This is a genomic window from Croceicoccus hydrothermalis (assembly GCF_022378335.1).
Lineage (GTDB): Bacteria > Pseudomonadota > Alphaproteobacteria > Sphingomonadales > Sphingomonadaceae > Croceicoccus > Croceicoccus hydrothermalis.
This window is the reverse complement of record NZ_JAIQCI010000006.1, coordinates 172,206-229,232: the sequence shown is the minus strand read 5'-3', so window position 1 is coordinate 229,232 and position 57,027 is coordinate 172,206. Positions and strand designations below refer to the sequence as shown.

Below are 57,027 nucleotides of genomic sequence, written 5' to 3'. Positions count from 1 at the left end.
AAAGGAAAGACCGACGATGGAATTGACGACCACCCCCGCAAGCCGCCGCCGTTTCATCGGCCTTTCCATGATGGGCGCGGCGGCGATGACGCTGCCGGGCTGCGCCAGCTATGGCGGGTTCAGCCTTGACGAGGCAATCCGCCGCCTGCTGACGATATCGAGCGTGAATGCGTTCGACCGGATGCTGGCGCCCGGCGGGTTCTACGATACGCAGATCGCCGCGCTCGACCTCGGCACGGTGCTGGGCGGGGTGCGCGGCGGCGCGGTGGAGCGTATTCTCGGCTCCTCGCTGGTGCGCGACCGGATGGCCCGCGCGCTTTATGACGTGGCCGCCGACGGGGCCGCCGCCGCCGCGCCCGCCGTGGCCGATGCGATCCGGGTCGTGGGCATCCGCAACGCGATCGACCTCGTCCGGGGCGGCGATACGGCGGCGACCGGATTCCTGCGCGCGAGCATGGGGCGCCGCCTTATCGATGTGATGCTGCCGGAGGTGCGCGATGCCATGCGGATCATCGACGACCCACTGCTCGGCCCGGCGCTCTCCGACCTTGCCGGCGTGGATATTCAACGGGTTACGGGCCGCTTTACCGACGAGGTCGAGAATACGATCTGGACCCAGATCGGCCGGGAGGAGGCATATATTCGCCAAAACCCGGACAGCACGAACGATCCGCTCATCCGGCGTGTCTTCGGTCTCAACGACCTGGGCGATGCGGTGCTGTGAGCATGGCGGGGTAGCGTCGGCGGCGGGCGATGCATATAGGCAGAGCGAGATTCGTAATTATCGCATGACCGCATTATCGCGAGGGGCCTTACCCATGAAATTCTTTGCCGACACCGCCGACACCGCCGAAATTCGCGAACTGGCCGAAACCGGATTGCTCGACGGGGTTACGACGAACCCCTCGCTGATCGCGAAATCGGGCCGTGATTTCAAGGAGGTGACGAAGGAAATCTGCGGCCTGACCGACGGCCCGGTGTCGGCCGAGGTCGTCGCGCTCGACCATGAAACCATGATGCGCGAGGCCGAGGTGCTCCGCAAGATCGCCGATAACGTCTGCATCAAGGTGCCGCTGACGATCGACGGGCTGAAAACCTGTCGCAAGTTGACCGACGATGGCACGATGGTCAACGTCACCCTGTGCTTTTCCGCCAATCAGGCGCTGCTGGCCGCAAAGGCGGGGGCGACATTCGTTTCCCCCTTCATCGGGCGTCACGACGACAACGGCATCGATGGCATGCATCTGATCGAGGACATGCGCCTCATCTACGACAATTACGGCTTCGAGACGCAGATCCTCGCCGCGTCGATCCGTCATGCGACCCATGTGCTGCAGGCGGCAAAGATCGGGGCCGACGTCGCCACCATGCCGCCCAAGGTGATCAAGGGGCTGGCCGATCACGTGCTGACGCAAAAGGGGCTCGAAGGGTTTACCGCCGACTGGGCGAAGACCGGCCAGAGCATCCTTTAAGGGGGCGTCGGCTTGGCAGACGAATCCCCCCTCGACCGGTTCCGCAACGCGCTGACCGCCACGACCCGCGCCGTCGCGCGCGAGCCTGAACTCGATGTCAGCTGGACCAGCGACGCGCCCGCGCAGGTCGGCAACACCGTGCGCGTGCCGATGCCGGGCCGCAAGCTGGAGGCCGGGCCGGTCGCCAGCGCGCGGGGCGTCGCCGACAGCTACGCGCTTAAACGCCGCTATCACGATGCGCAGCGGCACTTGCGCGCCCGTCCGGCGGAACCGATGGCCCGCGCCGCCTTCGATGCGATCGAACAGGTACGGTGGGAGGCGTTGGGCGCGAATGCGATGGGCGGGGTGCGCGACAATCTCGCCGCCGCGCTGGACAAGCGGATCGCCACCGACCCGATCAGCCGCGCCGACCGGGTCGAGGATGCGCCGATTTCGACCGCGCTGGCGTTGATGCTGCGCGAACATCTGACGGGGGAGGCGGTTCCGCAGGCCGCGCGCGCCGGCGTCGACCTGCGCCGCGAACAGATAGAAAGCGCGATCGGCGGCGATTTCGACGATCTGCTCGCCGCGATGGACGACCAGTCCGAGTTTCAGAAGAGGGCGATCGGCCTGCTCGAACATCTCGAACTGATCGCGACCGAGCCGGAGCCTGACGAGGCGGGCGAGGATGGCGACGAGCCGGAGGGCGAGGAAACCCAGGACGAGGAGGACGACCTGTCCGAATCGAACCAGGAGGACATGCGCGTCGATCAGCAGCCCGGCGATCCCGATCCCGAGGCCGAAGGCGATGGTGAGGACGAGGGCGAAGCCGAAAGCGAGGGCGAGCCAGACCCCGCGGACGGCGCCGAGGACGGGATGATGCCGGTGCGCCCCAACCGGCCATGGACCGAGCTGCCCGACGATTTCGACTACAAGGCATTCTCCAACGATTTCGACGAGATCGTCGCCGCGCATGATCTTTGCGATGAAGAGGAGCTGGCCCGGCTGCGCACCTATCTCGACGCGCAGTTGAAGGGTTTGCAGGGCATCGTCACCCGGCTCGCCAACCGTTTGCAACGCCGTTTGATGGCGCAGCAGAACCGGAGTTGGGACTTCGATCAGGAGGAAGGTCTGCTCGACGCAGCGCGGCTGGCGCGGGTGGTGACGATGCCGGGGCAGGCGCTGTCCTACAAGGTGGAGCGGGACCAGGAGTTCAAGGACACGGTCGTCACGCTGCTGATCGACAATTCCGGTTCGATGCGGGGGCGCCCGATTTCCATCGCGGCGATCAGCGCCGACGTGCTCGCCCGCACGCTGGAACGCTGCGGCGTGAAGACGGAGATCCTCGGCTTTACCACCCGCGCGTGGAAGGGCGGACAGGCGCGTGAACAATGGCTGGCCAAGGGGAAGCCGGAAAATCCCGGCCGTCTCAATGATTTGCGGCACATTGTTTACAAGCAGGCGGATGAGCCATGGCGCCGGGCGCGCCGCAATCTCGGCCTGATGATGCGCGAGGGATTGCTGAAGGAAAACATCGATGGCGAGGCCTTGTTGTGGGCGCATTCCCGCCTGCTCGCCCGGCCGGAGGACCGCCGCATCATGATGGTCATTTCCGACGGCGCGCCGGTCGACGATTCCACGCTGAGCGTGAACAGCGCCGGCTATCTCGAAATGCATCTGCGCAAGGTGATCGAGTGGATCGAGAAGAAATCGCCGGTGCAACTCGTCGCGATCGGGATCGGACACGACGTCACGCGATACTATCGCCGCGCCGTGACGATCATGGATGCGGAGCAACTGGGCGGTACGATGATCGAGCAGCTGGCCGGGTTGTTCGAGGAAGACTGACGTGTCCGATTTCGTGATCCGTTCCGCCTCGGGCGCCGAAGATCGCGAATTCATCCGGACGCTCGACCGCCGCCTGGCCGATGTCATCGTCTCTCCCGCTCATTCGCAGACCGAGGTCGCAGCGTTTCAGGCGCGCTTCACCGCGACCGCGTTCGACGAAAGCGAAAGCGCCGGTGGTACATTCGTTGCATGCCGTTCCCAAAGGCGGCTGGGCTATGTCAATGTGCGGCCCGTACGGACGATATTGCGGACGCGCATTGCGCCTATATCGCGCTATTGGCGGTTATGGAGGATCAGGAACGCACCGGCGTGGCGCGGGCGCTGGTGAAGCGTGCGGAAAGCTGGGGCCTGGAACAGGGGTATACGCGGGTCGCTCTCGACGTTTTTGCAAGCAATACAGGCGCGCGCGCGTTCTATGACGCGGCGGGATATGGCGCGGAAACGTTGCGTCTGGTTCGGCGGATCTGATCGAACACTACGCAATGCGCGAGAGAATGCGATGCTTGCCGCCTGCGGACGCAGCGCCTAGACGATGAAACATGGCAGGTGAAATTCTCGACAATCGGGGGCGCGGCGAAGCCGGGTGGGCCTTGCCCCCCGTACATCCCGAAGGCCGCAAATTCGCGTTGATCGCGGCAGGGATCGCGCTGTTGTTCTTCGTCATCGGGTGGAGTTTCCTCGCCTGGACAACGGTGGCGGCGACAGGCGGCGTGCTGGCGTTCTTTCGCGATCCCGCCCGCGTCGTCCCGCAGGATGAAAGCGTGATCGTCGCGCCGGCGGACGGGCTCGTGACCCTTATCGCGCGTGTTCCACCGCCGCCTGAATTGCAGATCGACGACGGATCGGGCCACGGCGGCATGGCGGGCGATCCCGTCACCCGCATCTCGATTTTCATGAGCATGTTCGACGTGCATATCAACCGCAGCCCGATCGCCGGCACGGTCCGCCGGGTCGCCTATATTCCGGGAAAGTTCGTCAATGCCGACCTCGACAAGGCGAGTGAGGACAACGAGCGTCAACATTTCCTCGTCGCGCGCGCGGATGGCGTACAGGTCGGCTTTACACAGATCGCCGGCCTGATCGCGCGCCGTATCGTCCCGTTCGTAAAACCAGGGGACATGGTCGCGGCAGGTCAGCGCATCGGCCTGATCCGGTTCGGCAGCCGGGTCGATGTCTACCTTCCCGCCGGCACCGAACCGCGGGTCGTCATGGGGCAAAGGACCATTGCCGGGGAAACCGTCCTCGCAGAGATCGGACATGCCCCACTTCTCGAAGGAGTTTCGCTTTGAACCACGTCGATGACCGTCATGCCGAACCGGGCGATGTCGGGCCGCGCATCTCGCATGGCGAGCGCGCCGTGCCCTCGCGGCGGAGCCGTGGGCTTTCGATGCGGGCGGTGGCGCCCAATGCCATTACCGCCGCCGCCCTGTGCTTTGGCCTGACGGGCATTCGCTTTGCCACCGACGGTCTGTGGGGGATGGCCGTTCTTGCCGTGATCCTGGCGGGCCTGCTCGACGGGATCGACGGGCGGATCGCCCGCTTGCTGAAGGCGCAATCGCGCTTTGGGGCGGAACTCGACAGTCTGGCCGATTCGCTGTCCTTCGGCGTCGCACCGGCGCTCATCATTTTCATGTGGTCGTTACAGGGACTGCCGCGCCTGGGCTGGTTCGCGGCGCTGGCGCTGGCGCTGTGCTGCATGTTGCGGCTCGCCCGGTTCAATGCGCAAATCGACGAGGATGATCAGCCGCACAAATCAGCCGGCTTCCTGACCGGCGTTCCCGCGCCGGTGGGGGCGGGGCTGGCGTTTCTGCCGCTTTATCTGTGGATGGCGTCGGGGGAGGCGATTTTTCGCAATCCGGTGCTGGTCGCGATCTGGATAGTGCTGATGGCGTTTCTGATGATTTCGAATCTCGCGACGCTGAGCTGGACCTCGATCAAGCCGGATCGGTCCATCCGGATCGAGCTTATCGCATTGCTGGGCATTCTGGGCGCGGCGTTGATGCTGGAGCCCTGGCTTTCGCTGGTCGCGATCTGCGTGGTTTATCTCGCGCTATTGCCGCTGGGCTGGTGGCGCTACCGCAAGGTCAGGCGAGCGCGGGCCGCGGCATAGCGGCGGCACTCCGGGGGGCAGCATGGCGCGGCGCGGGCCGGGCGCGCGCCGTCTTTCGCGATGCGCGGACCTTCGATACCGACGGCTCTCCATGTCGCAGAAGCGGCGCCAGATCCTTCAACCATTTGCAGCTCATGACGAAACCCGCAACGCCGCAAAGGGCGAAGAACATGAAAGGCAGGACGGTCGTCGCAAAATGTGTCATGGTTTGATCCTTCGTTCGATCGCGGCAGGCCATTGTGCACAAACTTTGTCACGAACCTGTCGAAATCCTGTGGATAACGGGACATCGCGTAAGCTGTTCCGTCTCTTTCCTTAATGTTCCTGTTTTGTTCGTGGCGGTCAAGCGCAAATTGCGGCGGGGCGGGTTCCTTGTCCGACAAACCGAAAGTGCCGATCTGCCTCTTTGTCCTTTGCAACGCGGCCGCTTTCGGTTAAGGGCGCGTCGTTCGCGTTTCTTGCCGACGGGCAGGGGGCGCGGACATTCTAACTCCACATGGTCGGCACACATACCGGTGCCGTGGGCGCGATGCCCCGGTTCCCGCTGGCCAGAGGCTCAACCGGAAAGGAATTCCCTATGGCGTCCACTGGCGTCACCATGCAGCAATTGATCGAGGCCGGCGCGCATTTCGGCCACCAGACCCACCGCTGGAACCCGCGGATGAAGCCGTATATCTTCGGCGCCCGCAACGGTGTTCACATCATCGACCTGTCGCAGACGGTTCCGCTGTTTCAGCGTGCGCTCGATTTCGTATCCTCGACCGTGCAGGCCGGCGGCAAGGTGCTTTTTGTCGGCACCAAGCGCCAGGCGCAGGACCCGATCCGCGAAGCGGCGCTGGCGAGCGGTCAGTATTTCGTCAACCACCGCTGGCTGGGCGGGATGCTCACCAACTGGCAGACGATTTCGAAGTCGATCAAGAAGCTGAAGACCATCGAGGAGCAGCTTTCGGGCGACACGTCCGGGCTGACCAAGAAGGAAATCCTCGACATGACGCGCAAGCGGGACAAGCTTGAACTGTCGCTCGGCGGCATTCGCGACATGGGCGGCATTCCCGACGTGATGTTCGTGATCGACGCCAATGTCGAGGAGCTCGCCATCAAGGAAGCCAACGTGCTCGGCATTCCGGTCGTCGCCGTGCTCGACACCAATGTCGATCCCTCGGGCATCGCCTTTCCGATCCCGGCGAACGACGACGCCAGCCGCGCCGTGCGCCTGTATTGCGACGCCATTGCCGACGCCGCGACGAAGGGCAATGCCAAGGGCATCGCCGATTCGGGTGCCGACATCGGCGCGATGGACGAGCCGGTCGCCGAAGACGCGACCGCTTGATTTTACCGTGACGTCGGGGCGGTCGTCGCCCTGACGCATTCATGATCCAGCCCGCCGGGGACCGTCGCCAGACGCCCCGGCGGCACATCATTTTAAGAAAAGGGTAAACGCCATGGCTGCTTATACCGCCGCTGACGTGAAGAACCTGCGCGAGAAGACCGGCGCGGGCATGATGGATTGCAAGAAGGCTCTGGAAGAGACCGGCGGCGATATCGAAGGCGCCGTCGACTTCCTGCGCGCAAAGGGTCTTGCCGCCGCGCAGAAGAAGTCCAGCCGCACCGCGGCAGAGGGCCTGGTCGGTGTCGCGGTCGAGGGCACGCGCGGCGTTGCCGTCGAAGTGAACTCCGAAACCGATTTCGTCGCCAAGAACGACCAGTTCCAGGACTTCGTGCGCAAGGTGACCGAGCTTGGCCTCAAGACCGACGGCGACGATGTCGAGACACTGAAATCCGCCGAATATCCCGATGGCGGTTCGGTGCAGGACAAGCTTACCAACAATATCGCCACGATCGGCGAGAATCAGTCGATCCGCCGCATGAAGACGGTGCAGGTGTCGAACGGCGTCGTCGTGCCCTACATGCACAATGCGGTTGCCGACGGCCTCGGCAAGATCGGCGTGCTGGTCGCGCTCGAAAGCGATGCGGGTGCGGACGTTCTCGAACCGCTGGGCAAGCAACTCGCGATGCACATCGCCGCCGCGTTCCCGCAGGCGCTGACCGCCGATGACCTCGACGCCGAGGTGATCGAGCGTGAACGCGCCATCGCGCGTGAGAAGGCTGCCGAAAGCGGCAAGCCCGAAAACGTGCAGGAAAAGATGGTCGACGGTGCCGTCGCCAAGTTCGCCAAGGAAAACGCGCTGCTCAGCCAGGTTTTCGTGATGGACAACAAGACGCCTGTCGCACAGGTCGTCGAAAAGGCCGGCAAGGATGCGGGCACGAAGATCGTGCTGAAGGATTTCGTCCGCTTCCAGCTGGGCGAAGGCATCGAGAAGGAAGAGAGCGACTTCGCCGCCGAGGTGGCTGCTGCCGCCGGCGTCTGATCGCATCTTTCCATCCAAACGCAGGAGGGCCCGGGGCATTGCGCTCCCGGCCCTTTTTCGTGGCCGCGTCCGGTGCGGCCCGGCTTTCCCTTTGCGCGAAGGCGGCGGTGGGGTTAAGGAGCGGCTTCACCCCAGAATCGAGCGGAACCCGTCCTTCCCATGGCCCTACCCCAATATAAGCGCATCCTTCTCAAGCTTTCGGGCGAGGTATTGATGGGCAATCAGCAATTCGGCATCGACACCGAATATGTCGATCGCCTTGCCGAAGAGGTGGTCGCGGCAAAGAACACGGGGCTTGAAATCTGTCTTGTCATCGGCGGCGGCAATATCTTTCGCGGGATGGCGGGCGCGGCCAAGGGGATGGACCGCGCACAGGCCGATTACATGGGCATGCTGGCGACGGTGATGAATGCGCTCGCGATGCAGAGCAGCCTTGAAAAGCTGGGCGTGTCGACACGCGTGCAATCCGCGATCCAGATGGATGCGGTGTGCGAACCGGTCATTCGCCGCCGCGCCGAACGCCACCTTGAAAAGGGGCGCGTGGTCATCTTTGCCGCCGGTGTCGGCAGCCCGTATTTCACCACCGATTCCGGTGCGGCCCTGCGCGCGGCCGAAATGAACTGTCACGCCTTGTTCAAGGGCACCAGCGTGGACGGCGTGTACGACGCCGACCCGAAGAAGGACGCGAACGCCACCCGTTACGATCAGGTCGGCTATGACCGCGTTCTGGCCGACAATCTCAAGGTAATGGACGCATCCGCGGTCGCACTGTGCCGCGACAACCAGATCCCCATCATCGTGTTTTCCATTCGCGAGCGCGGCAATCTTGCCCGCGTGCTCGCCGGCGAAGGCACGCAGACCATCGTGGGCGAGGCGGCGTAACACCCGCACGCCCGACAAAGGATCCAAGAGAGGAATCAAGACGATGCCCAAATATGACAAGGCCGATCTGGAACGCCGGATGGACGGCGCCGTGGATTCGCTGAAAAGCGATCTTGCCGGTCTGCGCACGGGCCGCGCGAACACCACCCTGCTCGATCCCGTCGTGGTCGAGGTGTATGGCGCGAACATGCCGTTGAACCAGGTGGCGACCGTTTCGGCCCCCGATCCCCGCATGTTGAGCGTGCAGGTGTGGGACAAGTCGAACATGACGCCGGTTGAAAAGGCGATCCGCTCGGCAGGCCTCGGCCTTAACCCGATGGTCGACGGGCAGAACATCCGCCTGCCGATCCCCGACCTGACCGAGGAGCGGCGCAAGGAGCTGGCCAAGCTCGCCGGCAAATATGCCGAAGGCGCCAAGATCGCGATCCGCAACGTGCGCCGCGACGGGATGGAAGCGCTCAAGACCGACGAGAAGAAGAAGGAAATCTCCGAGGACGACCGCAAGCGCCTCGAAGACGAGGTCCAGAAGATGACCGATACCCATATCGCCGAGGTTGATAAGGCAGCCGAGGCGAAGGAGAAGGAAATCATGAGCCAGTGAGCGCGAATGCGCCACGATCCCGGCCGGTTGCGGGCGAGGCGGGCGGCATGGCCGATGGCCCGCGCCATGTTGCCATCATCATGGATGGTAACGGGCGCTGGGCCCGGCAACGTCATCTGCCGCGTGCCATGGGCCACAAGCGCGGGGTCGAGGCGGTCCGCAACCTGCTGCGCGGGGTGCGGGGCATGGGGCTCGAGGCGCTCACGCTTTATGCGTTCAGTTCGGAAAACTGGCGCCGGCCGGCGGACGAGATCGACGATCTCACCCGCTTGATGAAGCATTTCATCCGGTCCGACCTCGATGAAATCGCCGCGAATGGTGTGCGGCTGAAGATCATCGGCGATCATTCCGCATTCGACGAGGAAGCGGTCGCGCTGATCGACGGGGCGTTGACGCGCACGGCGGGCAACACCGGCACTACGCTCGCCATCGCTCTCAATTACGGGGGGCAGCAGGAAATCGTGCGCGCCGCCCGCGCCGCCGCGGCGCAGGGCGAGATTACCGAGGACACGCTCGCCGCCCATCTCGACACGGCCGACATGCCGCCGCTCGACCTGCTCATTCGCACGTCGGGCGAAATCCGGCTGTCCAATTTCCTCTTGTGGCAATCGGCCTATGCCGAATTGTCCTTTACCGACGTGTTGTGGCCCGATTTCACCGTCGATCACCTTCGGCAGGCGGTCGCGCAATTTGCCGGGCGGGAGCGTCGTTTTGGCGGACGGTGAGATGAAATCCCCCGCCGTCCGGCCCGAAGGACGGCGCAAGACCGACCTTCCCGTGCGCGCGGCGAGCGCGATCATCATGCTGGCGATCGCCGCCATTGCCTTGTGGCGGGGGGGCTGGGTGCTCGACCTGCTGATCATTGCGGTCGCGGGCGTGACGCTCTGGGAATGGCAGAGGCTTGTCCGGCGCTGGCAGTTGCGGTTTTCGGCCGCACTGGTGTGGCTGGCGGCGGGCGCGTTCTATATCGGAACGGCGGCGTGGCTGGCGGTGGCGATGGACGCGTGGCTCTTCGTTTTCGCGCTCGGCGTGACGGTGATGACCGATACGGGCGCCTATTTTACCGGGCGCGCGATCGGCGGGCCGAAGATCGCCCCGCGCATCAGCCCGTCGAAAACATGGGCCGGGCTCGTTGGGGGCATGATCGGGGCGGCGGCATGGTGCTGTTTCGGGCTGGCCTTCATCGGTTCGCTCGCGGCCTCGCTCACGAGCGGGAACGCGACGCATGGACTTGGCACCAAGGACTTCGCGCTTGCCGCGTTGATCGGGGCGGTGCTTGCCGTGTCGGCGCAGGCCGGCGATTTTTTCGAAAGCTGGATGAAACGGCGGGCCAAGGTGAAGGACAGCTCCACGCTCATCCCCGGCCATGGCGGCCTTTTCGACCGGACCGACGGCATGTTGCCGGTGCTGCTCCTGATCGGTCTCCTGCACGAAATGGTGTTATAGGCGCATATGGAAAAGCCTTTGGGGGAGCATATGCGCAGCATCGCGATATTGGGCGCGACGGGGTCGGTCGGCGCCTCGACTCTGGATCTCGTGCGGCGCAATCGTGATGCGTGGCGCGTCACCGTGCTGACCGCGAATGAAAGCGTGGAGGGGCTGGCGGCGCTCGCCCGCGAATTCGCGCCCGATATCGCGGTGGTCGCGGACGAGGCGCGTCTTGCCGAATTGCGCGCGGCCCTTGCGGGTAGCGGCATCGAATGCGCGGCTGGCGCGGATGCGTTGAACGAGGCCGCGGCGCGGGGCGCCGACCTTACCGTCGCGGCGATCGTGGGGTGCGCAGGACTTGCGCCTGTCATGGCCGCGATCGAACGGGGCGGCACGATCGCGCTCGCCAACAAGGAAGCACTGGTGTCCGCAGGCGAGGTGATGACCGCCGCCGTCGCGCGCCGCGGTGCGACGCTGCTGCCGGTGGATTCCGAACATAATGCCATTTTCCAATGTCTTCAGGGCAATCGCCTGTCGGAGGTGCGATCCATCACCCTGACCGCGAGCGGCGGTCCGTTTCGCGACAGTAGCCGCGAAGAGATCGAGGCCGCAACCCCGGCACAGGCGGTCGCGCATCCGAACTGGGACATGGGCGCCAAGATCAGCGTCGATTCCGCCACCATGATGAACAAGGGGCTGGAGCTGATCGAGGCGTTTCATCTGTTCCCGGTCGGTCTCGATAAATTGCGGATCATCGTGCACCCGCAATCGGTCGTGCATTCGATGGTGGAATATCGCGACGGTTCCACGCTGGCGCAGCTTGGCCCGTCCGACATGCGCGTGCCGATCGCCAGCGCGCTGGCATGGCCGCGGCGCATGGATACGCCGATGGGTTCGCTCGACCTTGCCGCGGTCGGGCGGCTCGACTTTCGCGCGCCGGACGAGGATCTGTTTCCCGCCACCCGCCTCGCGCGCGAGGCATGCGCCCATGGCGGCGCGGCACCGGCGATCCTCAACGCGGCGAACGAAATTGCCGTGGCGGCCTTCCTGTCCGGTCAGATCGGGTTCACCCGCATTGCGGCAATGGTGGCCGATATGTTGAATGATGGTCCCATGCCCACAGCGCCCGGAACGCTGGACGATGTCCTGGCGATCGATGCGGATGCGCGTCGCCGGGCGGGCGAAATGTTACAGACCGTCTGATGTTCGACAGCGCCAATATCTTTACTGCAATATTGGGCTTCGTCCTCGTGCTCGGCCCTCTGGTCGTGCTGCACGAGCTCGGCCACTATCTTGTCGGGCGGTGGTTCGGTGTGAAGGCGGAGGCGTTTTCCGTCGGCTTCGGCAAGGAACTGGCCGGATTTACCGATTCGCGGGGGACGCGCTGGAAATTGTCGGCGCTTCCGCTGGGCGGATATGTGCAGTTCGCCGGCGACATGAACCCGGCGAGCCAGCCGGGGCAGGAATGGCTCGACCTCCCGCCACAGGAGCGCGAACGCACGTTTCAGGCCCGAACTCTGGGGCAGCGGGCGTGGATCGTGGCGGCCGGGCCGCTCACCAACCTTTTGATCGCGATACTGATCCTCGGCGGTTTCAGCCTCGCTTATGGCAAGATGGTGGCCGAGCCCGTCGTCGGCGGTTTCGTCGAAGGATCGCCCGCCGCCGCCGCCGGGCTGGAGCTTGGCGACCGGATCGTCGCGATCGAAGGCCGGCGGATCGATGGGTTCGAGGAGGTGCGCGACAGCGTGCTCCCCTATCCTGGCGAAGACATCACGCTCACGGTCGAACGCGACGGCCGCGAATTCACCACCGACATGACCATCGGCCTCCACGTGGAGGAGGATCGGTTCGGCAATACGTTCCGCATGGGGCAGATCGGCGTCTTTTCAGATACGGGAGAATTGCGCGATGTGGGACCGGCCGAAGCGGTCGGCATCGGCATTACCGAAACGGGTAAACTGCTCAAGCTTTCGGTGGTCGGCATCTGGCAGATCATATCGGGCCGCCGTCCGATCGAAGAGCTCGGCGGGCCGATCAAGATCGCCAAGTTTTCGGGCGAACAGCTGGTCTCCGGGTGGCAGAGCTTCGTCTATTTCATCGCCATGATCTCAATTAACTTGGCATTCATTAACCTTTTGCCAATTCCCGTTCTCGACGGCGGGCATCTCGCTTTTTACGCGGCAGAGGCGGTGCGCCGCCGACCCGTTTCGCAAGCGACGCAGGAACTGGCCTTCCGGACCGGGCTGGCGTTTGTCCTGGCCCTGATGGTTGTCGTGACCTTCATCGATCTGGCCTCGCTGGATCTGTTCGGGAGTTGAGGCGGGAAGACGGTTGGCACACAGGTTTCGGTGCGGTTCGCCGCTCGCTCGGCTTGATTGACGCAGGCGCATCGGGCAAGGGCGGCGGTCAATTCTGAGACGGAAACGGCAATTCGCAGGCTGAAACGGAACGGATCGGCCGCACTGGTCGCCCGCACCGGGCCGATCGAAGGGGCATCATCGCGGTTGCAGCGGCATGGATCGCCGCCAGGCGCGGGTTACGAATAAAGTGACGGGATAGATAGTGACAGCAAGCCTTAATTCGGGACGAAAGCCCCTTTCCACCTTCGCGCCGCGCATGGCCTCGATGGCGTTTGCGCTCATGGCGGGAACGGCCTTGTCCGCCGTGCCCGCCGCGGCGCAGGACGCGCCCGCCGATCCGTCCGCCACGCCGCAGCAGGTCGCGCCGGCGACCGCGCCGCAGGGGCAGATCATCCGGACAATCAGCGTTTCGGGTGCGCAGCGGCTCGAGCCGCAGACGATCCTGTCCTATATCTCCATGCGTCCGGGCGAACCCTATACCACGGCCAAGGCCGATGCCGCGCTGCGCGACCTCTATGCCACCGAATTGTTCAGCGACGTGCGCATCGGGCAGGACAATGGTAATGTCGTGATCGAGGTGCAGGAAAACCCGGTCATCAACCGCATCGTGCTCGAAGGCAACAAGCGGCTGAAGAACGACAAGATCCTTCCCGAGATCCGGCTGGCGCCGCGGCAGATCTATACCCGTTCGAAGGTGCGCGCCGATGTTGCCCGCATTATCGAGCTGTACAAGCGGCAGGGGCGCTTTGCCGCCACGGTCGAGCCGCAGGCCGTGATGCTCGATCAGAACCGCGTCGATATCGTCTTTGAAATTACCGAAGGCCCGAAATCGAAGGTCCGCCAGATCAATATCATCGGGAACGAGCAGTTTTCCGACGGCGAGCTGCGCGGCGAGATGCTGACGAAGCAGACCGGTTTCCTCACCTTCCTGACCGGCAATACCAGCTACGATCCCGACAAGCTCGCCTTCGATCAGCAGAACCTGCGCCGGTTCTATCTCACGCAAGGCTATGCCGATTTCCGCGTGGTATCGGCCGTGGCCGAGCTGACCCCCGATCGCAAGGATTTCATCATCACCTACGTGGTGGAGGAAGGCGAGCGGTACAGGTTCGGCGATGTCGAGGTGGAAAGCGAGATTCGCGATTTCGACGATGCCGCGCTGACCGCGACGCTGCCGATGAAGACCGGCGACTGGTACAATGCCGAGCAGGTCGAGAACACGATCGAAAGCCTGGCCGAGACGATCGGCGCGTTCGGCTATGCGTTCGGCGAGGTGCAGCCGCGCTACAATCCGAACCGCGAAGACCTGACGATGGACGTCACGTTCCAGATCGCGGAGGCGCCGCGCGTCTATGTCGAGCGGATCGACATCAACGGCAATACGCTGACGCAGGACAAGGTCATCCGCCGCGAGTTCCGGCTTGCCGAAGGGGACGCGTTCAATTCGCTTCAGGTGCGCCGGTCCACCGCGCGCATCAATTCGCTGGGCTATTTTCAGGAAAATTTCGAGGTCGAGCAAGGGCCGGGCAGCGCGCCCGACCGCGTCGTGCTGACCGCCAATGTCGAGGAACGGCCGACCGGCGAACTTCAGCTTTCGGCCGGTTTTTCCAGTCTCGAACGATTCATTCTCCAAGGTTCGATCCGGCAGAACAATTTCCGCGGTCGCGGGCAGTCGGTTGGCCTTTCGCTCAACTATTCGCGCTTTTCCAAATCGGCGCAGGTGAGCTTTACCGAACCGTACGTGTTCGATTCCAACATCTCGTTCGGCGCGGACATCTACCGCCGCGATTTCAACAGCTTCAACCGCTTCAACAACAGCCGCAACACCACCTACGAAAACAGCTCGACCGGGTTTTCGGTGCGCGCCGGTACCGCGCTTAGCGAGTATATGCAGTTCATCGGCCGCTACACGCTTCAGGTCGAGGACGTGACGCTGGGACAGCAATATTTCGCCGATCTCGATGGCGACGGCGTGCGGACCTGCGAACCGCTCATCGCCGGGCGCTATCTTTGCGATGCTTTGGGCAAGCGGACGAGTTCGATCCTGGGTGCATCGCTGGTCTATGACACGCTCAACAACCGGCTGCGGCCCTCTGCCGGGCATCGGGTCGTGCTGAACGGTGATTTTGCCGGGTTGGGCGGTTCGGTGAAATATCTGCGCGGGAAGCTTAACGCCTCGAAATTCTGGGGCGTGGGCTCGGGCTTCATCTTTTCGCTGCAGGGCGAGGGCGGCTATATTCACGCGCTCAGCGACCGGGCGGGCGCGAATATCGACGATGTCCGCCTTACCGACCGCTTCTTCCTCGGCAATCCGCAGATGCGCGGTTTCGACATTCGCGGGGTCGGCCCGCGCGTCATTCGCAAGCCCTTACTGGACACCGATGGCGACGGCATTTTCGAAACGGTCAGCGACAATCGCGACACCTGGACCGATGACGCGCTGGGCGGCCGGGCCTATTACCTCGGCCGGGCAGAGCTTGAGATTCCGCTCGGCTCCGGTGCGCGCGAACTGGGGCTGCGGCCGTCGATCTTCGTCGATGCCGGTGCGGTGTTCGGCCTGACCGATCCTGTCACCCAAAGCTTCGATCAGCCGCTCTATGCGCAGCGTGTCGATGCCAATGGCGACCCGCTCGACGATATCATCTACACCAATGATCCGGTGGCGCCCGATGGCGAAACGCAGAATCAGCGGATCGTCAGCCCCTTCACCGAACAATTCCTGGGCGACACTCCGAAACCGCGCGTCGCGGTGGGTATCGGCGTCAACTGGAATTCTCCCTTCGGACCGCTTCGCATCGACCTGTCGAAGGCTCTCTTGAAAGAAGAGGGCGACGATCCGAGGACATTTTCCTTCAACGTAGGAACGCAATTCTGATGAAAAACACGACCAAGCTTTTCGCCGCCGCGCTGATGGCCGGCGCTCTGCCCACCGCGGCGCTGACCGCCGTGCCTGCGTCCGCGCAGGTCGTGCAGGGTATCGGCATCGCCAATCCCGACGCGATCGTCGTCAATACCGCGGCCTTCCGCACGGCGGAACAGCAGCGGCAGACGACCTACGCTCCGCAGATGCAGCAGGCCGAACAGCGCCGCGCCCAGATCGCGCAGCAGCTTCAGCCACTGTATCAGCAGATTCAGACCGCGAGCCAGCAGGCCAACCCCAATCAGCAGCAATTGCAGCAGCAGGCCGCACAGATTCAGCAGATCGAGCAGCAGGCGCAGGCCGAATTGCAGCAGATCATGCAGCCCGTTGCGCTGTCGCGCGCCTATGTGCTCGAACAGCTCAGCGAGCAGTTCAACACCGCGCTCACCAATGTGAAGCAGCGCAAGCGTCTGACGCTTATCCTAACGCCGGATTCGGTGCTCGACGCGGATCAGGCCTACAACATCAATCAGGATGTCGTGAACGAGATGGATCGCCTGGTGCCCAGCGTGCAGATCGTGCCGCCGGCCGGCTGGCTCCCGCGTGCACAGCGCGAAGCACAGGCACAGGCCGCGCAGCAGCAGCCGCAGCAGGGCAACGCCGCCGCGACCGGCGGCCGCTAAGGCACGGGGACGAGTGAGGCAAGGGGACTGGGCATGAGCGAGACGACCGGGTTCGACCACGCGCGCATTCTTGAACTTCTGCCGCATCGCTATCCGATGCTGTTGGTGGACCGGGTCGTTTCGCTCGACCCCGAAAACGAAATCCACGCGGTGAAGGCGGTGTCCTTCAACGAGGATTTCTTTCAAGGGCATTTTCCCGGCCGGCCGATCATGCCCGGCGTGCTTCAGGTAGAGGCGCTGGCGCAGGCGGCGGGTATCCTCGCGGTGGAGGCGCTCGGCCTCGCCGGCACGGGCAAGCTCGTCTATTTCATGGCGATCGAGAATGCGAAATTCCGCGCCCCGGTGGAACCCGGCCATCTCCTCAACCTGCGCACCGGCTTCGTTCAGAAGCGCAAGCGTGTGTGCAAGTTCTGGGGCAAGGCCGACATCGACGGGAAGGTTACATGCGAAACCGAATTCACCGCGATGATCGCCGATTGATGAAAAGCCCCGGTTCTTACGCCGGGGCTCTTTCAATTGCATGCATCGCGGCGGTGACGCCGGATCAGAACAGCCCGTCGCGCCGCCGCCGGAAGGTGTAATTCACCGCGATGCCGCCGGTCCACTGGTCCTTGCTTCCGAACAGTTCGACCACGGGCGAATCGGCCGCATCGCCCACGAGCCGCTGATACCCTCCAAAGCCCATGACGCCCCACGGGCCGCCGAGCGCGAAATCCACGCTGACCACGCCGCCGGCCGATTGCAGGCCGCCGTCCGCATCATAGGCGGCAAATCCGCTTGCCGCCGATTCCTCCGGCGTGATGCCGAAATAGGCTTGGCTATGCGTGGAATCGCCATAGGTCACGCGCGGCCCCGCCGACACGACATAGCGATCCGCATCGCGCACGATGTAATCCAGCCCCGCCTGTCCGGTCCAGCCATCGTGCCCGCCGATCCCGCGGCGAAGCTCGACGAAGCTGTAGATGTTTTCGCTGATGTAAAGCTGCGCGGCGATGCCGGCCTCCACCGTGGTGCCGATGGTGCGAAGGCCGGGCGCGGTGTCCTCCTGCTTGCGGCTGTTGGTGATGGATGCCGTCGGGCCAAGATAGAGGCCGTCGAACTCGATCAGGGGAAAGCCGAAGCTTTCGGTCGGCGCTTCGAAGGCGAAATCTTCACCCTCCGCACGGCGGTCGATGTCGAAGAACGGTCCGACCCGTGCGCCGTCCGCGCCGGGGTAGGCGGGCTGAAACTGTGGGCCGATGCCGATCCGCACCTGCTCGAACTCGTCTGCGTCCTGCGCCTGTGCGGCGACCGGGATGATCGTGCCGGCCATGATCAGCACGGGCCAGATTCGGCATTTCACCATAAGTGTCCTTCTCGTTCGCGAATATCGGGCCATAAGAGCTTCTGGTCATGCTGTCACGCGCTGGCCTCTTTGCGGGATCCAAGTTTTGTTGCGGCCGCTTGCCAAGCGGGGCCGGACTGGCTAAGGGCGCGGGCTTGAACGAACAACCAGCCCCGCGCGTCCGGTCGGAACCGGGCGCGAATACGGAGACGACGCGATGAAGAACGACATTCACCCCGATTACCACATGATCACCGTCAAGATGACCGACGGCACCGAGTATCAGACCCGCTCCACCTGGGGCAACGAGGGTGATACTCTGACGCTCGAAATCGACCCGACCTCGCACCCGGCATGGACCGGCGGTCAGCGTCTGGTGAGCGAAGGCGGCCGGGTTGCGCGCTTCAACAAGCGTTTTGGCGGTCTTTCGCTCAAGAAATAACAGGCGCGGACATTGCTGTCCCACGCGCAAAAGGCGGTCCGCAAGGGCCGCCTTTTTCGTTACGCGCCCCCGGTAAATCTGATACGCTTCGGGAACCGCGCCGGGGCGCCTCTCGTCTCGTATGCGGAACGGATCCATCGAATGGAGTATGAGCGATGACCAGCCGCAAAGCCGAACCACGGGAATATCACGGGGCGGCGGGCGGCTTCGGCTCGTTGCAGGGCATTGCGCGCATCGAATTGAAAGAGCGCGCCGGGCCGGGCGCTGCGGAAACGCTTTATCGACAGAACAAGCCCGAAGGCTATATGTGCTCGTCCTGCGCCTGGGCGAAGCCGCCGAACCCGCATCTCGCCGAATTCTGCGAAAACGGGGCCAAGGCGACGCTCTGGGATCTGACCAGCGAGCGATGCACGCCCGCATGGATTTCGCGCCACACCGTGACCGAATTGCGCGAACGCAGCGGGTACGAGCTCGAAATGCGCGGCCGGCTGACCGAGCCGATGCGCTATGATGCCAAGACGGATCGCTATGTCCGCGCGAGCTGGGACGAGGCGTTTGACGCCATCGGCGCGCAGTTGCACCGGCTCGACCCCAAAACGGTGACCTTCTACGCCTCGGGCAAGGCGGCGCTCGAGCCGTCGTATCTCTATGCCGTGTTCGCGCGGGCCTATGGGCACAACAACCTGCCCGACAGCTCGAACATGTGCCATGAAACGACTTCGGTCGGTTTGAAGAAGGTCGTTGGATCGCCGGTCGGCACCTGCACCTTGCAGGATTTGGACCATTGCGACGCGATCTTCTACCTCGGCCAGAACCCCGGCACCAACAGCCCGCGTCTTCTGCGCCCGTTGATGCAGGCGGCGAAGCGCGGCTGCAAGATCATCACGTTCAATCCGCTGCGGGAGAAAGGCCTGCTCGAATTCATCGACCCGCAGGATCCGGTCGCAATGCTCACGCAAAATCCGACGAAGATGTCGCACATGTACATGCAGGTGAAGCCCGGCGGCGACATCGCGGCATTGATGGGCGTGATCAAGCGCGTGCTGGAAATCGACGACGAGGCGAAGGAAAAGGGTCTGGCGCGCACTCTGGACGAGGCATTCCTGGCCGAACATACGCATGGTTTCGATGCGCTGCGCCATACGGTGGAGAACACGGGCTGGGACGCGATCGAGCAGAATTCGGGCATCGCCCGCGCCGAGCTGGAGCGGGCGGGCGATGTCTATGCCGGGGCGAAGAATGTCATCGGCATCTATGGGATGGGGCTGACGCAGCATGTGCACGGATCGCAGGCGATCGGCATGCTGGTCAATCTCCTGCTGCTCAACGGCAATATCGGGCGGCAGGGTGCCGGCTGCACCCCGATCCGCGGCCACTCCAACGTGCAGGGGCAGCGCACCGTGGGCATTACGGAGAAGACGAAACTCGCCCCGGTGGAGAAATATCGCGAATTGCTCGACCTCGAAACGCCGGAGGAGGACGGCCACACCACGGTCGAATTCCTGGAGGCGCTGCTCGACGGGAGCAACAAGGGCTTTATCGGCCTCGGCGGCAATCTGGCGGAGGCGGTGCCCGATCACGAACGCGTCCACCGCGCCTGGGGCGAGATGGAGCTGACCGTGCATATCGCGACGAAGCTCAACAAGACGCATCTGATGCCGGGCAAATCTTCATGGATCCTGCCCTGCCTCGTCCGGGCGGAGGAGGACATGCAGGCAAGCGGCCCGCAGACCGTCACGATGGAGGACAGCTTCAGCCACATCTATGGCAGCATCGGGAAGCGCAAGCCGGCGAGCGAACATTTGAAAAGCGAAACGGCGATCGTCGCGGGGCTGGCGAAGGCGACGCTGGCCCACCGGGAAACGCGCAATCCAAAGCTCGCATGGGATGAATGGACCGGCGATTATGCCCGTATCCGCGACCTGATCGCGCATACGTTCCCGGACGAGTTCCATGACATGAACGGCCGGATGAACCAGCCCGGCGGCTTCTATCGCGGCAATGGCGCGCATGACCGCATCTGGAAAACCGAAAGCGGGAAGGCCGAATTTACCGATCCCACCGTGCTGAATGCCTGCGGGATCGGGGAGGCGGACGGCCGGTTCCACCTCGTGACGGTACGCTCCAACGATCAGTTCAACACGACGGTCTACGGCCATTCGGACCGGCTGCGCGGGCTGGAAGGGACGCGCATGATGGTGATGATAAACCCCGACGACATGGAGCGCCACGGCCTGAACGATGGGGATCTCGTAACGCTGATCGGCGATGCGGAGGATGACATGGAGCGCACGGTGCGCGGGTTGAAGGTGACGCCCTATCGTCTGCCGGACGGTTGCCTCGCGGGTTATTTTCCGGAGCTCAATCCGCTCGTCCCGCTGTGGTATCATGACAAGCTGTCGAAAACGCCCGCGTCGAAGGGCATTCCCGTCCGCATCGTGAAGGAATGACGGATGGACGCATGCCGGGTGGCACCGCGCCCGCCCGGTTTACGGAACATTTCGCCGACGGGCGACCTGCGCAGCGCGTGGATCGCCCGCTTCCCGGCGAGGTGCCGGTTGCGCTGGAATTCGACGGCGTGACATGGGCGGTCATGATGGCGACGCCCGAAGATCTATCCGATTATGCGCGCGGTTTTGCCATAGGCGAGGGGCTGATTCCGCCCGGTGCGCCCGCATTGACCGTCGATGTCGCGCAGATCGAGGATGGATGGATCGTTCGCGCGCGCCTTCCCGGTAGCGATGCGGCAGCCATGGCGGAACGGGTGCGGCGCCGGATCGGCGATTCAAGCTGCGGCCTGTGCGGCATGGACACCTTGGCCGAGGTGGCACGCCCGTTGCCGCTCGTCGCAATGCCGATACGGCCCGAACCCAGCTCCATTTTCCGCGCCGGCGCCCTGTTGCGCGCGCATCAGCCCATCGGCCGCGCGACCGGTGCCGCCCATGCCGCCGCGATCTGCACCATGGAGGGTGCCATCGAATGCGTGCGCGAGGACGTCGGTCGGCACAATGCCTTCGACAAGGCGATCGGCGCCTGGACCGCCGCCGGAATGGAACGGGGCGCGACCCCGCGTTTCGCGATGTTGAGCGCGCGATGCAGTTTCGAGCTGGTGGAAAAAGCGGTGCGCGGTGGGTTGAACGCGCTCGTCACGATTTCGGCACCGACCAGCATGGCGGTGGACCGCGCGCGGGATGCGGGGCTTCCGCTTTTCGTGCTGGCGCGCGGGGATTCGGTGCTCGAACTGACGTGATTCAGCCCCAGGGGCGTTCCCGGAACCACTTCGTGATGACATATTTGGTGCCCTTGCGCACCTTCATCCCGTGGTGCAGCGTCGCGGGATTGACCGCGCCATCGGACTTGCGATTGTTCCACGCGACGAGACGTCCGGTTTCGGGTTGGAACGTCTTGCCGATCACCTTGAACCGGGTGGCGCCGCCCGCGTCCGGTTCGTTGAGGTAGATCATGAAGGTCCACGTGCGCTGACCCGCGACGGCGCAGAACTTGTCGTAATCCTCCCCGCCAGGTGTGAAATAATCGGTGTGCGCCTTGAATTCCTGCCCCACGGCGTAACGTTGCCCCTGCAAGGGTTCGCCATACGCGGGGTCGAGGCCCGACAGCGCGCAGATCGCCGCGTCGAGCCGGGCGACGACGGCATGGCCCGAATCGAGATCGCAAGTCTCGCTCGTCCGGAAATAGGCGTCGCCATTCGGGTCGGCGATTGTGGAGGGGCGCCGGTCCGCATCGATCAACGCGACAAGCGCGGTGCAATCGGCGGGAGAGAGAAACTCACGCCGGGTGAACAGCTCCAGCCGGGGTGAGGGATGCTGCTGCACGGCGGGGTCGTCGCGCAGCCGGGCCGCGACCGATGATGCGTCGGGATTCATGGCGCTCCTTTAATCGAGCCGGTGCGGCGCGCCAAGCGTCCGTGCGAATCGAATGCGAAGGCGCGGCCCCCGTACCTCTGTCGACCGAAAAACGGGCGGCGACGGAATCTTGCGCAAAATGCCGTGTCTTACGCTTTTTTACTTCCCTTCGCGCGATGGCTGTGCAACACGGCGAACCCGCTGGCGATAGCGCTTGACGTCGTCGCCCGTCGGTGAAAACAGGCACGTCCGGCCCGGGAACTCCCCTGGTCGGCATGCTTATGGCGATCGTAGCTCAGTTGGTTAGAGCGCCGGTTTGTGGTACCGGAGGTCGGGGGTTCGAGACCCCTCGATCGCCCCATTTTTCACTGGCAGCGGGCGTTCGATGCCCCGCATTGCCCGCAGCATCGGAGACGCGCCGCGATGTGGAGCAATCCCGCTTTCGACGATCATGAAAAAGTCACGCTGGTCCATGACCGCAAGAGCGGGCTGCGCGCCATCATCGCCATTCACTCCACGCATCTCGGCCCGGCGGCGGGCGGCACGCGGTTCTGGCATTATGCCGATTCCGCCGATGCCGTGACCGATGCGCTGCGCCTGTCGCAGGGGATGAGCTTCAAGAACGCGATGGCCGATCTTCCCATGGGCGGCGGCAAGGCGGTCCTGCTGGCCGATGCCGATGGGACGAAAACCGATGCCATGCTGGAGGCGTATGGCCGCGCGGTCGACGCGCTGGGCGGCGAATATGTCACGGCCGAGGATGTCGGCATTTCGGAGCAGGACATGGTCGCGATTTCCCGCGCGACCCCGCATGTCACCGGCCTTCCCACCGAAGGCGCGCAGGCCGCGGGCGGCGACCCGGGCCCGTTCACCGCGATGGGTATCTATCTCGGCCTTGCCGCCGCGGTCCGTCACAAGCTTGGCCGCGAAACGCTCGACGGGGTGCATGTCGCGGTGCAGGGCACGGGCAGCGTCGGTGGCCGCCTTGCCCGCATGCTGGCCAAGGATGGCGCGCAACTGACGCTGGCGGACGTGAATGCCGAACGTGCCGATGCGCTTGCCCGCGAACTCGGCGCGCGCGCCGTCGTGGCGGACGAGATCATGGGCGTTGCCTGCGACGTGTTCAGCCCCAACGCGCTGGGCGCTATCCTCGATGACGACGGCATTGCCCGGCTCGATACGCAGATCGTTGCAGGCGGCGCGAATAATCAGCTCGCCCGACCCGAACACGGGCAGATGCTGGCCAGGCGCGGCATTCTCTACACGCCCGATTACGTGTTGAATGCGGGCGGGATCATTTCGGTCACGATCGAATATCTGGCACGGCAGAACGGCCGGACCGCCGATGTCAACGAAGTGCGGGAGAAGATCCGGCAGATCCCCGGCCGGCTCGTCGAGATCTGGGCCGAATGCGACCGGACGGGCGAAACCCCGGCAATGATCGCGGACATGATGGCACGCCGCCGCATCGGGCGAAGCTGACCGCGGCGGCGCTTTCGGACACGTCCGGGAGCAACGCGGGCGGGGGGCGAGTCGGCACCTTGCCGCGGCGCGACAGCGGTGCCAAAGCGAGCAGCGTAACGCTATGCATGGTTTTGCCAATCCTAAACGCTTCCTGACGATCGCCCGCTGGCTGACGCCGGTGTTGCTGGTGGCGGGGATGATCGTTGCCTGCGGGGCGCTCGCCTGGGGGCTGCTGGCGACGCCGGCGGACCGGTTGATGGGCGAAACGGTGCGCATTCTCTATCTGCACGTCCCGGCCGCGTGGCTGGGCATGGGCGGGTGGACGGCCATCGCCATCGCCAGCCTGGTCGAGCTTGTTTGGCGCCATCCGCTGGCCGCCATCGCGGCGCGCGCGGCGGCGGTACCGGGGGCGGCGTTCACTACGATCTGTCTCGTCACCGGTTCCATATGGGGCCGCCCGACATGGGGGACCTGGTGGGTGTGGGACGGGCGGCTGACGTCGATGCTGGTGCTGTTGTTCCTCTATTTCGGTTACATCGCGCTGGCGGGCGCGGCGCAGCGGGACATGGCGGCGGGTGCCGGCGGCAGCCGTGTCACGGCCATTTTCGGGCTGGTCGGCGCGGTCAATATTCCGATCATCAACCGTTCGGTGGTGTGGTGGAACTCGCTTCACCAACCGCCCAGCATTACGATGGGACAATCCGCGATCGACCCTGTATTTCTCGTGCCGCTGCTGCTTTCGACACTGGGCTTCTCGCTCCTTTTCGGCGGGATCGTGCTCGCGCGGATGCGTGCCCTGCTCGCCGATATTCAGGCGGAGGCGCGCCTGCGCCGCCGTGCGCTTGCGTGAACGTGCCGTCATGAGCGAAGGGCTGGATCAATGGCCGTTTGTCTTTGCGGCCTATGCGGTGGGCATTGGCGGTACGTTCGTGACCGCGGGATGGGCATGGGTCGCGATGCGGCGCGCCGAACGCCGCCGCGACCGGGCGCGCGGGAAATGAGCGCGTCTCTCAAACCCAAGCATCAGCGGCTCGTGCTGGTGATCGTCGCGCTGTGCGTGCTGATCGGGGCGGGGTTGCTGGCGGCCTATGCGCTTCGCAATCAGGCGAGCTATTTCTACGTTCCGTCCGACATCGTGTCCGATCCGCCCGAACCGGGGCAGGCGGTGCGGCTTGGCGGGATGGTCGCGGACGGCTCGATCGAAACGCTGGACGACGGGGTGACGATCCGTTTCACCGTGACCGACGGGCAGGCATCCGTACCGGTGCGGTTTTCCGGCATCGTTCCCGACCTTTTCGTCGAAGGGTCGGGTGTCGTCGCCGAAGGGACGATGGAGCCGACCGCATTCGTCGCCACCAACCTGCTTGCCAAGCATGACGAGAATTACATGCCGCGCGAGTTGCAGGACATGACCGAGGCGCAGCAGCGCGAAATCGTCGCCGAAACCTATGAGGCGCAGGCGAAATGATTGCGGAACTCGGCCTTGCGCTGCTGTGGTTTGCGGCGGCGTTCGCGTTGCTTCAGCTGTTTACCGGGCTGTTGTCGCTCCGCGAGGCGGGGGCCGGGTTCGCCGGATCGGTGCGCCCTGTCGCGGTGATGCAGGGCGTGCTGGTGACGCTGTCCTTCCTTGCGCTGATATGGCTGTTCCTGCGCACCGACCTTTCGGTGTTGCTGGTCGCGTCGAATAGCCATGTGGACAAGCCGTTCGTGTTCAAGCTGGCGGGCACATGGGGCAATCACGAAGGCTCCATGCTACTCTGGGTTACGGTCATGGCGCTTTCGGGCGCGGGGATCGCACTCGTCGAACGGCGGCTGCCCGAACGCACGATGCTGGCCACGCTCGCCGCGCAGGCGTTCGTGAGCCTCGGTTTCTATGCCTTCCTGCTGTTTTCCTCCAACCCGTTCACCCGGCTCGAACCGGCGGCGCGGGTGGGGGCGGGGCTCAATCCGCTGTTGCAGGATCTCGGCCTCGCGTTTCATCCGCCCACGCTTTATCTCGGCTATGTCGGGCTTTCGGTGGCGTTCAGCTTTGCCGTGGGTGCCTTGATGACGCGGCAGGTCGGGCCGCAACTCGCGCGCGCGATGCGGCCCTGGGTGCTGGGCGCGTGGATATTCCTGACCATCGGGATCACGGCGGGCAGCTACTGGGCCTATTACGAGCTGGGCTGGGGCGGCTGGTGGTTCTGGGACCCGGTGGAGAATGCCTCGCTCATGCCGTGGCTGGCCGCGACGGCACTGCTCCATTCGGTCAGCGTGCTGGCCGCGCGCGATGCGTTGCGGATATGGACGATCATGCTGGGCGTCGTGGCGTTTTCGATGTCGATGGTGGGCACGTTCCTCGTACGCTCCGGCGTTCTGACCAGCGTGCACTCCTTTGCGGTCAGCCCGGAACGCGGCAGCTTCATCCTCGCGCTTCTGTGCCTCTATATCGGCGGGGCGCTGGTGCTGTTCGGCCTGCGCGCCTCCACCGTGAACGAGGGCAAGCAATTCGCGTGGAGCAGCCGTGAGGCGGCTTTGGTGTTCAACAATGTCGCGCTGACCGCCATTCTCGGCATCGTGTTGGTCGGTACGCTCTATCCCATCCTGACCGAGGCGTTCGGCGTGCGCGTGTCGGTGGGACCACCCTATTTCAATCCGGTCGGTGCGATCTTCGCCTTTCCGATGGTTGTGGTGATGGCGATCGGGCCGCTGCTGCGCTGGCGGGAGGATCGCTTTGCGCGCGTCGGGCGCCGGTTGATCGCTCCTGTGGCGATATTCGGTATTGTGTTGGCCGCGGCGCTTATCCTCGCGCCGGGGATCGGTATCCTGCCGCTGCTCGGCCTCGCGCTGGCGGCGATGCTGGCGGTGGCGAGCGTCTTGCCGGTGGTGGGCCGCAATCCGCGCCGGGTAAAGCTCGCGGTGTGGGGCATGGTGGTCGGGCATTTCGGGCTCGCCGTCGCGCTTGCCGGAATGGCCAGCAACGCCGCCTTTACGACCGAGCGGCTGGCCGCCGCCGCCATCGGCGATACGGTCGCGGTCGGCCCGTGGGACGTGACGCTTTCGAAAATCGAACCGATCGCCGGCCCCAACTGGACCGCTTTGGAGGGGACGATGACGGCGCGCTATCGCGGCGGAGCGCCGGTCGTGCTTCGCCCGCAGGCGCGCAATTTCTTTGCGCCGCCGACGGCCACGAACGAATCGGCGCTCGCCACACGCTGGAACGGGCAGCTTTATGCCGTTCTGGGACAGGAGGCGGACGGCGGGCGCTGGCAATTGCGGCTGTGGTGGAAACCGTTCGTGACGCTGATCTGGCTGGGCGGGTTGATGGTGGCGCTGGGCGGTCTGCTCGCGCTTATCGGGCGGCTGGTGGCCGACTGGAAACAGCGCGCCATCCGTGCACGGCTCGACGAGAGGCGCGAATATCGCGAGGCGCAGGCATGAGCGCGCCGATGGATGAGCGCCGGTCGCGCTGGACCATATGGCTCCCGCTTGCGCTGTTTATCGGTTTCGTTGCGCTTGTCGCCTATGGGCTGATGGCGCCGGGGGAACGCGACGTGCGCAGCGCGATGGTCGGCAATCCGCTTCCGCAATTCACGCTCCCCGCCGGCGTGGAGGGCACGCCGGGGCTGTCGCGCGCCGATTTCACGACGGGCGAGCCGCGCCTGCTCAATATCTTCGCGAGCTGGTGCGTGCCCTGCGCCGTGGAGGCGCCGCAGCTCGATACCCTCGCCGCGCAGGGTGTGCCCATCGACGGCGTCGCCATCCGGGACCGAAGCGAGGATATCGCGCAGTTTCTGGAGCGTAACGGCAACCCCTATCGTGCCATCGGCAAGGACGACGTGAGCGCGGTGCAGCTCGGCATCGGGTCGTCCGGGGTGCCCGAAACCTTCGTCATCGATGGCGACGGCATGATCCGGTATCAGCATATGGGCCCCATCATGGAGCGCGACGTCGCGCAGATCATGTCCGAATGGCGCAAGGCGAAAGAGCCGCTATGACCCGAGCAATCCTCGCGTTCGTGTCGCTGTCGCTCGCCGCCGTCGCGCCCGTTGCCGCGGCGCAGGACACCATGCCGCCCGCGCCCTACGCCTATACGCAGCTCGACGATCCGGCGCAGGAGGCCGAGGCGCAGGCGCTTATGGAAACGCTGCGCTGCGTGCGGTGCCAGAGCCAGTCCATCGCCGATTCCGACGCGCCGATGGCTGGCGACATGCGCAGCCAGGTTCGCATGCGCATCGCCGCGGGCGAGGAGCCGGAGGCGATCCGCGCATGGCTGGTCGACAGATATGGCGATTACATCAGCTACAAGCCTGTGTTGAAGCCACTGACCTGGCCGCTGTTCGCCGCGCCGGTGGTGCTGGCCGCGCTGGCCGCGTTGTTGCTGCGCCGGCGCTTTCGGAAAGGCGCGCGCTCGGGCGGGGGCAGGGCATGAGCTGGATCGTAATCATCGGGGCCGCCGTGGCGGTGTGGCTGGCGCTGAATTTCGTGCTGAATATGCCGCGTGGCGGGCGCGAGATCACCGCGGCGGCGCTCTTGTTCGGGCTTGCCGGCTATGCGGTGCAGGGCAGTCCGGGGCTTGCCGGCGCGCCGGGGCAACCGATTGCGGAGAGCGATGACGGGCAGGCCGCGCTCATCGAATTGCGCAAGGCGATGAGCGCGGATTTCGGGTCCGGCTCGAACTATCTCATCACCGCCGATGCTCTGGCCCGGCAGGGGCAATATGGCACGGCGGCGGGCCTGCTTCGCGGTGCGATCCGGCAAACGCCCGACGATCCGCAATTGTGGCTCGCGCTCGGTAACGCGCTCGTCGGCCATGCGCAGGGGATGCTGACCCCGGCGGCCTCGCTCGCCTATCGCCGGGCCGCGCTCCTGGCGCCGGGCATTCCGGGACCGGCGTTCTTTACCGGGCTGGCGCAGGCGCAATCGGGGCAGTTTGCCGAGGCGCGCGAGACTTGGGCGCGGCTGCGCGCTCGCCCCGCCATCGCCGCATCGCCGCTCGGCCCGGTTCTCGATGCGCAGCTGCGACAGCTCGACGCGCTGATCGCGATGCAGGATGGGCGCGTTCCGGCAGATGGTCCCGAGTCGCCGCCGCCGCCGGGTTCGGCGCAGGGTGTGCCATGACAAGCCACGAACGCGCCTGCTTGCCGGGTGGTTCGCTCGCTGCTAAGCGGCGATCCGCTATGGCCCGACTGGCATTTGTTGCCGGCAATACGTTGCACGCGCGCCCCCATGGCAGGAGTATCCGATGAGCGAGACCGCCAAGGGCGAGACTTCTCCGACGCTGCCCGCCGGGCTCCCGGCTGATCAGCATCGCAGCCACGAAAAGAACGTCCTGAAACTCGCCGTCGGCGCGATCGGCGTCGTGTTCGGCGATATCGGCACCAGCCCGCTTTACGCGATGCGCGACACCTTTGCCGGGCACCATCCGCTCCCGCTCGATCAGCTGCACGTGTTCGGCATCATCAGCCTGATGTTCTGGTCGATGATCGTGATCGTGATGATCAAATACGTCACCATCATCATGCGCGCCGACAACCGGGGCGAGGGGGGGAGCCTCGCGCTCATCGCCCTTATTCAGGGGGCCATGCGCAAGGACAAGCGCGTGACGAAATTCGTCGTGTTGATGGGCGTATTCGCGACCGCGCTGTTCTATGGCGATTCGATGATCACACCGGCGGTCTCCGTGCTCGGCGCGATCGAGGGGCTGGCCGTCTATTCGCCGGGGATGAAGGATTTCGTCGTGCCGCTCGTGATGGGCATCATCGTCGGGCTGTTCTTCATCCAGTCGCGCGGAACGGCGCGCGTGGCGAAGCTGTTCGGGCCGGTCATGCTCGTATATTTCGGCACCATCGCGGTGCTCGGCTTTGCCAGTATCATCCGCATGCCCGACGTGCTGTGGTCGCTGTCGCCGCATTATGCGGTGTCTATGTTCATTGCCGATCCGCTGCGCGGGTTTCTCGCCATGGGTGCCGCGGTGCTCGCCGTGACGGGGGCGGAGGCGCTCTATGCCGACATGGGCCATTTCGGGCGCCCGCCGATCCGCGTATCGTGGATGACGCTGGTGCTGCCGGCGCTGACGCTGAACTATCTGGGGCAGGCCGCGCTGCTTCTGCGCAATCCCGCCGCGCTGGAAAGCCCGTTCTACTATCTCGCGCCCGACTGGTTTCAATGGCCCTTGCTCATCATCGCGTCGATGGCGGCGGTGATCGCCAGCCAGGCGGTCATTTCCGGCGCGTTCTCCGTCACGCAGCAGGCGATACAGCTCGGTTTCGTGCCGCGCATGACGATCAAGCATACCTCGCTGCATGCGGGGCAGATCTTCATCCCGCTGGTGAACTGGGCACTGATGACCGCGGTGCTTTTGCTGGTCGTGGTGTTTCAGCGTTCGTCGAACCTAACCGCCGCCTATGGCATCGCGGTGACGGGGGCGATGATGATCGACAATTTCCTGCTTGGCGTCGTGCTGTTGAAGCTGTGGCACTGGAAATGGTGGCAGGCAGCCCCGCTGCTCCTCGTGTTCTTCCTCCTCGACGCGGCCTATCTCGGCGCGAACCTTACGAAGATTCCCGATGGCGGCTGGGTGCCGCTCGTGATGGGGCTGGTGATCTTCACCTTGCTGACGACGTGGAACCGGGGCCGTGCGCTGATGAAGGAAAACATGGCGGTGGAATCGATCCCCATCGGCGTGTTCGCGAAATCGGCACATAATTCGGCCGCGCGGGTGCCGGGAACGGCGGTTTTCATGGCCAGTGCGAACGCCGGCGTGCCGTCCGCGCTGCTCCATAATATCAAGCACAACAAGGTGCTGCACGAACGGGTCGTGATCCTGACCGTGATCATCGAGGATGTGCCCTTCGTCGATGCGGGCCACCGCTCTTATGTGGAACAGTTCGGCGACAGCTTCTTCAAGGTGACGCTGCATTTCGGATTTCTGGAGGAAACCGACGTGCCGCGCGCGCTCAAGACGATCGAGATGTGCGGCGCCCCCTTCGACATGATGCAGACGAGCTTCTTCCTCTCGCGTCAGACATTGTTGAGCGCGGACAAGCCCGGCATGGCGCTGTGGCGGGAAAAGCTGTTCGCCTGGATGCTGCGCAATGCGGCAAGCGCGATGGAATTCTTCCGCCTGCCGACCAATCGCGTCGTGGAACTGGGCAGCCAGCTCAAGATCTAGCGGGCGGGCGCCGGATCATTCCCCGGTGGGCGGCTGCTCGTTCATCGCCTCTCCGGCAGCATCCCCGCCCAGCCCCTCGCGCATCATCATCGGCAACTGGCTGAAAGTGAACAGGAACGAGAGCGGCATGAAGACGTAGAATTTCATCGCCAGCCAGCTGTCGAAGGACAGCGCCGCGCGCAGAACCTCGTTCAGCACGGCAAGGCCGATGAAATAAAAGCCCCAGTTGCGCGACAATTTCATCCAGCCGCGATCCGAAAGCCCCTCGAACGCAGCGTCGAGAAGGTATTTCAGCAAGGCCTTGCCTCGCCAGACGCCGATGAGGAGCGCGGCGGCGAAGAGCGAGTAGATGATCGTCGGCTTCACCTGCACGAACACCGGATCCTGAAACAGGATCGTCAGCCCGCCGAAAAACACGATCAGCGCGGTCGAAAGCATCAGCATCGGCGTTATGTGGCCAAGCTTCCACTTCGATACGGCGAGCGCGACAAGGGCGGCGACGATGAAGGCGATCGTTCCCTTCACCACCGCCATCACCTCGCCGACCGCATTGCCGTCGTCGTCCGGGCTGGCCCAGCGATAGACGACGAAGAAAACGAGAAGCGGCCCGTAATCGATGGCGAGGTTGAGCAGGCCCGACTTGCGCTTCGGCTCCGGAGTATGGGCGGGGGCGGGGCGCTGCTCCATCAGGCGATCCCTGCGATGACGCGGGCGACAAGATCGGGATCGAAGGGGCGCAGATCGTCGATCCGTTCGCCCACCCCGATGGCATGAATGGGCAGCCCGAATTGCTGCGCCGCGGCGACAAGCACGCCGCCGCGCGCCGTCCCGTCAAGCTTCGTCATGATGAGGCCGGTGACGTTCGCGCTCTGCTGGAACACCTCCACCTGTTGGAGGGCGTTCTGTCCATTCGTCGCGTCGAGCACGAGCAGCACGTCATGCGGCGCCTCGGGATTGAGCCGGCCGAGCACCTTGCGGATCTTGGACAGCTCATCCATCAATTCGCGCTTGTTCTGCAAGCGTCCGGCGGTATCGACGATGAGCGTGTCGATGCCGCGCTGCGTCGCGGCCTTTACCCCGTCGAACACCACGCTTGCCGGGTCGCCGCCTTCGGGGCCGGTCACGATATCGATGCCGAGCCGGTCGGCCCACACCTTCAACTGTCCGATGGCGGCGGCGCGGAACGTGTCGCCGGCGGCCAGCATGACCGAATAATCCTGTTCCTGAAACAGATGGGCGAGCTTTGCGATCGTGGTCGTTTTGCCCGAACCGTTCACGCCGATGACCAGGATGACCTGAGGCCGGGGAAAGGCCACGATGTCGAGCGGCTTTGCCACAGGGCGCAGGATTTCGGCGATCTGTTCGGCGACGGCTTCCTGTATCGCGCGTTCGTCCGCGCCGCGCTCGAACCGTTTTTCGGCAAGATGGTCGCGAATGCGCATCGCCGCACGCGGGCCGAGATCGGACAGGATCAGCGCATCCTCCAGCTCGTCGAGCTGATCCTCGCTCAACCGCGTGGCGCCGGTTATTCCCGACAGGTTTTCGGACAGCCGGGCCGATGTCTTGCGGAATCCTCCGAAAACGCGGTCCTTCCAGCTTTCGCTCATACGATACTCCCGGTGACGAGGCCGTTTTCGACCGCGCCTGCTTTCATGGTGACGATGATGCCCGCCGCGACCCCGTCGGGGAGGCGGAACCGGGCGAAATTCTCGGCATGGCCGGTGCCGTCGCGTTCGGCCAGCACACGGTGCACACCGCCACAAAGCCCGCGCAGCCATGCATCGCGCGTTTCGGCAACGGCCGCGCGCAATTCGGCGGCGCGCCGTTTCACGATCGGCGGCGCCACCTGCGGCATGCGCGCGGCAGGGGTGCCGGGGCGCGGCGAATAGGGAAAGATGTGCCCGTGCACGATGCCGCATTCGCGAATGATCGACAGGTTGGAGGCATGCATGGCCGCGCTCTCCGTCGGGAAGCCGGCGATGAGATCGGCGCCGATCGCCATGTCCGCGCGCGCGGATCGCAACCGTTCGACGAGCGCGATCGCCTGCGCCCGCGAATGGCGCCGCTTCATCCGTTTGAGCGTCATGTCATCCCCCGATTGCAGCGAGAGATGCACATGCGGCATCACACGCGGCTCGTGCATGAGGAGTTCGGCCAGCGCATCGTCCATTTCCGCCCCGTCCACCGACGAAAGGCGAAGCCGGGCGAGCCTTGGAAACGCATGGAGGATTGCAGCGACCAGCGTTCCAAGAACCGGGCGTCCCGGCAGATCGCCGCCCCACGAGGTCACATCGACGCCCGTTAGCACGATCTCCGGCGCACCGAGGGCAAGATGGCTCTCCACCTCGCGCAGCACCTGCGCGACGGTGAGCGACCGGCTTTGTCCGCGTCCCTGCGGAATGACGCAGAAGGTGCAGGCATGATCGCATCCGTTCTGCACCGCGATGAAGGCACGCGTATGGGCGACATCGGGGCGCACCGAGGTCGCAGCGGGCACGTTCCAGCTTCGCGGATCGAGCTTTGCCGTGTTGGCGACGATGCCGTCCACCTCGTCCATTGCCGAGATCTGCCTGCGTTCGATATCGGCGGCGCATCCGGTGACGAGCAGGCGCGCATCGGGGCGCGCACGGCGCAGGCGGCGGATCGCCTTGCGCGTCTGACGCACCGCCTCTTCCGTCACGGCGCAGCTGTTGACGACCACGGTATCCGGGCTGTCGGCGAGCATGGCGCGGATGCTATCGCTTTCGGCGATATTCATGCGGCAACCTAGCGTCACGATCTGCGTCCCGCTCACGCGTAATCGCCCCAATCGAACTGCCCTGTAAACGCAATTGACGCCGGCCCGGTCATGGTGATGCGGTCGGCGTCGTTCCACCGGATGGAAAGCGCGCCGCCCGGCAGGGTGACGGTCACCTCCCTGTCGGTCAGGCCGCGCCGCATCGCCGCCACCGCGGTCGCGCACGCGCCGGTTCCGCACGCCCGCGTGAGCCCGGCACCGCGTTCCCATACGCGCAGCGATATCGCGTCGCGCGCCGTCACATTGGCGACATTCACATTGATCCGTTCGGGAAAGACCGCATCGTTTTCAATAACCGGGCCAAGCGTGTCGAGTGCCACCGCATCGGCATCGCCGACGAAGAACACGGCATGCGGATTGCCGACATTGACGCAGACCGGATTTTCCAGACCGTCCCAACCCAGCGGCAACGAAAGCGTATCCATCGCATAGGCGAGCGGAATATCCTGCCACCCGAAACGCGGCACGCCCATGTCGACCGCGATGCCGCCGTCGTCGCCCGGCACCGCGTGGATTTCGCCGCCCAGCGTTTCGAGTGACACCGCCGCGCCGATCAGCATGCCGACCGCACGCGCCGCGTTGCCGCATGCCTCGACCTCGCTGCCGTCGGCATTGAAAATCCGCATTTTCCAGTCGGCGCGGTCCGAGGGTTCGATCAATACGAGCTGATCGCAGCCGATGCCGGTATGGCGGTCGGCGAGCGCCGCAGCGGTCGCCGGGCCGAGCGGCGGCAGGCGCGTTTCGCGCGCGTCCAGCACGACGAAATCATTGCCCAGGCCATGCATTTTGGTGAAAGGGATCTGCATGGTCCCGGCTCTAGGCAGTGCAGCGGGCAACGTCCAGTGCGCGGTGACAGGACGGGCGCGCGCCGTACGCCGGTTTCAGGGGTGCCAGGCCGCGTTCGGATTTTCGCGCTCGGCCTTCGTGGCATCGCGGTCGGTGCCGGGCGGCTCGTTCACGACAAGGCGTGCCTCGCTGCGCAAGCGGGCGCGGACGCGCTCGGCCGGTTCGGGACGCCCGTAATAATATCCCTGACCCTTGAACCGCCCCATCTTGCGAAGCAGACTGCGCACCGGCCCGCTTTCGACCCCTTCGACCGTGACGGGAAGGTCGAACCCCTGCGCGATGGCGCTGATCGCATGCATGGCGGCCTCGCTTTCTTCCTTGCAGGCGAGCTGCGCGATAAAGCCGCGATCGATCTTCACCCTGTCAAAGGGAAGTGCGCGCAGTTCGGCCATGGAGGCATAGCTGTTGCCGAAATCGTCGAGGCTGACGCGCACGCCCTGATTCTTGAGGCTGGTGATCATGGAGCGTACGAGCGCCATATCCTCGCGCAGGCATCCTTCGGATATTTCGATTTCCAGCCTCTCACCCGGGAAATTCGCCGCGGACAGAAGCTTTATCAGGCGATGCGCGAACCACGGGTCGCGGATCTGCACCGGGGAGATATTGACCGACAGGATCAGATCCCGATCCCATTCGCGTGCATCGCGCAATGCCTGCGCAATCACGGCTTCGGACAATTCGGCGATCACGTTCATTTCCTCGGCGACGGGAATGAACGCATTCGGCGTGACGAGCCCCAGTTCCGGATTCTGCCACCGCGCCAGCATTTCGAACCCGGTCAGCTTGCCCGTTTCCAGATCCACCTGCTGCTCGTAATAGGGGACGAATTCCCCTTGCGCGATGCCGCGGCGAATACCGTTTTCGAGCGTGCTGCGCCGTTGCAGTTCGCTTTCCATTTCGGGTGTGTACCAATGGAAACGGTCGCGGCCGTGCTTCTTGGCGTGATACATCGCCATGTCCGCCATGTGAAGCAGGGTGGCCGAACCGGGCGCCTTGCCGTTCGGGATATCGACGCTCGACGCGATGCCGAGCGAAAGCGTCACGCAGATCGAGCCGCCGGCCACCGCGATAGGCCGGCTCGCCGCGACGACCAGCCGCGCGCACAATTCCTCCAGCGCCCCCGGCGCATCGCTGTCGTAGTCCAGCACGCAGGCAAATTCGTCGCCACCAAGCCGCGCGATGCACGCATGATCGGGCAGGAGCGCGCGCAGGCGGGCAACCACCTCGATAAGAACGGCATCGCCCGCGCGGTGGCCGTTGAGGTCGTTGATCTGCTTGAACCTGTCGATATCGACCATGAGAAAGGCCAAGGCACGTGCCGTATTGCGCGCCTGTTCGAGCCGCGCGTCGAGTTCGGGCACGAGCGAGCGGCGGTTGAGTGCCCCTGTCAGCGCATCGGTCAGTGCGAGCGAACGGGCGCGGCTTGCATCGCGGCGGTGGGCGGCGATCTCGGCCCGAAGGTCACGATAGCGGAACCACCCGAGCAGAATGAGCGCGATATTGAGCAGAAGCGCACTGATCGGGGTGAGGTCCGTGCCCGCAACGGTATCGCCGCGCACATAGCTCCAGAACATGGGCAGGGCATAGCAAAGCTGCGCGACGAAGGTCGCGAGCGCGCCGATCATGACGCCGAGCGACAGGACAGGCGGGCGCGCCGCCGCCTCCCCCCATTCATCGTGATTGTCTTGCCTGCTTTCCGCCATGTCGGGGGGTGGCCATCTCGCTGCTTCTTGCGGGCCTCCCGGCCGGTGTAATCCCTATCCTATTCGACCGGCGGTAAAGATTCTGTAAAATACCGACTCCTGCGCCGGTGACGGAGGGCGGCCCCTTGCAAGCGTGGCAGGTCTGCGCTATCGGCTTCGGGCGAAGGCGGGCTCTCGGGCTTCGTCATCATTTCATGCGTGATACGCGCTACGCTGATCGGCGAGGTTTCGCCCATCGGCGTTTTTCGCGTTTTCATAGCGGTTTCAAACGGCGCGCGCGGCGCCACGGGTTCACACCGGCGCCGATGCGCCAGATGGAGATGCGGCCATGTTCGATTCGCTGTCCGACCGGCTGAGCGGCGTATTCGATTCGCTGCGCGGTCGCGGTGCCTTGCAGGAGGACGACGTCCGCGCCGCCATGCGCGAGGTGCGTATCGCCTTGCTGGAGGCCGATGTCGCGCTGCCGGTCGTGCGGCGCTTCATCGACAAGGTCACCGAACAGGCCATCGGGCAGCAGGTGCTGCGCTCGGTCACGCCGGGGCAGCAGGTCGTCAAGATCGTCAATGATGCGCTGGTCGAAATGCTGGGCGGCGGCGATGCCGAGGGCGAGGGCGCCGATACGAGCGCGCTCAACCTCGATGCGAAACCGCCGGTCGTCATCATGATGGTCGGCCTGCAGGGTTCGGGCAAGACGACCAGCACCGCCAAGATCGCCAAGCGCCTTCGCGAGAAGGAAGGCAAGAAGGTGATGATGGCGTCGCTCGACGTCAATCGCCCCGCGGCGCAGGAACAGCTTGCCGTGCTCGGCACGCAGGCCGATGTCGCCACCTTGCCGATCATCGCCGGACAACAGCCGGTCGACATCGCAACCCGCGCGCTTCAGGCCGCAAAGCTGCAGAGTTTCGACGTGCTGATGCTCGACACCGCGGGCCGGTTGCACGTGGACGAGGCGCTGATGGCCGAGATGAAGGCGGTCGCCGCCGTCTCCACGCCGAAGGAAGTGCTGCTCGTCGTCGATGCACTCACCGGGCAGGACGCGGTCAATGTCGCGCAAAGCTTTACCGGCGAGGTGCCGCTGACCGGCGTGGTGCTGACCCGCATGGACGGCGATGCGCGCGGCGGTGCGACGCTTTCCATGCGCGCCGTCACCGGCAAGCCGATCAAATTTGCGGGCACGGGTGAAAAGCTCGACGCGATCGAGGCGTTCGATCCCGTCCGCGTTGCCAATCGCATTCTGGGCATGGGCGACATCGTCTCCATCGTCGAAAAGGCGGCGGAAAGCGTCAAGGCGGAGGATGCCGAACGGCTCGCCCGCCGCATGTCAAAGGGCGAGTTCGACCTCAACGATCTGCGCATGCAGTTGCAGCAGATGACGAAGATGGGCGGGCTGGGCGCGATAGCGGGCATGATGCCCGGGATGAAGAAGGCGAAACAGGCGATGGCGTCCGTCAATATGGACGACCGGGTGCTGCTTCGCATGGATGCGATCATCTCGTCGATGACGCCGGCCGAACGTGCGAAGCCCGCACTACTCAATGCAAAGCGCAAGCGGCGCGTGGCGGCAGGCTCCGGGGTGGAGGTGCAGGACGTGAACAAGGTGCTGAAAATGCATCAGGAGATGTCCAAGGCGATGAAGCAGATCAAGAAGATGGGCGGGCTCAAAGGTCTCGGCGCACTGTTCGGCAAGGGCGGGCTCGACGCCGCGATGCCGGGGCTTGGCGGCGGGGGCGGCGCCGGTCCGGGCGGAATGGGCGGCGGCGAGCTTCCGCCCGATCTCGCCAAGATTTTGAAGAAATAACGTAAATTCAATATATTACAGTTTGAACGAAAGGTAGAATATCATGGCAATTGCAATGCGTCTGTCGCGCGGTGGTGCGAAAAAGCGTCCTTATTACCGCATCGTCGTTGCCGATGCGCGCAGCCCGCGCGACGGCAAGTATCTGGAGCAGGTCGGCACCTACAACCCGCTGCTCGCCAAGGAAGACGACAAGCGCGTGACCCTGATCGAGGATCGCGTCTATTACTGGCTCGGCGTCGGCGCACAGCCGAGCGACCGCGTCGCACGCTTCCTCGACAAGGCCGGGATCAAGGAGCGCGCCGCGCGCAACAACCCGAACAAGGGTGAGCCGGGCGAGAAGGCCAAGGAGCGTGAGGAAGAGCGCGCCGAGAAGGCCGCAGCCGCCGCCGAAGCCGCGAAGGCCGCCGAAGAGGAAGCGAATGTCGCGACCCCCAGTGGCGATGCCGGCGACGAAGGCCAGGCCATCGAAGGCGAAAGCAGCCAGGAGCCCGCGGAAGGGTCCGAAGAAAAGGCCGAGGGCTGATCCCATGGCCTTGCGTACCGTCACCCTGGCCGCTGTGACCGGCGCGCATGGGGTGACGGGCGACGTGCGATTGAAGCTGTTCGGGGAAGGCGTGGAATCGCTTCGGCGGTTCCGCGCCTTCAACGATGGTGCTCTCACCGCGAAGAAAATTCGCGACGACGGCAAGGGCGGCGCCGTCGCGCGCTTTGCCGAAATCGCCGATCGCAATGCGGCGGAGGCGCTGCGCGGCACGGTTTTAACAGTGCCGCGCGATGCGCTGCCCCCGCTTGAAGAGGGCGAATATTACCACGCCGACCTCCTCGCTCTCGATGCGGTTTCAGGCGATGGCACCATGCTCGGCAAGGTGGTCGCGGTCGAGAATTACGGCGCCGGTGACGTCGTGGAGATCGAGCGACCGGACGGCAAACGTTTCATGGTTCCGATGACGCGTGATGCGGTGCCCGGTTGGGACGATGCGACCCTGACCGTGGCCGAGGGTTTTGCCGAACTCTGAATTGGTCGGCCGGGTTCGGAACGCCGGTCTTTCTGGCGTGTTGGCCATGATATGACTGTTGTTTCGAAATATTGTATCGTGTCCGTATGCGCACTCTCGCTTGTCGCGTGTGGCGGCGAGGGCGCCGGACATGGCAACCTTGCCGGGCTGGACGGCGATGACACCGTGGTCGTCTCCGAACCGCAGGACGATGCAAGGCGCGCCGCCGCAGATGCGCGGGCCGCTGACAGCTTGCGGCAATTCGAAGGCCGGCTTGCCCAGGGGACCGCATGCGCCGTCCTTCGTACGCCCGGCGGCGAAACCTACGCGCTGAACCTTGGCGAGGGGAATTTTACACCAGGCGATTACGTTCGCATCACGGGTTCTCTTGCCGATACGAGCCTGTGCATGGAGGGCGCGGGCACCATCGCCATCGACAGCATCGAACGCCGCGACCCGCCCGCCCGCGATCGCGGGCCTGCCCGCGCCGGCGGGGCGGCCATCTCCGCGCGCCATGTGTTGGGCAGCTGGGTGGCGAAGGGCGCGAATGCCGATTGCGCTAAACCCGATTTCGACGTGACGCGCGCCGGAGCGGGCCGGACCATAATCGAAACGCGGATCGATGGCCTGCCCGAAACCGGGATGGTCGCGATGGGCGACGATCCGGCCTTTGAATGGGAAGATGGCATCGCGCGCATGCCAATCGAATCGCGCGGGCCGGACGGGCTGGCCGTGTTGCCGGGCGACGGGCCGGTGGTGACCCTCGCCGGGCACAGGATCGGCGGTGACGGCGTCGTTTTCGTGAAATGTGGCTGATCTCAGGCGGCGCAGGGCAATGAATGCTGGCCCGCCGGGTCGCCGCCCGCTAACCGGCGGGGCATGAGTTTCACCGCCACCATCCTCACGCTCTATCCCGAAATGTTTCCTGGGCCGCTGGGCGTGTCGCTGGCCGGGCGGGCGCTCGCCGCCGGGACATGGTCGATGGATGCGGTGCAGATCCGGGACTTTGCGACCGACAAGCATCGCACCGTGGACGACACGCCTGCGGGCGGCGGCGCGGGCATGGTGCTCAAACCCGATGTACTGGCGCGCGCCATCGACCATGCGCGGGGGCTTTCGCCCGATGCGCCGGTGCTTGCCATGACGCCGCGCGGCCGCCCGATTTCGCAGGCGCGCATCCGCGAACTCGCCGCGGGGCCGGGGGTGACGATAATGTGCGGCCGCTTCGAAGGGTTTGATGAGCGCATCTTCGACGGGCGGGAGGTCGAGGAGGTGTCGGTCGGCGACATCGTGCTTTCGGGCGGGGAGCCGGCGGCATTGATGGTGCTCGACGCTTGCATTCGGCTCCTGCCCGGCGTAATGGGCGCGGCTTGGAGCGGAGTGGAAGAATCGTTCGAAAGCGGTCTTCTGGAATATCCGCACTATACCCGGCCCGTCACATGGGAAGGGCGCACGATCCCTGAAGTGCTGCGATCGGGGGATCATGCGAAGATCGCCGCCTGGCGGAAACAACGGGCGGAGGATGACACACGGTTACGCAGGCCGGATCTTTGGGATCGTCATGGTGACGGTCGGGTCCGATCTGCCTCTGGCGCGCGGCACGAAGACTGAGAGACACAGGATATGAACCTGATCCAGCAGCTCGAGGCGGAAGCCATCGAGAGCCTGAAAGAAGGCAAGGACATCCCCGAATTCCGTGCGGGCGACACCGTGCGCGTCGGCGTGCGCGTCGTCGAAGGCACGCGTGAACGTGTGCAGAATTTCGAAGGCGTGTGCATCGCGCGGTCGAACCGCGGCATGGGCTCGAACTTCACCGTACGCAAGATCAGCTTCGGCGAAGGTGTGGAGCGTGTGTTCCCGCTCTACTCGCCGATTCTTGACAACATCACCGTGGTGCGCCGCGGTATCGTGCGCCGGGCGAAGCTGTATTACCTGCGCGGCCGGACCGGCAAGCGTGCGCGTATCGCGGAACGTCGCGACGACCGCAAGTCGAGCTGAGCCACGGCGACAGTATCGCAATGTCGAAGGGCGGCGCCGTTACGGGGCCGCCCTTTTTCGTGCGTGCCGTTTATTCCTCGGTCGCGCCCGCTCGTCTCCCGATGGTTGCAATTGTCCGCCGCTTGCGCGAACCATGGCGCAGATGACGATAGGACGATTTTTCCCATGTTTCGATTTTCCGCAAGCCGCGCCGTCGCCGGTGCGTTTCTGATGGCCGGGTGGATGAGCGGTGGCGCACCCGCCGCCATGGCACAGATGGCGCAGCCGGTCGTGACCGCACAAATGGACGTTCCGGCGGCGGAGCAACGCCCGCTCACGCTCGAGCGTGTATTCGGCAGCCCCGCGCTCGACGGGCCGGGTCCGCGCGTGCCGCGGCTGTCGCCCGATGGGCGCTACCTCACCGTCCTGCGCAATCGGGAGGATGACCGCGAGCGTTACGATCTGTGGGCATTCGACCGTCAGGCGAACGCATGGTCGATGCTGGTCGATTCCGAGACGCTGGGTTCAGGCCGCGAATTGTCCGAGGCGGAGAAGATGCAGCGTGAACGCGCCCGCATCGGCAGTCTGAAGGGTATCGTCGCCTATGAATGGTCCGACGATGGGCAAAGCATTCTCGTGCCGCTCGACGGGGATCTGTATCTTGCGCGGCTCGACGGGACGGTGCGGCGCCTGACCGATAGCGAGGCGGGCGAGCTCAACCCGGTGTTGAGCCCGGAGGGGCGGTATCTGTCCTTCGTTCGCGATGGGCGGCTCTTCGTCGGCGATGTCGGGGCGGAGGCGCGGGCCGTGACCCCGCCGAACGAACCCGAAACCGTCCATTGGGGCGAGGCGGAGTTCGTCGCGCAGGAGGAAATGGGTCGCGATACCGGCTACTGGTGGTCGCCAGACGAACGCCGCATTGCCGTCCTGCGTTTCGACGAGGCGCGCGTCGGCACGGTGCAGCGCACCGCCATCGGCGCCGGCAGCACCAAGGTCTATGCGCAGCGCTATCCCGCCGCGGGCACGCCGAACGTGGAGATCGCGCTTTATGTCATGGACGCCGATGGCAGCGACCGCATGCGCGCCGATCTGGGTGAGAACGACGATATCTACATCACCCGCGTCGACTGGGCGCCCGATGGCAGCGCGATCTTTGCGCAGCGGCAGAACCGGGCGCAGACGCGCATGGACATGCTGCGCATCGATCCCGCCACCGGGGCGAGCACGGTCCTGTTCACCGAGGAAGCGGCCGAGGGGCATTGGCTGAACCAGACGTCGAACTATCGTTTCCTGAAGGACGGGTCGCTGATCTGGTGGTCGGAGCGTGACGGGTTCGGCCATCTCTACCGCCTGGCCGATGGCGCGTGGACGCAACTCACCGATGGCGAATGGGTCGTGACCGGCCTGCTCGGCGTGGATGAGGCGGCGGGGCGGCTCTGGCTGTCGGGGACGAAGGACGGCGTGCTCGAAAACCATGTCTACGCGCTTGATTACGCTGGCGGCGGCGCGCCCGTTCGCCTGACCGAGGAAGGCTACTCGCATGGCGCGCGCATGGACAAGGATGCACAGGCGCTCATCATCTCGCGATCCTCGCCCAACCAGCCGCCGCAAAGCTATCTCGCCGACAATACCGGCAAGCGGCTGACCTGGCTGGTGGAAAATCGCGTCGATGGGGATCATCCCTATGCCCCGTTTGTCGCGAGCCATCGGCCCGCGATCTTCGGCACGATCCCGAACGAAAACGGCACGCCGCTTTATTACAAGATGATCCTGCCGGAGATGGAGCAGGGCAAGCGTTACCCCGTGTGGTTCTCCCACTACGGCGGCCCGCATGCACAGGTCGTGTCGCGATCGTGGGGCGGGGCGTTGCAACAGGCGATCGTCGACAAGGGCTATATCTGGTTCGAGATCGACAATCGCGGCAGCGCCAATCGCGGCGTCGATTTCGAAAAGGCGATCCATCGCGCGATGGGCAGCGTCGAGGTGCGCGACCAGAAGACGGGCGCCGAATGGCTGAAAACGCTGGACTATGTCGATCCCGACCGGATCGCGATCGATGGCTGGTCCTATGGCGGGTACATGACGCTCAAGATGCTGGAGGCGGACCCCGGTTTTTATGCCGCGGGCATTTCGGGCGCGCCGGTCACGAAATGGGAGCTTTACGACACCCATTACACCGAACGCTACATGGGCGACCCGCGCGAGGTGCCGGACGCCTACGCGGCGGCCAATGCCATCGCCGATGCGGGAAAGATTGCCGATCCGCTGCTCCTTATCCACGGGCTGAGCGACGACAATGTCGTGTTCGACAATTCCAGCGCGCTGATCTCCGCCATGCAGGAAGGCGGCGTCCCGTTCGAAATGATGCTCTATCCCGGCTACACTCACCGTGTTTCGGGGCCGGTCATATCGGTGCATCGCTATGAAACGGCGCTTCGCTTTCTGAAGGTGAACGGTGTGCCGGGCGGCGGGCGATAGGCCTTCGCGATGCTTGCATGGCATTGCCGCAGCGCCTAATCCCCGGCGCAATATCACGAAAACAGGCAGGATATCGGACCATGGCGAACAGCGCGCCCACGCTGCAATTCAACGCAATCGAACATCCCGCGCCCGTGCCCGGCGAAACGCGGGCAGAGGCATTGCGCAATCCCGGCTTCGGCACGCTGTTTACCGATCACATGGTCACGGTCGATTATACGCAGGGGCGCGGATGGCACGATGCGACCATCGGCCCGCGCCAACCGATCCCGCTCGATCCCGCCGCGGCGGTGCTGCATTATGCGCAGGAAATCTTCGAAGGGATGAAGGCCTATCGCGGTGCCGATGGCGGGCTGACCCTGTTCAGGCCGGAGGAGAACGCGGCGCGTTTCAATCGTTCGGCCGCGCGCATGGCGATGCCGGAATTGCCGGAGGAGCTGTTCCTGTCCGCGGTCCGCGAATTGATCGCGGTCGACAGGGACTGGTTTCCGGAAGTCGAGGGCGGCTCGCTCTATTTGCGCCCGTTCATGTTCGCGTCGGAGGCATTCCTGGGCGTGCGGCCCGCGCGTGAGTATAAATTCGTCGTGATCGCCAGCCCTGCCGGCAATTATTTCAAGTCGGGCGCGCCCGCCGTGTCGATCTGGGTATCGCGCGATTATGCCCGCGCTGCGCCGGGCGGCACGGGTGCCGCGAAATGCGGCGGCAATTACGCCGCAAGCCTCGTCCCCCAGGCCGAAGCGATCGAACGCGGCCATGACCAGGTCGTGTTCCTCGACGCGGCGGAACACAAATGGATCGAGGAGCTGGGCGGCATGAACCTGTTCTTCGTGATGGACGATGGCAGCGTTATCACCCCGCCGCTCACCGGCACGATCCTGCCCGGCATCACGCGCGACAGCCTCATCACCCTGCTCAAGGACGAAGGCCTGCGCCTCCGCGAAGAGAAATACAGCATCGATCAATGGCGCGAGGATGCGAATTCGGGCCGGCTCGTCGAATGTTTCGCCTGCGGCACGGCGGCGGTCGTCACTGCGGTGGGCAAGGTCGCGGGCCACGATGGCGAGTTCACCATCGGATCGGGCGCCGCCGGGCAATTGACGCAGAAATTGCGCCGGACGCTGACCGGGATTCAGCGCGGCGAGATCGCCGACCCGCACGGCTGGGTCACGCGGCTGGACTGACCCGGCGAGCGGTCATTCCGCGGCGAGCAGTTCGGCGGCCTGCGGGCTTTGTTCGAGCAGTAGAAGCATTCCGCGCTCCTCCCGGCTTTGCCAACGGGTGCGGCGTGGCAGGCGCAGTGCGGCGCGCCATTCGTCCTGATCCTCGACACGCGCGATGACGGCGGGGTGGATATAGCTGCGCCGCGCGACCGCAGGCGTGTTGCCGAGCCGGTCGGAAACCACATCGAGCAGGTCCTTGATCGCCACCTCTTCCTTTGCCGAGGACAGCGCGGTGAAGGCAAGGACGCTGGCGTGATAGGTACGAAAATCCTTTGCGGTGAAATCCTCGCCCATGGTTTCGCGAAGATAGGCGTTCACATCCGATGAGGTGACGTGATGCGCATCGCCATCGGCATCGACATATTGGAACAGATGCTGCCCCGGCAGATCCTGCACATCCTTCACGAAGCGGGCGAGGCTGCGATCGGTCAGCGTGACCTTGCGCAACTTGCCCGACTTGCCCTTGAACTTGAGGTTCAGCGCGCCCTTCGTCACCTCCACGTGGCGGTGGCGCAGGGTGGTTGCGCCAAAACTCTTGTTCGCCCGTGAATATGCCTCGTTCCCGATACGTATGCGGCCGAGATCGAGCAGGCGAATGACGCTCGCAATGGCGCGCGCGCGGGTGAGCGTGGGGGCGGCAAGATCGTCCTCGACCCGCTTGCGAACGAGCGGCAGCAATTTTCCGAACGCGGCGCAGCGGTCGAACTTCTCGCCCTCGCGCGCTTCGCGAAAGGCCGGGTGATAGCGATATTGCTTGCGCCCGCGCGCGTCGATCCCGGTGGCGAGGATATGGCCGTTGCCCGCCGGGCAGAACCACGCATCGGAATAGGCAGGGGGCAGGGCAATGGCATTCAGCCGCGCAATCTCCCCCTTGTCCCGGATCAGCGTGCCCGCCGGATCGTAATACGCCCAACCCTTGCCGCAACGCCGGCGCGTGACGCCGGGAAGGGAATCGTCAACATAGACCAGCTTGGATGCCGAACATTCGGCGGAGGATGTGCGCGTTGCCATTGCCGAAAAACCCTTTTCGCAACAGCCGGTTCCGCGCCCGATGACGGGTGGGTGCACTTATCACGACGGATCGTGCAATCGGCCCCTTTCATTTGATTGCGGTATGGTTATAAGGCCCCGCGCACACGGATGCATATTGGGGCGTAGCCAAGCGGTAAGGCACCGGTTTTTGGTACCGGCATGCGCAGGTTCGAATCCTGCCGCCCCAGCCATTGCAGTTTCACCAAACGAAGCCGGACCGCCCTACGCAAGCGCAAGCTCTGCGGTCGCCAGCCCCGCCACACCTGCATCGAATGCGAACAGGGCGCCAGCGTCCGGTTGCTCGCGAAGCTGCGCCTCGCTAAGCCCGACGCGCGCCGTCGTGACATAGGCGGTGGCCCGATCCGGTCCCCCGAATGCAAGCTTCGTCACCCGCGCGCAGGGAAACCGGATTTCGCGCATGAGGCGTCCGTCGGGATCGTAGCGTCTTACCCCCCATCCATCCCACAGGCACACCCAGAGGCACCCCTCGGCATCGAGGGTCACCCCGTCGGGATATCCGTCGCCATCCTCTATCCGGATGTGGAGCCGGCCATCGACCGGCACGCCATCCTCGATCCTGTAGCGGGAGACGACCCCGCGAGGCGAATCGACGTGATACATCGTTTCGCCATCGGAAGAGATCGCCGGACCGTTCGGCACCACGATCGCGTCGAGATGTTGCCGGACCTCGCCGCGGTCATAGACGAACAACCCGCCCACAGGCTCCGTCTCCGGTTCGTGCGACATCCCGAACCAGAGCCGGCCATGGCGATCGACCGCCGCGTCATTGGTGCGCGTGGCTTCCGGCACGGGAAGGTCGCACAATTTGTCGTCGCGCCCGCCAAGCGACAGAAGCCGAAGCTCCCGGTTCGAGCCGTAGACGAAGCTGTCCGCCCCTGCGGGATAGATGAAGCTCGGCCGACCGGTACAGGGCAGGTCGCGGCCCTCGCCACGTTGCGGATCGAACAGGCATATGCGCCCGCCGTGAATGTCGACGAAGAGCAGCACCTGCTGCTCCTCGACCCAGACCGGCCCTTCGCCAAGCATCGTCTCGGCGCGCCAGGCGACCGTCAGTCCGCTCTCGCTCATCGAATAATTTCCACGATCTTGCTCCCAATAATCCTCTTTTGTATGAGTATATAGGCGCGCTCAAACGGGTCAATCTGTGTCGGAGGGAGATAAGACTTCGTAAGGCAAAGGCCCGCGAAACGGGTCGATGACAGTGTGGAATGCCGCCTTCGCTATGCCGGGTGGATCGACAAGTCCGACAATAGCGACCCATCGGCGTAAAATCGTGACCGCCTCGTCCTATGCGGCACGCGGGAGCGAAGGCAGTCGTGAGGCGGCCTATCCTCGACTACGCTTGTACAGAAGGGCGGCGATCGCTCATCCGACCTGTTCCATTGTGCGGCTGGTGGCATGTCGGAGCCATCGCCCGCCCGGGCTTCTCCTGCACCGCACGGCGCGCAGAAAAGGCCACGTCTCATCGTCGGGATCATGGCATGCGGACACATCGCGGCGCCCGTGCGTATGGAGGGGAAAGGAGAAAACTACCCATGTCCGAAAATCAGACGACACTCTACACCATGCCCGGCACCTGTTCGCTGGCCGCCAATATCGCCATCGCGTGGATCGATGCGCCGGTTGCCGTGCACCACATGGCCTATGGCGATCACAAGAAGGACGACTATCTCGCCATCAATCCCAAGGGCAAGGTGCCCGCGATCAGGTTTCCCGATGGCGATGTCCTGACCGAGCTTTCCGCGATCCTCGCCTGGCTGGGCGCCGCACATGGGGGCGAGGGCTACGCCCGCGATACGACGCTCGGCCGGCGCGAAGCCGAAGCGTTGTCGTTCATGACGACCGAGGTTCACGCAAGTTACGGCCCGCATTTTGCGCCACAGAATTTCGCCGAAAGCGAGGACGCGCAAAAAGAGGTCAAGCAGGCCGCCTATGATACGCTTGCAAACCATTACACGCGTATGGAGAAGAAGCTGAAGACCGCCGGCGGGACATGGTATCTTGGCGAGCGGAGTTTCGCGGATGCGTTTCTTTATGTGCTCGTGCGCTGGCTGGATCAGACGCCGATGACCCTCGCGGACTATCCGGCCCTTGCCGCGCATCGCGACCGGATGGAGGCAGACGAGGGGGTGCGAACCGCTCTCTCGCGGCAGGATATGGAACCGATGGGCGCGGCATAGGAACAATCGGGAAGGGGGCGTGGACGTTGTCCCATGCCCCCTTTCGCGGGGTCCGACCATCGCCGCGGTCGCCGCGTTCAATCCGCGAATGACTTCGCCAACAACCGGTCCAGCCCGCCCGGTTTGACAGGCGCGCTGAACAGATAGCCTTGCAGATGGCTCACGCCCAGCCTGGCGAGCATGTCGCGCTGACGCTGTGTCTCGACACCTTCTGCGACCACCGACATCGACAATTGCCGGGCAAGCCCCACCACCGCGGTCACGATCGCCTTGGCCGCCTGTGAGCTTTCAATTTCGCGGATGAAGGATTTGTCGATCTTGACCGTGTCGAAGCAGAACTTCTGAAAATAGCCGAGCGAGGAATAGCCGATACCGAAATCGTCGACCGATATGCCGATGCCCATCTGCTTCATCCGTTCGAGCTGGGCAAACGCTTCATCCGCGTTTTCCATTACGAGGTTTTCGGTGATCTCCAACTGAAGCCGGCTTGCCGGCAAACCGGTTGCATTCAGCGTATCGGCGATCGTCTTCAACAGCTTGCCGGAGTAGAACTGCCGCGGTGACAGATTGACGCAAACCCGCACGTCGTCGGGCCAGCTCTTTGCATCCAAACATGCGCGCCGCAGGATATTCTCGCCCAGCTCGTCGATAAGATCGCAATCCTCTGCGACGGAGATGAACAGATCGGCCGGGACCGGGCCGCGTTCCATGTCGGTCCAGCGGGCGAGCGCCTCCATACCGACCACGGCGCCCGTATCGACACTCACGATCGGTTGATAGACGGTTTCGATGCGGTCGGCCGCGATCGCATTGCGCAACTTGGTTTCGAGGCGAAGGCGATCACGCTGTGCGGTGTCCATCGCATCGTCAAAGAAACATGGCTCGCCGCGGGTGTCGAGCTTTGCCCGGTACATCGCGAGGTCGGCATTTTGCCGCAGCGTTTCGATCGTATTGCCATCATCGGGATAGATGACGACGCCCACCGACATGCGGATAGCGACGGTTATCGCGTCGATCCGGCACGGCGTTTCGAAATCCTCGAACAAACGGTGGGACAGCGTCCGCGCGCGGCTGCGAAGGTTTCGGCCCGTCAGCAGGCAGGTAAACTCGTTCCCGCCGACGCGTGCGATGCTCGTCCCATCGTCGGCCATGGCGAGCAGACGCTTGCCGACACGTTCGAGCACCCTGTCGCCGATGGCGTGGCCGAACTGATCATTGATCGCCTTGAACCTGTCGATATCGACGGACAACATGGCAAAGGGCGCGCGTTTGCCGACAAGATCCTCAGCCTGCTCGAGAAAACTCGCCCGGTTGATCAGCCCGGTCAGGCTGTCGAAGCGTGCGAGCCGCAACCGTTCGGCTTCCGATTGCCGCATTTCGGTAAGATCCTCGGACAGGCCGAGCAGATATTGTCCCGGCCGGTCGGGTCCGTCGATCAGGACGCGTGTGGTCCGGATATTGACGACGGAGCCATCGTCGCGCTCGAACGCGCTTTCGCTGCATTCGGGATTGCCGCTTTTGAGGGCGCCTAGATCGTTCTGCCTGAAGACCGGTTCACGGCCGGGGAACAATTCATCATCCACCTTGCCGAGCATGGTGCCGGGCGGACGACCAAGAAGGTTTTCAGCTTCCTTGTTCAGGAGCAGATATTGCCCCGTCGCGGCGTCCTTCACGAACAGCATCAGCGGAAGGTTGGACACAACCGCGTCGAGGAACCGTTTGCTCGCCAGGCGGTCGGCCTGCAGCGCCTTGCGTTTTGAAATATCGCGGATGATCGCGGCGAAACCGCCATGCGCCTCGTCACCCCACGGGGCGAGGGACAGCTCCACCGGAAAGACGGAGCCGTCGCTCCTGCGTGCCTGCAACTCCACGAACTTGCCGACGAGCCGGGTCGCCCCGCCCCTGGCCGCCCGCTCGAAACGGAACTGATGCCCGGCGCGCAGATCGTCGGGTATGATGCAGGTCACGTTCTTGCCGAGCGCCTCTTGCGCGGACCACCCGAACAGCTTGGCCGCCGCATCGTTATAGTAGACGATTTCGGCCTTCCGGTTCGCGGCGAGCACGGCATCGGGCGTCGCCGTCACGACCTTGGCCGCGATATCCGCCTCGCGCCGCGATTTGCGCGCTTCGATCAATTCGCTCACGATGGCGGCGAAATGGTGGAGACGTTCGAACTTGTCCGCGTCGAAATCGTGCCGCGGACGCGTGTCGATGACGCACAGGCTGCCCACGCAATGACCCGAACGAAGATAGAGCGGCGCACCGGCATAGAAGCGGATATGCGGCGCCTCGGTAACGAGGGGATTTGCCGCGAAACGCGCGTCTCGATGCGTGTCGCTTACCACCATCCCCTTGCGGTGTGCGACGACCTGATCGCAAAACGCGATGTCGCGCGGGGTTTGCTCGAACGCGATATTATAGCGTGCCTTGAACCATTGCCGATCCTTGTCGACGAGGCTGACGGCGGCACTGCTCACGTCGAATATCGATGCCACGAGCCGCGTCACCGCGTCGAATTCCTCCTCCTCCTGCGAATCCAGAATGGCAAGTTCGGCAAGAGCCGCGAGCCGTTTCTGCTCGTTCAGCGCGAAAGGATGGGGAGCCTGCAACACGGCGCATCCTCTAGCTTCGCATGGTTTAACATTGCGTATACGCAGGCTCCGGCAAAACTGCGCAGGGTGCGGGCCGTGGTCTTGTGATGTGTCACGCCGACGCGAATGCGGCTTGCCGTTTGCCGCTGTTTTGCGTCATAAATCTGACTTAACATCGGCTTACCGCATTTTGGCATCGGATCGGCCTTCCTGCCGTCCGCATCGGTTTTCCATAAGGGTCACGGACATGGTTGCGAACACGTCAGCGCGCGTCTTTTTCAACGAAATTCACTACGACAATGCAGGCAGCGACATCGGCGAATTCATCGAGATCGCCAATCTCGATTCCGTCGACCTTACGGGGTGGAGCGTGATCCTCTACAACGGATCGAACGGCACGCCCTACAATACCATCGCGCTGTCGGGGAGCGAGAGCTTCACCACGGTGAACCTGCCCTCCAACGGGCTTCAGAACGGCTCGCCCGACGGGATGGCGCTTGTGGATGCGGGCGGCGCGGTGGTCATGTTCCTGTCCTACGAAGGCAGCTTTACCGCCGTGGGCGGCGCGGCCGACGGGATGCAGAGCACCGATATCGGCGTCGCCGAGGATGGCACGACGCCGGTCGGCTATTCGCTGCAACTGGCCGGAACGGGCACGAGCTATGGCGATTTCACCTGGACCGGGGCGGCGCCGGGCACGTCGGGTGAGGCCAATACCGGGCAAAGCTTTGCCCAGAACGAGCCTGCGCCCACGGTGTTCTTCAACGAATTTCATTACGACAATGCGGGCAGCGATGTCGGCGAGGCGATCGAGATCGCCGGCAATGCGGGCACCGATCTGTCCGGCTGGTCCATCGCGCTTTACAACGGCAATGGCGGCGGGGTGTACGACACCATCGCGCTGTCCGGCACGATTCCGGATCAGGACGACGGGTTCGGCACGCTCGCCTTTGCCGCCACGGGTCTGCAGAACGGCGCGCCCGACGGGTTCGCGCTGGTCTCGGCCGATGGCACGGTGGTGCAATTCCTGTCGTACGAAGGCACGCTGACGGCGACGGACGGCCCGGCGGCGGGCATGACCAGCGTCGATGTCGGCGTCGAGGAAGCGGGCAGCCCGGTGGGATTGTCCCTGCAACTGTCGGGCACCGGGTCGAGCTATGACGACTTTACCTGGACCGGGCCGGTGGACGAAAGCTTCGGCACCGTGAACGGCGGGCAGGATTTCGTCGCGCCCAATCCGGCCGGCAGCCTATACGTCGACGATGCCTTCGTCGTCGAAGGGGATAGCGGCACGAGCGATCTTACCTTCACCGTGCGCCGCACCGGCGGCAGCGATGGCGAGGTTACCGTCGATTACGCCGTCGTGCTCGGCGATGATGCGCAATCGGCGGATGCGGCCGATATTGCCGGGCCGCTTTCCGGCACGGTCACCTTTGCCGATGGGCAGACGAGCGCGACGATCACCGTCGCGGTGGTCGGCGATACGGTTGCGGAACCGACCGAGACCTTTGCCCTCACGCTCAATGACGCGACGGGCGGCGCCGATATTCGCGCCGGGACCGCGACCGGCACGATCGAGAATGACGATCTGCTCAACCTTCGCATCGGGGAGATCCAGGGCGAAGGTCACCGCTCGATCTACGAAGGTAGCGAGGTCGAGACGGGCGGCATCGTCACCGCCGTCGCGTCGAACGGTTTCTATATACAGGATCCGGACGGGGACGGGAACGCCGCCACCTCGGACGCCATTTTCGTCTTTACCCGCACGACCCCCGGCGTCGCGGCGGGCGATGCGGTGCGTGTATCGGGCACGGTCACCGAATTCCTGCCCGGCGGCGATGACAGCAGCCTCACCACGACCGAACTGATGGACGTGAGCGTGACGGTCGAAAGCAGCGGCAATGCGCTGCCGCAGGCGGTCGTGATCGGACCGGACGGCATTTCCCCGCCGACCGAGCTCATCGACGACGATGGGATGACGACCTACGATCCGCAAAGCGATGGCATCGATTTCTGGGAAAGCATGGAGGCGATGCGCGTCACCGTGCAAAACCCCGTCGCCGTCGACAGCACAAATCGTTTCGGCGAAATCTGGACTGTGGCAAGCGATGGTGAGGGCACGCTGCTCGCCACCAATGTCGCGGAAAGCGGGCTCGTTACCGTGCGCGGCGGCGAGGGCGGTCTCGGCGTGTTCAACAGCGGCGCAGGCTCCGATTTCAATCCCGAACGGATCCAGATCGACGGCGGCTATACGCTTAACGGCGTGCGTTTCGACACGCCCGACGTGGCCCCCGGTGCGCGGCTCGACGATGTGACGGGCGTCATCGATTACAGCTTCGGCAATTTCGAACTTCGCCCGACCGAGGAGGTTACCGTCGCGGCTGAGGCCGAGGTCGCGCCCGAAACCTCGATTCTGGAAGGCACGGCGAACCAGTTCACCGTGGCCAGTTACAACATCCTCAATTTCGATATCAACGAGGCGGACGGCGATACCGACATTGCCGATGGCCGGCTCGATGCGATCGCCTTCGACATTGGCGTGGCCATGAACGCGCCCGATATCGTCGTGCTCGAAGAAGTGCAGGACGACAGCGGTTCGGCCAATGACGGCACGGTTTCGGCGAGCATGAATTTGCAGGCGATTGCGGACGCGATCCAGGCCGAAACGGGCGTTGTCTACTCCGTGCTCGACAATCCGTTTGTCGAGGATGGGCAGACCGGCGGTCAGCCAGGCGGCAATATTCGCGTGGCGTTCCTCTATCGCGAGGACCGGGTCGATCTCGACGAAAGCTCGGTCTTTACGATCGACGACGATGCGTTCGCGCGCGTGCCGCTGGGCGCGACATTCACCTTCAATGGCGAGGAGGTGACGGTCATCGGCAATCATTTCACCTCGCTCATCGGGTCGGACACGACATTCTCCGCCAATCAGCCGCCCGAGATGGCGGGCGCGCTGCGCCGGGCTGAACAGGCCGCCGCGCTCAACGCCTATGTCGAGGGGATTCTCGCCGATGATCCCGACGCCAATGTCGTCGTCGCAGGCGATTTCAACGATTTTCAGTTCGAGGAGACGTTGCAGATTGTCGCGGGGCAACTCGACTACGCCAATGGCGCGATCATGGACGGCAGCGACGTCGAGCTCGTCAACCTGACCTGGATGCTCGACCTGGCGGAGCGTTACTCCGCCCTGTTCGAAGGCAATGCACAGCAGATCGACCATATCCTCGCGAGTGAGAGCCTGCTCGGCGGGGCGGCGTTCGACATCGTGCATCGTAACGTGCCCACAGCATCGGGCGTGTCCGATCACGATCCGGTACTGGCGCGCTTCAACCTGGGTGAGCGGGTGCTTGACGGCGGGAACAAGGCCGACATGCTGACCGGGAATGGCGGCAACGATGTCCTGTATGGCGGGAACGGCAGCGACGTGCTCATCGGGCTTGGCGGCAACGACAGGCTGTATGGCGGCAATGGTTCGGACACGCTGCTGGGCGGTGCGGGCAATGACTGGCTCGAGGGCGGCAATGGCGCGGATGTTCTCGACGGCGGCGATGGCATGGACATGCTGATCGGCGGGCGCGGTCCGGATGTCTTCGTGCTGCATGGCACGGCGCGCGATGCCGACATCATTGCCGATTTTGGCAATGGCCCCGATGCCATCCTGATCGAGGGGATGGGCAGCGCGCCGATCGCATTCGTTCAGAATGGCGCGGATACGGAAATCTACGCCGGCGATACGCTGATCGGCACGGTTCTCGATGCAAAGGCGAACGCTGTCGAGCATGCGACGGCACCGGCACCCGCCGCACCGTTCATCAGCGCCTATTTGGGCGCCGAACCGGTCGCGGTTGAGGAAACCGGCGAATGGCATGCGGATTACCTGATCCCGATGCATGCGGCGTCGGATGTGGTTATAGGGTGATACCCTATCGGGGCGGGCCGTTTCCGCGCGGTCTGCCCCGATTGCATTGCGTCATATCGGCAATGCACGCCGGGCCGACGTCGATCTGCATCCGGACCATTCTCTGTGAATTTTACGGTTAATTACGCAGTGCAAAAACGAATCTGACTCAGGAAACCGCTTTAAAAAACTTCGTACCGGATCGGCACAATTGGTGCGCTTTCCCACTACGAAGGATTAAGTCATGTTCCTGCGTCTTGCTGTGGCTGCTGCCACCATCGTTCTCTATTCGGGATCGCCCGCAACGGCACAAAGCTCTGCGACGGCGAATGGTTCCCTCACAATCGTACAGCCGTTGACGATTACGAAGAATGCGGATCTTCGTTTCGGCAGCATTCTGCGCTCCACGACGAGCGACGGTGCCGTACAGGTCGATGTGTCGGGGCTGCGTTCGGTAAGCGGCGGGGTGGAAAGCATGGATGCCGGCGACACGCCGCAGGCCGCCGCGTTCACCATCGCGGGGGAAGGTGGCCACGCCGTGTCCGTCACCATCCCGAGCAGCTTTGTCCTGTCGAACGGTTCCGAGATGCTGACTGTTGCGACCGCACATAACCTGTCCGGTTCGCTCAGCGCGCAGACACTGAGCGGAAGCGCAGGCGGTGCGGGGCAGCTGGACGTGCGCGTCGGCGGTTCGGTCGCGGTGAGCACTGCGACGGTCGCCGGGCTGTATTCCGGTTCCTTCACCGTTTCCACCGCGTATAACTGAGATGGGACGGGTGCGCGCGGCACTGGGGGCGATGCTGAGCATTGCGATGCTGGCCGGAAACCCGGCCGCGGCGCAATCCGGCAATGTCAGCCTGTCGCATCACAGGCTTGTGTTTGACGAAGGAACGCGCACCGCAACGCTCTATATCGTGAACAGAGGCGATACGGCGGTGACCTATCGCGTCGACATGATCGAGATGGAGATGAATGCAGATGGCGCCATTACTCCCCTCGGAAATCAGGTGCCCGACACGTCGGCCAGCGCGTTTGTCGATTTCACGCCCCGGCGCATCGCGCTCGCCCCCCGGCAAAGCCAGGCGATCAAGGTCAGGGCCCGCGTTCCCGCGTCGCCGGGCGAACGGCGCAGCCATCTCGCGATCACCGCACAACCGGCGGACGATGCCGGCTTCTCTCCCGAGGAGATCGCCCGCGTCAACCCAAGCTCGATTTCCGTCCGCGTGTCCAGCCTGTTCAGTGTCAGCATCCCGATCATCCTGCGCACAGGCATCGATGGGGCGGGGGTGACAATCGAATCGCTGCGCATGGCTTCCGGGCGGGAGCAGGAGCGCCCCGTGCTTGCCTTCGATCTGGTGCGCCAGGGGGAGGGTTCGGTTTACGGCGATGTCGAGATCGTCGCCGGTTCGGGCAAGAACCGCGAGGTGCTGGAATCCATTCGGGGTATCGCGGTCTATCCCGAGATTGCCCGCCGCACGGTTCGCGTCGCACTTCCCGAAGATTCCGTGGGGCGCGCCGTACGCGTCGTCTATCGAAACCGGGAAAACGTCGCCGGCAACGAACTGGCGGCGACCGCGCTCAACGTGCCGTGAGCATGGCATGGATGGCGAATGGCGGCATGGTCCTCGCCCTCGCCGGAACGCCGGTTCTGGCCCAGCCGACGTCCGCCCTGCCGATAGGGGTGGGGCGCCGTGCCTTTCGGATGACAATCTTCTATGGCTCGAAGTGCGGGTCGGGTCCGAATTGCTCGCCAATACGATGGACGCCTATCGCGCCGGGGACAAAATCTTCATCCAGCTCGGCCAGCTGGCGCGTTTGCTCGATCTTTCGGTCCGGGTTTCGCCGGACGGGCTTTCGGCGACCGGCGATCTGAAACCGCCCGCGGCCCCCTTTGCCATCGATGTTGCCGCGATGACGGCGACCATCGGCGCACAGCCGCATCACCTCGACAGCGGCAGCGTGTGCCCTTTTTCCGGCGATCTCTTTCTTGCGACCGACCTTGTCGAACGGGTGCTGCCCATGCGTCTTCGTCTGCGCCCCGATGCGCAGCTGATGGAGATCGATCCGACCGCGACCCTTCCCGTCATGTTGCGTCGCGCGGTCGAGGATCGACGCCGCCATCTGGATCAGAAGGAGGTGAAGGGTGTCTATCGCCGGATCGAGGATCCCTATCGCGCCATGACCGCACCCACGGTCGCCTTTGCCGCGGGCATGCAAACCGGGCGCGGCTTTGCCGATGCGATGCAATGGGTGAATGTGCAGGCGGCGAGCGACCTTGCCTTTGCCGGGTTTCGCGGGGCTTTCGCGGCGAATTCGCGGGGCATGCGGACCGCGCGCCTGTTCCTCGAACGGGTGGATGCGGACAATCGCGCGCTCGGCCCGCTCGGCGGGAGGCGCGCGGTTCTGGGCGATGTGAACACGCCCGATGCCCGGCTCGGCGCGCGCAATGTGCCCGAACGCGGCCTGTTCTTCTCCACCAGCCCGTTGTCGCGATTCGATTTTTCCGCCCCCGTGGTGCCGGAGGGGGATTTGCCTGCCGGCGAGGATGTCGAACTCTACGTCAATGGCGTCCTGCGGGCGAGCCAGGCCGACGAGGGGGTCGGACGCTACCGCTTCGAAGGGCTGACGCTGCCGATGGGCGACAATCTGGTGC

The 57,027-nt window shown here is 64.4% G+C and carries 53 protein-coding genes and 2 tRNA genes (1 of these 55 cut by a window edge); 44 read left to right on the top strand and 11 right to left on the bottom strand.

Annotated features, from left to right (window positions below; all coding sequences use genetic code 11):
• Nucleotides 1-16 precede the first annotated feature (16 nt).
• From K4G67_RS06495 to K4G67_RS06470, 6 genes are all read left to right on the top strand, one after another.
• The gene (locus tag K4G67_RS06495; protein WP_239805565.1) at nt 17-724 is read left to right on the top strand and encodes a DUF4197 family protein; all 708 of its coding nucleotides are present in this window, start codon (nt 17-19) and stop codon (nt 722-724) included.
• Between the two features lie 94 nt (nt 725-818).
• Nucleotides 819-1,472 (top strand): fructose-6-phosphate aldolase, encoded by a 654-nt coding sequence (gene fsa, locus K4G67_RS06490; RefSeq protein ID WP_239805564.1) that lies wholly within the window; start codon nt 819-821, stop codon nt 1,470-1,472.
• A gap of 12 nt (nt 1,473-1,484) precedes the next feature.
• Nucleotides 1,485-3,299, top strand: a complete 1,815-nt coding sequence (cobT, locus tag K4G67_RS06485) for a cobaltochelatase subunit CobT (RefSeq protein ID WP_239805563.1) — start codon at nt 1,485-1,487, stop codon at nt 3,297-3,299.
• 189 nt (nt 3,300-3,488) lie between these two features.
• Entirely contained in the window at nt 3,489-3,767 is a 279-nt protein-coding gene (locus K4G67_RS06480) for a GNAT family N-acetyltransferase (protein ID WP_239805562.1), read from the top strand.
• Nucleotides 3,768-3,838: 71 nt separating this feature from the next.
• Nucleotides 3,839-4,588 carry a phosphatidylserine decarboxylase gene (locus tag K4G67_RS06475; protein ID WP_239805561.1) on the top strand — a complete coding sequence of 250 codons (750 nt, stop codon included), beginning with the start codon at nt 3,839-3,841 and terminating at the stop codon, nt 4,586-4,588.
• Between the two features lie 98 nt (nt 4,589-4,686).
• Nucleotides 4,687-5,409 carry a CDP-alcohol phosphatidyltransferase family protein gene (locus tag K4G67_RS06470; protein WP_239805699.1) on the top strand — a complete coding sequence of 241 codons (723 nt, stop codon included), beginning with the start codon at nt 4,687-4,689 and terminating at the stop codon, nt 5,407-5,409.
• On the opposite strand, the gene K4G67_RS06465 is transcribed toward K4G67_RS06470, so the two are convergent.
• Nucleotides 5,384-5,614, bottom strand: coding sequence for a hypothetical protein (locus tag K4G67_RS06465; RefSeq protein ID WP_239805560.1), 231 nt, complete (start codon nt 5,612-5,614; stop codon nt 5,384-5,386). The genes K4G67_RS06470 and K4G67_RS06465 overlap by 26 nt on opposite strands.
• Nucleotides 5,615-5,986: 372 nt before the next feature.
• Between K4G67_RS06465 and rpsB the strand changes: the two genes are divergently transcribed.
• From rpsB to fabZ, 11 genes are all read left to right on the top strand, one after another.
• On the top strand, nt 5,987-6,739 hold the full coding sequence (gene rpsB, locus K4G67_RS06460) for a 30S ribosomal protein S2 (RefSeq protein WP_239805559.1): 753 nt from the start codon (nt 5,987-5,989) through the stop codon (nt 6,737-6,739).
• A 112-nt stretch (nt 6,740-6,851) separates the two neighbouring features.
• On the top strand, nt 6,852-7,778 hold the full coding sequence (gene tsf / locus K4G67_RS06455; protein ID WP_239805558.1) for a translation elongation factor Ts: 927 nt from the start codon (nt 6,852-6,854) through the stop codon (nt 7,776-7,778).
• A 159-nt stretch (nt 7,779-7,937) separates the two neighbouring features.
• Complete coding sequence (gene pyrH, locus K4G67_RS06450; protein WP_202083995.1) at nt 7,938-8,660, top strand: UMP kinase; 723 nt, start codon at nt 7,938-7,940, stop codon at nt 8,658-8,660.
• Between the two features lie 43 nt (nt 8,661-8,703).
• Nucleotides 8,704-9,261, top strand: coding sequence for a ribosome recycling factor (gene frr, locus K4G67_RS06445; protein ID WP_239805557.1), 558 nt, complete (start codon nt 8,704-8,706; stop codon nt 9,259-9,261).
• Between the two features lie 47 nt (nt 9,262-9,308).
• Entirely contained in the window at nt 9,309-9,986 is a 678-nt protein-coding gene (gene uppS / locus K4G67_RS06440) for a polyprenyl diphosphate synthase (protein WP_239805698.1), read from the top strand.
• Between the two features lies 1 nt (nt 9,987).
• A complete protein-coding gene (locus K4G67_RS06435) occupies nt 9,988-10,707 on the top strand; it encodes a phosphatidate cytidylyltransferase (protein ID WP_239805556.1) in 720 nt (239 codons plus the stop codon).
• A 30-nt stretch (nt 10,708-10,737) separates the two neighbouring features.
• Nucleotides 10,738-11,892: a 1-deoxy-D-xylulose-5-phosphate reductoisomerase gene (locus tag K4G67_RS06430; protein ID WP_239805697.1), complete on the top strand. Its 1,155-nt coding sequence runs from the start codon at nt 10,738-10,740 to the stop codon at nt 11,890-11,892.
• Nucleotides 11,892-13,007, top strand: a complete 1,116-nt coding sequence (gene rseP / locus K4G67_RS06425; protein WP_239805555.1) for an RIP metalloprotease RseP — start codon at nt 11,892-11,894, stop codon at nt 13,005-13,007. The genes K4G67_RS06430 and rseP overlap by 1 nt, the downstream gene beginning before the upstream one ends.
• Nucleotides 13,008-13,305: 298 nt before the next feature.
• The gene (gene bamA, locus K4G67_RS06420) at nt 13,306-15,924 is read left to right on the top strand and encodes an outer membrane protein assembly factor BamA (protein WP_239805696.1); all 2,619 of its coding nucleotides are present in this window, start codon (nt 13,306-13,308) and stop codon (nt 15,922-15,924) included.
• Nucleotides 15,924-16,592 carry an OmpH family outer membrane protein gene (locus K4G67_RS06415; RefSeq protein WP_239805554.1) on the top strand — a complete coding sequence of 223 codons (669 nt, stop codon included), beginning with the start codon at nt 15,924-15,926 and terminating at the stop codon, nt 16,590-16,592. The genes bamA and K4G67_RS06415 overlap by 1 nt, the downstream gene beginning before the upstream one ends.
• A gap of 33 nt (nt 16,593-16,625) precedes the next feature.
• Nucleotides 16,626-17,072 carry a 3-hydroxyacyl-ACP dehydratase FabZ gene (fabZ, locus tag K4G67_RS06410; protein ID WP_239805553.1) on the top strand — a complete coding sequence of 149 codons (447 nt, stop codon included), beginning with the start codon at nt 16,626-16,628 and terminating at the stop codon, nt 17,070-17,072.
• 64 nt (nt 17,073-17,136) lie between these two features.
• Here the strand turns inward: fabZ and K4G67_RS06405 are convergent, their stop codons facing one another.
• The gene (locus K4G67_RS06405; RefSeq protein ID WP_239805552.1) at nt 17,137-17,937 is read right to left on the bottom strand and encodes a MipA/OmpV family protein; all 801 of its coding nucleotides are present in this window, start codon (nt 17,935-17,937) and stop codon (nt 17,137-17,139) included.
• Nucleotides 17,938-18,133: 196 nt separating this feature from the next.
• Between K4G67_RS06405 and rpmE the strand changes: the two genes are divergently transcribed.
• The 3 genes from rpmE (at nt 18,134) to K4G67_RS06390 (ending at nt 21,608) form a co-directional block, all read left to right on the top strand.
• Nucleotides 18,134-18,358, top strand: a complete 225-nt coding sequence (gene rpmE, locus K4G67_RS06400) for a 50S ribosomal protein L31 (RefSeq protein WP_202084009.1) — start codon at nt 18,134-18,136, stop codon at nt 18,356-18,358.
• Between the two features lie 155 nt (nt 18,359-18,513).
• Nucleotides 18,514-20,808 carry an FdhF/YdeP family oxidoreductase gene (locus K4G67_RS06395; protein WP_239805551.1) on the top strand — a complete coding sequence of 765 codons (2,295 nt, stop codon included), beginning with the start codon at nt 18,514-18,516 and terminating at the stop codon, nt 20,806-20,808.
• A gap of 11 nt (nt 20,809-20,819) precedes the next feature.
• The gene (locus K4G67_RS06390; RefSeq protein ID WP_239805550.1) at nt 20,820-21,608 is read left to right on the top strand and encodes a formate dehydrogenase accessory sulfurtransferase FdhD; all 789 of its coding nucleotides are present in this window, start codon (nt 20,820-20,822) and stop codon (nt 21,606-21,608) included.
• A gap of 1 nt (nt 21,609) precedes the next feature.
• Here K4G67_RS06390 and K4G67_RS06385 read toward each other — a convergent pair whose 3' ends face one another.
• The gene (locus tag K4G67_RS06385; protein WP_239805549.1) at nt 21,610-22,242 is read right to left on the bottom strand and encodes a prolyl hydroxylase family protein; all 633 of its coding nucleotides are present in this window, start codon (nt 22,240-22,242) and stop codon (nt 21,610-21,612) included.
• A gap of 263 nt (nt 22,243-22,505) precedes the next feature.
• Between K4G67_RS06385 and K4G67_RS06380 the strand changes: the two genes are divergently transcribed.
• The 10 genes from K4G67_RS06380 to K4G67_RS06335 all read left to right on the top strand — a co-directional run bounded on the left by K4G67_RS06380 (nt 22,506) and on the right by K4G67_RS06335 (nt 30,838).
• Nucleotides 22,506-22,582 (top strand) — tRNA-His (locus K4G67_RS06380).
• Nucleotides 22,583-22,644: 62 nt separating this feature from the next.
• Nucleotides 22,645-23,703, top strand: coding sequence for a Leu/Phe/Val dehydrogenase (locus K4G67_RS06375; RefSeq protein WP_239805548.1), 1,059 nt, complete (start codon nt 22,645-22,647; stop codon nt 23,701-23,703).
• 103 nt (nt 23,704-23,806) lie between these two features.
• Nucleotides 23,807-24,535, top strand: a complete 729-nt coding sequence (gene ccmC / locus K4G67_RS06370) for a heme ABC transporter permease CcmC (protein WP_239805547.1) — start codon at nt 23,807-23,809, stop codon at nt 24,533-24,535.
• Nucleotides 24,536-24,545: 10 nt separating this feature from the next.
• Nucleotides 24,546-24,686 (top strand): hypothetical protein, encoded by a 141-nt coding sequence (locus tag K4G67_RS06365; RefSeq protein ID WP_239805546.1) that lies wholly within the window; start codon nt 24,546-24,548, stop codon nt 24,684-24,686.
• On the top strand, nt 24,683-25,153 hold the full coding sequence (ccmE, locus tag K4G67_RS06360; protein WP_239805545.1) for a cytochrome c maturation protein CcmE: 471 nt from the start codon (nt 24,683-24,685) through the stop codon (nt 25,151-25,153). The genes K4G67_RS06365 and ccmE overlap by 4 nt, the downstream gene beginning before the upstream one ends.
• A complete protein-coding gene (locus K4G67_RS06355) occupies nt 25,150-27,105 on the top strand; it encodes a heme lyase CcmF/NrfE family subunit (RefSeq protein WP_239805544.1) in 1,956 nt (651 codons plus the stop codon). Before ccmE ends, K4G67_RS06355 begins: the two co-directional genes overlap by 4 nt.
• Nucleotides 27,102-27,662, top strand: a complete 561-nt coding sequence (locus K4G67_RS06350) for a DsbE family thiol:disulfide interchange protein (RefSeq protein ID WP_239805543.1) — start codon at nt 27,102-27,104, stop codon at nt 27,660-27,662. Before K4G67_RS06355 ends, K4G67_RS06350 begins: the two co-directional genes overlap by 4 nt.
• Nucleotides 27,659-28,096, top strand: a complete 438-nt coding sequence (locus tag K4G67_RS06345) for a cytochrome c-type biogenesis protein (RefSeq protein ID WP_239805542.1) — start codon at nt 27,659-27,661, stop codon at nt 28,094-28,096. The genes K4G67_RS06350 and K4G67_RS06345 overlap by 4 nt, the downstream gene beginning before the upstream one ends.
• Nucleotides 28,093-28,785: a tetratricopeptide repeat protein gene (locus tag K4G67_RS06340; RefSeq protein WP_239805541.1), complete on the top strand. Its 693-nt coding sequence runs from the start codon at nt 28,093-28,095 to the stop codon at nt 28,783-28,785. Before K4G67_RS06345 ends, K4G67_RS06340 begins: the two co-directional genes overlap by 4 nt.
• Before the next feature lie 124 nt (nt 28,786-28,909).
• Complete coding sequence (locus tag K4G67_RS06335) at nt 28,910-30,838, top strand: potassium transporter Kup (RefSeq protein ID WP_239805540.1); 1,929 nt, start codon at nt 28,910-28,912, stop codon at nt 30,836-30,838.
• Between the two features lie 15 nt (nt 30,839-30,853).
• On the opposite strand, the gene K4G67_RS06330 is transcribed toward K4G67_RS06335, so the two are convergent.
• The 5 genes from K4G67_RS06330 to K4G67_RS06310 all read right to left on the bottom strand — a co-directional run bounded on the left by K4G67_RS06330 (nt 30,854) and on the right by K4G67_RS06310 (nt 36,184).
• Entirely contained in the window at nt 30,854-31,525 is a 672-nt protein-coding gene (locus tag K4G67_RS06330; protein WP_239805539.1) for an inner membrane-spanning protein YciB, read from the bottom strand.
• The gene (gene ftsY, locus K4G67_RS06325) at nt 31,525-32,445 is read right to left on the bottom strand and encodes a signal recognition particle-docking protein FtsY (protein ID WP_239805538.1); all 921 of its coding nucleotides are present in this window, start codon (nt 32,443-32,445) and stop codon (nt 31,525-31,527) included. Before ftsY ends, K4G67_RS06330 begins: the two co-directional genes overlap by 1 nt.
• Nucleotides 32,442-33,632, bottom strand: coding sequence for a MiaB/RimO family radical SAM methylthiotransferase (locus K4G67_RS06320; protein ID WP_239805537.1), 1,191 nt, complete (start codon nt 33,630-33,632; stop codon nt 32,442-32,444). The genes ftsY and K4G67_RS06320 overlap by 4 nt, the downstream gene beginning before the upstream one ends.
• The gene (gene dapF, locus K4G67_RS06315) at nt 33,629-34,441 is read right to left on the bottom strand and encodes a diaminopimelate epimerase (RefSeq protein ID WP_239805536.1); all 813 of its coding nucleotides are present in this window, start codon (nt 34,439-34,441) and stop codon (nt 33,629-33,631) included. Before dapF ends, K4G67_RS06320 begins: the two co-directional genes overlap by 4 nt.
• A gap of 75 nt (nt 34,442-34,516) precedes the next feature.
• Nucleotides 34,517-36,184: a putative bifunctional diguanylate cyclase/phosphodiesterase gene (locus K4G67_RS06310; protein WP_239805535.1), complete on the bottom strand. Its 1,668-nt coding sequence runs from the start codon at nt 36,182-36,184 to the stop codon at nt 34,517-34,519.
• A gap of 328 nt (nt 36,185-36,512) precedes the next feature.
• Between K4G67_RS06310 and ffh the strand changes: the two genes are divergently transcribed.
• The 8 genes from ffh to K4G67_RS06270 all read left to right on the top strand — a co-directional run bounded on the left by ffh (nt 36,513) and on the right by K4G67_RS06270 (nt 44,613).
• On the top strand, nt 36,513-37,982 hold the full coding sequence (gene ffh, locus K4G67_RS06305) for a signal recognition particle protein (RefSeq protein WP_239805534.1): 1,470 nt from the start codon (nt 36,513-36,515) through the stop codon (nt 37,980-37,982).
• Between the two features lie 43 nt (nt 37,983-38,025).
• Nucleotides 38,026-38,505, top strand: a complete 480-nt coding sequence (gene rpsP / locus K4G67_RS06300) for a 30S ribosomal protein S16 (protein WP_239805533.1) — start codon at nt 38,026-38,028, stop codon at nt 38,503-38,505.
• Between the two features lie 4 nt (nt 38,506-38,509).
• A complete protein-coding gene (rimM, locus tag K4G67_RS06295) occupies nt 38,510-38,998 on the top strand; it encodes a ribosome maturation factor RimM (protein WP_239805532.1) in 489 nt (162 codons plus the stop codon).
• Between the two features lie 51 nt (nt 38,999-39,049).
• Nucleotides 39,050-39,793 carry a DUF5818 domain-containing protein gene (locus tag K4G67_RS06290; protein WP_239805531.1) on the top strand — a complete coding sequence of 248 codons (744 nt, stop codon included), beginning with the start codon at nt 39,050-39,052 and terminating at the stop codon, nt 39,791-39,793.
• Between the two features lie 63 nt (nt 39,794-39,856).
• Entirely contained in the window at nt 39,857-40,588 is a 732-nt protein-coding gene (trmD, locus tag K4G67_RS06285) for a tRNA (guanosine(37)-N1)-methyltransferase TrmD (protein ID WP_239805530.1), read from the top strand.
• A gap of 12 nt (nt 40,589-40,600) precedes the next feature.
• Nucleotides 40,601-40,975: a 50S ribosomal protein L19 gene (gene rplS / locus K4G67_RS06280; protein WP_239805529.1), complete on the top strand. Its 375-nt coding sequence runs from the start codon at nt 40,601-40,603 to the stop codon at nt 40,973-40,975.
• A 165-nt stretch (nt 40,976-41,140) separates the two neighbouring features.
• Nucleotides 41,141-43,432, top strand: coding sequence for a S9 family peptidase (locus K4G67_RS06275; protein ID WP_239805528.1), 2,292 nt, complete (start codon nt 41,141-41,143; stop codon nt 43,430-43,432).
• An 80-nt stretch (nt 43,433-43,512) separates the two neighbouring features.
• Complete coding sequence (locus K4G67_RS06270; protein WP_239805527.1) at nt 43,513-44,613, top strand: branched-chain amino acid aminotransferase; 1,101 nt, start codon at nt 43,513-43,515, stop codon at nt 44,611-44,613.
• A 12-nt stretch (nt 44,614-44,625) separates the two neighbouring features.
• Here K4G67_RS06270 and K4G67_RS06265 read toward each other — a convergent pair whose 3' ends face one another.
• Nucleotides 44,626-45,663 (bottom strand): DNA topoisomerase IB, encoded by a 1,038-nt coding sequence (locus K4G67_RS06265; protein ID WP_239805526.1) that lies wholly within the window; start codon nt 45,661-45,663, stop codon nt 44,626-44,628.
• Between the two features lie 137 nt (nt 45,664-45,800).
• Here K4G67_RS06265 and K4G67_RS06260 point away from each other — a divergent pair.
• Nucleotides 45,801-45,875 (top strand) — tRNA-Gln (locus K4G67_RS06260).
• 31 nt (nt 45,876-45,906) lie between these two features.
• Here the strand turns inward: K4G67_RS06260 and K4G67_RS06255 are convergent.
• The gene (locus K4G67_RS06255; protein ID WP_239805525.1) at nt 45,907-46,773 is read right to left on the bottom strand and encodes an SMP-30/gluconolactonase/LRE family protein; all 867 of its coding nucleotides are present in this window, start codon (nt 46,771-46,773) and stop codon (nt 45,907-45,909) included.
• 467 nt (nt 46,774-47,240) lie between these two features.
• Here K4G67_RS06255 and K4G67_RS06250 point away from each other — a divergent pair, with 467 nt between their 5' ends.
• Nucleotides 47,241-47,885 carry a glutathione S-transferase family protein gene (locus K4G67_RS06250; RefSeq protein ID WP_239805524.1) on the top strand — a complete coding sequence of 215 codons (645 nt, stop codon included), beginning with the start codon at nt 47,241-47,243 and terminating at the stop codon, nt 47,883-47,885.
• A gap of 77 nt (nt 47,886-47,962) precedes the next feature.
• Here the strand turns inward: K4G67_RS06250 and K4G67_RS06245 are convergent, their stop codons facing one another.
• On the bottom strand, nt 47,963-50,497 hold the full coding sequence (locus K4G67_RS06245) for a bifunctional diguanylate cyclase/phosphodiesterase (RefSeq protein ID WP_239805523.1): 2,535 nt from the start codon (nt 50,495-50,497) through the stop codon (nt 47,963-47,965).
• Nucleotides 50,498-50,723: 226 nt separating this feature from the next.
• Here K4G67_RS06245 and K4G67_RS06240 point away from each other — a divergent pair, with 226 nt between their 5' ends.
• The 4 genes from K4G67_RS06240 to K4G67_RS06225 form a co-directional block, all read left to right on the top strand.
• Complete coding sequence (locus K4G67_RS06240) at nt 50,724-54,395, top strand: endonuclease/exonuclease/phosphatase family protein (RefSeq protein WP_275588760.1); 3,672 nt, start codon at nt 50,724-50,726, stop codon at nt 54,393-54,395.
• A gap of 223 nt (nt 54,396-54,618) precedes the next feature.
• Nucleotides 54,619-55,140, top strand: coding sequence for a DUF4402 domain-containing protein (locus K4G67_RS06235; protein WP_239805522.1), 522 nt, complete (start codon nt 54,619-54,621; stop codon nt 55,138-55,140).
• A gap of 1 nt (nt 55,141) precedes the next feature.
• Entirely contained in the window at nt 55,142-55,966 is an 825-nt protein-coding gene (locus K4G67_RS06230) for a fimbrial biogenesis chaperone (RefSeq protein WP_239805521.1), read from the top strand.
• A 133-nt stretch (nt 55,967-56,099) separates the two neighbouring features.
• A protein-coding gene (locus K4G67_RS06225) for a hypothetical protein (protein WP_239805520.1) crosses the window boundary here: on the top strand, nt 56,100-57,027 show its 5' end (the start). The gene runs 1,634 nt beyond the window's last position; only the first 928 of its 2,562 coding nucleotides appear in the window; it begins with the start codon at nt 56,100-56,102; its stop codon lies beyond the right edge, outside the window.

Coding starts and splice junctions, on each gene's coding strand:
- K4G67_RS06495 (WP_239805565.1), top strand. CDS start 17: ATGGAATTGACGACCACCCCCGCAAGCCGCCGCCGTTTCATCGGCCTT.
- fsa (WP_239805564.1), top strand. CDS start 819: ATGAAATTCTTTGCCGACACCGCCGACACCGCCGAAATTCGCGAACTG.
- K4G67_RS06480 (WP_239805562.1), top strand. CDS start 3,489: ATGCCGTTCCCAAAGGCGGCTGGGCTATGTCAATGTGCGGCCCGTACG.
- K4G67_RS06475 (WP_239805561.1), top strand. CDS start 3,839: ATGGCAGGTGAAATTCTCGACAATCGGGGGCGCGGCGAAGCCGGGTGG.
- K4G67_RS06470 (WP_239805699.1), top strand. CDS start 4,687: ATGCGGGCGGTGGCGCCCAATGCCATTACCGCCGCCGCCCTGTGCTTT.
- K4G67_RS06465 (WP_239805560.1), bottom strand. CDS start 5,614: ATGACACATTTTGCGACGACCGTCCTGCCTTTCATGTTCTTCGCCCTT.
- rpsB (WP_239805559.1), top strand. CDS start 5,987: ATGGCGTCCACTGGCGTCACCATGCAGCAATTGATCGAGGCCGGCGCG.
- tsf (WP_239805558.1), top strand. CDS start 6,852: ATGGCTGCTTATACCGCCGCTGACGTGAAGAACCTGCGCGAGAAGACC.
- pyrH (WP_202083995.1), top strand. CDS start 7,938: ATGGCCCTACCCCAATATAAGCGCATCCTTCTCAAGCTTTCGGGCGAG.
- frr (WP_239805557.1), top strand. CDS start 8,704: ATGCCCAAATATGACAAGGCCGATCTGGAACGCCGGATGGACGGCGCC.
- uppS (WP_239805698.1), top strand. CDS start 9,309: ATGGCCGATGGCCCGCGCCATGTTGCCATCATCATGGATGGTAACGGG.
- K4G67_RS06435 (WP_239805556.1), top strand. CDS start 9,988: ATGAAATCCCCCGCCGTCCGGCCCGAAGGACGGCGCAAGACCGACCTT.
- K4G67_RS06430 (WP_239805697.1), top strand. CDS start 10,738: ATGCGCAGCATCGCGATATTGGGCGCGACGGGGTCGGTCGGCGCCTCG.
- rseP (WP_239805555.1), top strand. CDS start 11,892: ATGTTCGACAGCGCCAATATCTTTACTGCAATATTGGGCTTCGTCCTC.
- bamA (WP_239805696.1), top strand. CDS start 13,306: ATGGCCTCGATGGCGTTTGCGCTCATGGCGGGAACGGCCTTGTCCGCC.
- K4G67_RS06415 (WP_239805554.1), top strand. CDS start 15,924: ATGAAAAACACGACCAAGCTTTTCGCCGCCGCGCTGATGGCCGGCGCT.
- fabZ (WP_239805553.1), top strand. CDS start 16,626: ATGAGCGAGACGACCGGGTTCGACCACGCGCGCATTCTTGAACTTCTG.
- K4G67_RS06405 (WP_239805552.1), bottom strand. CDS start 17,937: ATGGTGAAATGCCGAATCTGGCCCGTGCTGATCATGGCCGGCACGATC.
- rpmE (WP_202084009.1), top strand. CDS start 18,134: ATGAAGAACGACATTCACCCCGATTACCACATGATCACCGTCAAGATG.
- K4G67_RS06395 (WP_239805551.1), top strand. CDS start 18,514: ATGACCAGCCGCAAAGCCGAACCACGGGAATATCACGGGGCGGCGGGC.
- K4G67_RS06390 (WP_239805550.1), top strand. CDS start 20,820: ATGCCGGGTGGCACCGCGCCCGCCCGGTTTACGGAACATTTCGCCGAC.
- K4G67_RS06385 (WP_239805549.1), bottom strand. CDS start 22,242: ATGAATCCCGACGCATCATCGGTCGCGGCCCGGCTGCGCGACGACCCC.
- K4G67_RS06375 (WP_239805548.1), top strand. CDS start 22,645: ATGTGGAGCAATCCCGCTTTCGACGATCATGAAAAAGTCACGCTGGTC.
- ccmC (WP_239805547.1), top strand. CDS start 23,807: ATGCATGGTTTTGCCAATCCTAAACGCTTCCTGACGATCGCCCGCTGG.
- K4G67_RS06365 (WP_239805546.1), top strand. CDS start 24,546: ATGAGCGAAGGGCTGGATCAATGGCCGTTTGTCTTTGCGGCCTATGCG.
- ccmE (WP_239805545.1), top strand. CDS start 24,683: ATGAGCGCGTCTCTCAAACCCAAGCATCAGCGGCTCGTGCTGGTGATC.
- K4G67_RS06355 (WP_239805544.1), top strand. CDS start 25,150: ATGATTGCGGAACTCGGCCTTGCGCTGCTGTGGTTTGCGGCGGCGTTC.
- K4G67_RS06350 (WP_239805543.1), top strand. CDS start 27,102: ATGAGCGCGCCGATGGATGAGCGCCGGTCGCGCTGGACCATATGGCTC.
- K4G67_RS06345 (WP_239805542.1), top strand. CDS start 27,659: ATGACCCGAGCAATCCTCGCGTTCGTGTCGCTGTCGCTCGCCGCCGTC.
- K4G67_RS06340 (WP_239805541.1), top strand. CDS start 28,093: ATGAGCTGGATCGTAATCATCGGGGCCGCCGTGGCGGTGTGGCTGGCG.
- K4G67_RS06335 (WP_239805540.1), top strand. CDS start 28,910: ATGAGCGAGACCGCCAAGGGCGAGACTTCTCCGACGCTGCCCGCCGGG.
- K4G67_RS06330 (WP_239805539.1), bottom strand. CDS start 31,525: ATGGAGCAGCGCCCCGCCCCCGCCCATACTCCGGAGCCGAAGCGCAAG.
- ftsY (WP_239805538.1), bottom strand. CDS start 32,445: ATGAGCGAAAGCTGGAAGGACCGCGTTTTCGGAGGATTCCGCAAGACA.
- dapF (WP_239805536.1), bottom strand. CDS start 34,441: ATGCAGATCCCTTTCACCAAAATGCATGGCCTGGGCAATGATTTCGTC.
- K4G67_RS06310 (WP_239805535.1), bottom strand. CDS start 36,184: ATGGCGGAAAGCAGGCAAGACAATCACGATGAATGGGGGGAGGCGGCG.
- ffh (WP_239805534.1), top strand. CDS start 36,513: ATGTTCGATTCGCTGTCCGACCGGCTGAGCGGCGTATTCGATTCGCTG.
- rpsP (WP_239805533.1), top strand. CDS start 38,026: ATGGCAATTGCAATGCGTCTGTCGCGCGGTGGTGCGAAAAAGCGTCCT.
- rimM (WP_239805532.1), top strand. CDS start 38,510: ATGGCCTTGCGTACCGTCACCCTGGCCGCTGTGACCGGCGCGCATGGG.
- K4G67_RS06290 (WP_239805531.1), top strand. CDS start 39,050: ATGACTGTTGTTTCGAAATATTGTATCGTGTCCGTATGCGCACTCTCG.
- trmD (WP_239805530.1), top strand. CDS start 39,857: ATGAGTTTCACCGCCACCATCCTCACGCTCTATCCCGAAATGTTTCCT.
- rplS (WP_239805529.1), top strand. CDS start 40,601: ATGAACCTGATCCAGCAGCTCGAGGCGGAAGCCATCGAGAGCCTGAAA.
- K4G67_RS06275 (WP_239805528.1), top strand. CDS start 41,141: ATGTTTCGATTTTCCGCAAGCCGCGCCGTCGCCGGTGCGTTTCTGATG.
- K4G67_RS06270 (WP_239805527.1), top strand. CDS start 43,513: ATGGCGAACAGCGCGCCCACGCTGCAATTCAACGCAATCGAACATCCC.
- K4G67_RS06265 (WP_239805526.1), bottom strand. CDS start 45,663: ATGGCAACGCGCACATCCTCCGCCGAATGTTCGGCATCCAAGCTGGTC.
- K4G67_RS06255 (WP_239805525.1), bottom strand. CDS start 46,773: ATGAGCGAGAGCGGACTGACGGTCGCCTGGCGCGCCGAGACGATGCTT.
- K4G67_RS06250 (WP_239805524.1), top strand. CDS start 47,241: ATGTCCGAAAATCAGACGACACTCTACACCATGCCCGGCACCTGTTCG.
- K4G67_RS06240 (WP_275588760.1), top strand. CDS start 50,724: ATGGTTGCGAACACGTCAGCGCGCGTCTTTTTCAACGAAATTCACTAC.
- K4G67_RS06235 (WP_239805522.1), top strand. CDS start 54,619: ATGTTCCTGCGTCTTGCTGTGGCTGCTGCCACCATCGTTCTCTATTCG.
- K4G67_RS06230 (WP_239805521.1), top strand. CDS start 55,142: ATGGGACGGGTGCGCGCGGCACTGGGGGCGATGCTGAGCATTGCGATG.